Raw genomic sequence first — 42,975 nt, 5'->3', positions numbered from 1 at the left:
TAAGAAAACTCTTAGAGGGTAAAATCTAATAAATCGGAAAGGTTAAGTGCGAAATTGATGTGAACCCCTAAATCCGGACAAAGGATTTGGGGGTTTTTGTATGTCAAAATATGATATAAAATTAAAAATAAAAGTAATTAAAGAATATGAGAAAAATAATATTAGTCAATCTGAATTATCAAAAAAATATAAAATACCACAAACAACTATTTCAAATTGGATAAAATGGTATTTTGATAATGGTATTGAAGGTATAAGTAAAAAATTTAAAAACAAAAGTTATACTAGTAATTTTAAACTGTTTGTATTACAATATAGAAAAACTAATAATCTAACTTTTAGAGAAACTGCTGTTAAATTTGATATAACAAATGATTCAATCATAGTTAATTGGCAAAGGAAATATGATGAATATGGATTAGATGGTTTAAATAGTAAAACAAAAGGAAGAAAGCCTAAAATGAAAAAAACTATCCCAAAAGAACAAAAAAGAAAAGAAAATTTAGAAGAAAGTGAAAGAGAAGAACTTTTAAGACTAAGAGAAGAAAATCTCCTTTTAAAGGCGGCTATAGCTTATGAAAAAAACTTCAAGCCTTGCTTATGGACAAAGACTTAAAAACAAGGAAAAAGCGAAAGCGATAATTGAATTAAGCAAGGCAAAAGAATATAAATCAATTACAATGGTTAAAGGTAGCTAAACTAAATAAAAGTTCTTTTTATGAGTGGAAAGAAAAATTAAATAAACAAATGAGTTCAAAAGAGATTTACATTATTGAAAGAATAAAAGATATAGTAAAAGAATCTAAAGGAAGATATGGATATAGAAGAGTAAGCAAGGTATTAAGATTAAAATATGGACTTATTGTAAATCACAAGAAAGTTTTAAGAATAATGAAAGAAAATGGACTTTTATGTAAAAAGTTTAAAAATAGAGTTAGAAAGTATAATTCATATAAAGGAACAGTAGGAAAGATAGCAAAGAATATTGTTAATAGAAATTTTAAAACTGATAAACCGAATAAATTATGGCTAACAGATATAACAGAATTTAAAATAGGAAATAGTGCAAAGAATATATATTTATCACCTATTTTAGATACTTTTAATGGAGAAATAATATCATATTCAATAGGTTTTAGTCCTACAGTAACTTTAACGAATAAGTCATTAGAAAAAGCTTTAAAAAGAATAAAGAACAAAGAAGATTTAACAATTCATACAGATCAAGGCTTTCATTACCAACATAGTAGTTTTGTAAGAACATTAGAAAATAATAATATAAGACAAAGTATGTCTAGGAAAGGAAACTGCTTAGATAATGCACCAATGGAGAATTTTTTTGGAATATTGAAACAAGAAATGTTTTATGAAGAAAATTATTCTTCTTATGAAAAATTAATAGAAGATATAAAAGAGTATATTAAATGGTATAATACGAAAAGAATTAAGGAGAATTTAAAAGGAATGTCTCCTATTGATTATAGATTACATTCCTTTGAATAATTTATTTAACTGTCCGTGTTTTTGGGTTCAGCTCAATCTAAGATGGCTTTTTATATAAAAAATGTTATTTTGACATTTTTGTTGAACTATTATATAATTTCTAATAGATTATTTTTGTTTTTTGGATGGGAATTGATTTTAGCAAGTTCCGATTATCATTCAATTTTATTGATAGGTTATGATAATACAGGTTTTTACCATATAGAATCTATTAGACCTAATCATATTTACCATATGAAATATGATAAATTGAAACGTGGCTATAATTGGTTTGATAAAAAAGCAATTTTATATAAATAAGAACCCCACCCTTCCACGATGCTTCGCATCGGGTGGGAGCCCGGGAACCTTGTTGTTTCACAATTAATATAAGACTACCGTTCATCAGTAGTCTTTATGGAGAGGTAGAAATTTTGATAAAGAATCCGAAAATGAAGGACAGAAATTATGGAATCGACTTGCTTAGAATTGTTACAATGTTTATGATTGTAAATTTGCATGTTTTTTGGTATGGTGGAATTTTAAGAAGTGAGAATCTATATTTCTTAAGTGCAAAATACAATATTGTATGGATTTTAGAGATAATTTGTTATGTGGCTGTGAACTGTTATGCCTTAATTTCAGGTTTTGTAGGAATAGAATCCAGATACAAATATTCTAATATAGTTTTATTATGGTTAAGAGTTGTTTTTTATTCTATTTCTCTTTACTTGATTGGCTGTATTTTTGGAATTGTTGATTTTAATTTTAATACTCTTATAACATTTTGTTTTCCAGTTGTAAATTCAAAATATTGGTATTTTACAGCATATTTTTGTCTGTTCTTCTTTATGCCAATATTAAATTCAGCATTAGAAAATATGGAATACAAGCTTCTTAGAAACTCAATTATTATGATTATAATTATAATTTCTGTACTACCTTTTATTTATGCAGGGGACATTTTCCTTACAAGAAATGGTTCAAGTTTTGTGTGGCTAATGGTATTATACTTAATTGGGGGATTTATCAAAAAATACAATTTGCATAATAAGTTTTCTAATAATTCTATGATTATTCTATTTGTTTTTTGTATTATTCTAGAATTAGGAAGTGCATATTTGACAAGTTATTTAGATTTAAAAGGAGTTACAGATTTTAAATTTACATTAATCTCCTACACATCTTCTACTATGCTTCTATCGGGAATATCCTTACTAATAATATTTTCAAAGTTGAAAGTAAAATCGTTGAAAAAAATAATTGCATTTCTTTCGCCACTTTGTTTTTCAGTTTATTTAATCCATGAACATGAAGTATTTAGCAAAAGATTTATTGTTGGAAGATCTGCAACATTTTTAAACTATTCAACTTTAAAAATGCTACTTTATATTTTAATAACTGATATTGCAATATTTGTAGGATGTATATTTATTGATTATTTTAGAGAAAAATTATTTAAAAAATTAGAATTAAAAAAGAGATTAAGTTTTATTGATAAAAATTAGGTGAAAGCCTAATTTTTTTATGTAAAATTTTGGATTTTTTGTCAAAAATATGATAAAATAAAGCTTGTACGAATGGAGGAAATATGGGTTTAAGATTTTGTCCGCTTTTTAGTGGAAGTGATGGGAATTGTTGCTTTTTAGAAGTTGATAATAAAAGATATTTAATAGATGCAGGTTTTAGTGGGAAGAAAATTGAATGTAATTTAAAACAATTGGGAGTTGATCCAGGTACGATTGATTTAATATTTTTAACTCATGAACATATTGATCATATAAGAGGGGCAGGAGTGCTTTCCAGACGTTATGATATCAAGATTTGTTCTAATGTTGAAACACTAAAGGCTGGAGCATCCAAACTAGGTAAAATTAAAGATGAAAATATTGTTGTTATCGGCACTGAAAAGAAACACAGATTTTCTCTTTTTGATTTATATACCTTGGAAATTTCTCACGATTGTGCAAGAGGAATGGGTTTTGTCTTTAATACAGATTATGGGAAAGTAAGTCTTTTAACTGATACGGGAATTATTACAAACCACATGAAAGAAAAGATTAAGGGTTCAAAGATTTTTTATTTTGAGGCAAATCACGACTTAGAAATGCTTAAAAACGGACCTTATGACTACAATTTAAAACAGAGAATTTTGGGGGATTTCGGTCATATTTCAAATGTTACAAGTGGAAATGTACTCTCCGAAGTTGTAACTGACAAATGCAAAAAGGTATATCTTGGACATTTAAGCGAAACCAATAATGAAGAAAAACTAGCTTATGACGAAGTTTTTGGAATTTTAAATAAAGAAAATGTAATACAATATACGAATTTAGAAGTTGCAAAGAGATTTGACAACAGCAGTATAACGGAAGTGTAATATGAATATAAAAATTTTATGTGTAGGAAAACTATCTGAAAAATTTTTTAAAGATGCTTGTGATGAATATAAAAAAAGAATTTCGGCTTTTTCAAAAATTGAAATCATTGAAATTCCTGAAGAAAAAATTTTGACACAAACTCCAAGTAAATTGGAAATTGAAAATGTATTAAAAAAAGAAGGGGAAAGAATTTTAAATAAAATTTCAGACTCCGATTTTGTAATTACACTTGAAATTCTAGGGAAATCAATAGATAGTGAAGACTTTTCAAAATTTTTAGAAGAAAAAATGAATGACGGAAATTCAAAATTTATATTCGTAATCGGTGGAAGTTTCGGACTTGGAGATGAAATAAAGAAAAGAAGCAATTTCAAACTTTCTTTTTCAAAATTTACACTCCCACATCAACTATTTAGAGTTGTTTTATTAGAACAAATCTACAGAGCTTTTAAAATTATGAATAATCAAATATATCATAAATAGGAGAAATATGGAAAATAAGGAAATAAAAGATATAATGGAAAATAGAGAAAATAACTTACAGGCGACTTGTCCTGTTCTTTTTCCTGAAAATGAAAGAGTCGAGCTTAAAGATATTGAAAGATCGCTGATAAAAAGATATAGAAAACATATCTGGTCAAAATTTGTAAAGGCGATTAAAGAATACAATTTAATAGAAGACGGAGATAAGATTGCAGTTGCAATTTCAGGTGGAAAAGACAGCTTGATTATGGCAAAACTTTTTCAAGAGCTTAAAAAGAACGGAAAAGATAATTTTGAACTTGAATTTATTGCGATGGATCCGGGTTATCATCCGTCCATAAAAGAGTTGCTTTTAGAAAATGCAAAATATCTTGAAATTCCTCTTACATATTATCCTGCTGATATTTTTGCAGTTGCAGACAAAATTGCAGGAGATTATCCTTGTTATATGTGTGCAAGAATGAGAAGAGGATCTCTCTATGCAAAAGCTAAAGAACTTGGCTGTAACAAATTGGCATTAGGTCATCATTTTAATGATGTCATTGAAACTACAATGCTTAACTTGCTTTGTGCTGGAAGTTTTAAGACAATGCCACCTAAACTAAAGGCGAAAAACTTTGAAGATATGGAAATAATAAGACCTCTATATCTTATAGAAGAAGAATATATAATAAGGTGGATGAAATCAACAGGACTTATGCCTTTAAATTGTGCTTGTATGGTTGCAGCTAAAAAAATTGGAAACAAAAGATATCAAATAAAAGACCTAATCGAAAACTTGAAAAAAGACTTTAAAAATGTCGACAGCTCAATTTTTAGAGCAGCCGAAAATGTAAACATAAATTTACTATTAGGCTATGAAATAAATGGACATAAAGTCGATTTCAACGAAAAATACGAAAATGACAATCCGTTTTATGAGTAAATAAATGCAAAAAATGTAAACAGTGAATTTTTGAATTCGCTGTTTTTTTGTTTCTGTAATCTATGTATCTACGATACATTTACTTTTGCTAAAGCAAAAGTATGAGATCTCTCCATTCCACTACGTTCCAGTCGAGATGACGTATAAGGAGAATACTTTGTTTAGTGGCTAGACGTTAATGGGAAATAAACTTCAAAAAATATTTAAAAAATTTGAATAATATTTAACTATTTATTTTACTTTGTTTTGCTCAAAATAACGTGTAAGGAAAATAAAGTTGTTTAAGAAATAGGTGTTAGTAGTAAATAAGTTTCAAAAATATATAAAAATAATATTGAAAAAAATGAAAATTAGTTCAAATTATATAGAAATAAAATAGTTCACGTCATAGTACTTTGCAAAGAAAAGTCCTCAACACGTCATCTTGAGCGAAGTGAAACGAAGTCGAAAGATCTCAACTATTGCCTAGTTATATTTCTGAAAGAAATCTTAAAAGAACTAAAAATTATTTTTTATTAAATTATAAAACAAAAAATCCCAAAAAATATATTGACTTTGTATACTATACGTTGTATAATATAAGTAAGTTAATAATAATTGATAGAAAGGAGTAGTTATGTTTTCAATTCAAGGAGAAATTTTAGACTTTTGTGTTCTTGCGATTGTTAATCGAAGTGATACTTACGGTTATGAAATTACTCAGAAACTAATGGCTACCATTGAAATTTCAGAGTCAACTCTATATCCGGTTTTAAGAAGACTTTTAAAAAATGGGCTTTTGGATAGTTATGATGTTGCTTTTGACGGTAGAAACAGAAGGTATTATCGAATAACTGTAGCAGGACGAGATGTTTTAAATTTTAATAAGAAGAAGTGGAATTTATATGTTGAACAAGTAAATCAAATTGTTGGAGGTAATGATGAATAGAAGAACTTTTATGCGAAAACTTATGTCTTATCTGAAAAATATTTCGAGTACAGAAAGACAAAATGTAGAAAATTTTTATAATGAAATGTTTGATGAGCAAGGAATTGGTCTTGATGATGAAGTCCCTGAAAGCTTTGGAAATCCAAGAAAAATTGCAATGGAAATTTTAGCAGAAGATATTGAGATAGAAGAAGAGAGAAATGAAAGAAGTGGAGATAAAAAGGGAAGTTTTTGGAAAAAAATGGCTCTTGTTATAAAAAAATTATCTCTTGTTTTACTTGGAATTTTATCACTTCCATTCTTTCCAATATTTCCATTCCTAGTTCCAATTTTTGCAATTGCTGGTGTTTTCTTTGCGGTTTGGATTGTGTTTTCCGTTATAGGATTAATAATTTCTTTAATTACTTTGCCGTTTTCTATTATTTTTAAACCAGAATTAATTATTACTTGGGGTGGAAGATTATTATTATTTATCATTTTATTATATGTTTTTGGATGGTTAATAAAATGGTTATATAGAATGTTGGTTAAGGATATTTCAAAAAATCCTGGTAAATATACTAAAAAATATGCTAGAGTTCATTATCAATCTAATGATGATGAGGATTATGAAATTTATGAGGAGGAAGATATGGATAATTCAAATATAAATATTGATTCTTTTTTTGAAGATATTGATGAAATAGAAATTGATTTTAGTGCTTTAAGTGCAAAATTTGAAGTAAGTGATGATAAAACAGTAAGAGTGAAGTCAAGAAATTTAAAAAGTACTAAATTGTATTGTGAAAAATCTCAAAATAAATTGAAAATTTATAATAAAGGTTTAGTTGGTCATCTTGATGATAAAGGAATTATAATTGATGGTGATTTTATTAAAGATTCTTCTCTTACAATTTATGTTCCTGAAAATGTTTCAATTAGAGGGGAAATAAGTGCTTCAAGTGTTAAGATGAAAGACTTAGAACTTAAAGATTTTAAATTGGAAATAGATGCGGGAAATGCAAATATAAAAAATCTTGAAGTTAAAAACTTTGAGGTTCAAGTTAATGCTGGAAATATCAAAGGAGATGTTGAATATCAAGATATGTTCGAACTTGATGTTCAAGCTGGAAATGCTACACTTGATGTTGATAAGTTGTATGGAGAAATAGAATACGAATACAATGTAGAAATGGGGAGTTTACGAATTTTTGGAGAATCCTTTGCCGGATTTGATAAAAATGGAAGAAAAAACAGAGCTTCTGATGTTAACATGAAGATTAATTGTGAAGCAGGAAAAGTTACCATAAATTAAGTTAATAATTTACTTGTTACCTTAATTATGTTATAATTGTCTTGTAAAATATTTTATATTAGGAGGAAGGTTATGACTAACAAGAGTGCATGGTTACAAATTGAAGATGCAGAAAGAAATTTAGTTTTTGATTTCTGTGAAGACTATAAAAAGTTTTTGACAGTTGCAAAGACAGAAAGACTTGCTTGTGCAGAAATTATTCGTCAAGCAAAAGAAAAAGGCTTTAGAGATTTAGAAGAACTTTACAAAACAGGAGAAAAATTCAAAGCTGGAGATAAATTTTATCTAAATCATAAAAATAAGTCAGTTGCTCTTTTTGTAATGGGAACTGAACCTTTAGAAAATGGACTAAATATCGTTGGGGCGCATATTGACAGTCCACGTTTAGATGTTAAACAAAATCCTTTGTATGAAGCGAATAATTTAACAAAAATGAAAACTCATTATTATGGTGGAGTTAAATTATATCAATATGCAACAATTCCTTTAGCAATTCATGGGGTTGTTTACAATTCTGCTGGAGAAAAAATTGATATTCACATTGGTGAAGATAAAGACGATCCAGTATTTTGTGTAACAGATTTATTGATTCACTTATCAAAAAATCAATTAGCAAAAACAGCTCGTGAAGCATTAGTTGGAGAACAAATGAATATTCTAATGGGTAATATGCCTTTAAAGGATACTGAAAAAGATGCTGTTAAAGAAAATGTTCTAAAATTAATAAAAGAAAAATATAATTTTGAAGAAGAAGATTTCAAAATTGCTGAATTAGAAATTGTACCAGCAGGAGAAGCTAGAGATTTAGGACTTGATAGATCAATGGTTTTAAGCTATGGTCAAGATGATAGAGTATGTGCTTTTACAACAATGCGTGCTATTTTTGAAATTGAAAATCCAAAGAGAACAGCTTGTGGATTATTCATGGATAAAGAAGAAATAGGTTCAATGGGTAATACAGGAATGGCATCATATTTCTGGGAAAATACAATGACTGAACTTGTAAATCTTGAAGGAGAATTTTGCCAATTAAAAGTTAATCGTTCATTAAAGAATTCTAAAGTATTATCTGCAGACGTTGCAGCAGGTTTTGATCCTGACTTTGCGGATGCTAGTGAACAAATGAACTCTGCATTTATCGGTTCAGGTATTTCAATTTGTAAATATACTGGAAGCGGTGGAAAATTCGGATCAAGTGATGCAAATGCTGAATTTTTAGCAGAAGTTAGAAAAGTATTTAAAGAAAACAATGTTGTATGGCAAACTTCAGAACTTGGTAAAGTTGACCAAGGTGGTGGCGGAACAATCGCATTACTTCTTGCAAAATATGGAGCAGAAGTTTTAGATGCAGGTCCTGCTACATTGAGTATGCACTCACCATATGAAGTTACAAGTAAAATAGATGTTTATATGAGTTATAAAGCATATAAGGCATTTATGTTATAAGATTTAAGATAAAAACAAACCCACCTGAAAGATGTTAAACATCAAGCGGGTGGGTTTTCGTTGTAAAATAATCTACTTTTTAATTATTTATGAAATAAATCAAAAGTAGCTAGTCTTAATTTGTAAAATTGTAATTTGATTTTAAAAATTTTAATTTAATTTCTATTTATAGTCCTCAACTGTATTTTTTTCAACGTTAAATATTTTTAGAGCTGATTTTCTAAGTTTATCTTTTTCTTCATCAGACTTTTTAAAATCATTATTATATAGAGTACCTTCCCAACTTCCATACATTGGATTTGGTAACATTATATATTTATCTCCCCATTCTTTTGCATGATCTTTAACGAATTTATCTCTTCCTGCTAATGAGCTGTCTTCAGGAGTTGCAAAGTCAAGCAAATTATCTCCAACTAACATAACTATCTTATGAGTTTCTTCAACTTTTTTACGTCTTCCATCTTTACCTTTTTCTCCCTTAGGTCTTAACATCAAGTTATCATCGGATTGTAGAGGAAGCTCTTTTTCTAAAAGATTTTTCTTAGTAGCTTCAAATTCAGTTTCTGCATTTCTATCTGTTACATAATAAATTCCAACACCATTTTTATTTGCAAAATCTAAAAATTCTTTTGCTCCATAAACAACTTCGGCTTTTCCGTACATAACCCATTCATGCCATCCTTCTGGATATGATTTACCATTAGCTGCATAATAAGCTTGAATAGGTGAGTTGTCAAGAACAGTTTCATCCAAATCTAAAACAACAGCCAATTTTTCACCTTTAGTATTATTTTTGATTTTTTCTTCTAAAGATTTTTTTGCAGCATTATAGCCTTGAGTATAAAGTGCTTTGGCTTCAGCAGAAGTTTGATACCAAGCAACAGCCATTAAACCCTGATTAGGCAAATTGACATTATCTTTTTTCTCTTGAGTTTCAGTTTGTTGTTTAGGTGTTTCTGCTTCTTTTTTAGCTGGTGCAGAACAAGCACTTAATAATAACAGCATAGCTAGTAATAAACTAGATTTTTTCTTAAACATAATATCCTCCTAAATTTATTACAATCTTACAAAACTATTATATCATAACATATTTTTTATAATCAATATATTTTCACATATAAAAAGCTAAAGAATAGGAATTAACTTTACTCCAAAAAACTAAGAATTAAATAATATTTAAAAACTTATTTATATTATTAGCAAAAAAATTTATTAACTAGATTAGATTTAACAAAAAATTAAAATATATTTTTACTTAATGACGTTATTTGTTAAAAATATCAATAATACGATAAACCAAAACATTTTTAAAATATTTTGTTAAAAGTTGTTGACATCATTTATTAATAGAGTTATAATATGGCTGTAAAAAGATAATTTTAAAAATCAAGATTTTTTAAAATTACAAAAATATAATAATTATTTTAAGGAGGTTTTTTTATGAAAGCTGTAGTTGTTAATAAAGAAGGAACTTGGGTTGAATTAGTTGAAAGAGATATAAGAGAACCAGGTTATGGAGAAGCGTTAATAGATGTTGAATACTGTGGAGTTTGCCATACTGACTTGCATGTTGCAAAAGGAGATTTTGGAAAAGTTCCAGGTCGTGTTCTTGGACATGAAGGTATCGGTATTGTAAAAGAACTTGGAGAAGGTGTTAAATCTTTAAAAGTTGGAGATAGAGTAAGCGTTGCTTGGTTCTATGAAGGCTGTGGTTGCTGTGAATACTGTAATACAGGAAGAGAAACTCTTTGTAGAACTGTAAAAAATGCAGGATATTCAGTTGATGGTGCAATGGCTACTCAATGTATCGTAACTGCTGACTATGCTGTTAAGGTACCTGATGGGTTAGATCCAGCTCAAGCAAGTAGTATCACTTGCGCAGGTGTTACTTGCTATGCTGCTATAAAAGCTGCTAAATTAAAACCAGGTCAATGGATTGCTCTATATGGAGCAGGTGGACTTGGAAACTTAGCTATCCAATATGCAAAGAAAGTATTTAATGCTCATGTAGTAGCTGTAGATATAAACGATGATAAACTTGCTCTTGCAAAAGAATGTGGAGCTGATATAGTAATAAATGGACTTAAAGAAAATCCTGTTGAAGTAATTAAAGAAAAAACAGGTGGTTGTCATTCATCTGTTGTTACAGCAGTTTCAAAAGTTGCTTTCAACCAAGCTATTGATTCAGTAAGAGCTGGTGGAATAGTTGTAGCTGTTGGATTACCATCAGAAACAATGGATGTATCTATAGTTAAAACTGTTCTTGACGGAATTGAAATTATTGGTTCACTTGTAGGAACAAGAAAAGACTTAGAAGAAGCATTCCAATTCGGTGCAGAAGGAATGGTTGTTCCAGTTGTTAAAAAACGTCCAATAGAAGATGCCCCTGCTATTTTCAAAGAAATGGAAGACGGAGTTATTACAGGTCGTATGGTTATAGATATGAAAATGTAAGATATGTAAATTTATAAAGGGGCTTAGGCCCCTTTTTTGTTAAATAAAATATTATAGATGATGTTTATGTAATTTTTAGTATTATGATGCTACCACAAAAAATTTTAAACTAAAAAACTTTATAGTAATGTTGTAAATTTGTTAAAAATATTAATATCTTTGTAAGTAATATGAAAACGATACATAAAAGTAATTAATTTTACTTTGTAGTAATTTAAATATATTTACACAATGTAAAATAAACTTGAAAATTTTGTGAAAATGTTTGAAAAATTATCTTTTTGTGATTACAATCACAGACGGAAGATTTAGTTGGGTATATACTATATGTATAGTAAATAAATTACATAATGAATATAAATACAGGAGATGATTTTATGGACGCATGGAGAGGTTTTAAAAAAGGTAATTGGAGTGAAAATATTGATACTAGAGATTTCATTCAATTAAATTATACACCTTATGAAGGAGATGAAAGTTTCTTAGCAGAACCAACTGAAAGAACTAAGAACTTATGGAAAAAAGCTGAAGACTTAATCTTAGAAGAAGTTAGAACAAAGACTGTAAAAGTTGATACTACAAGAGTTTCAGGAATTAATAATTTTCCTGCTGGATATTTAGATAAAGAAAATGAATTGATTGTAGGTTTCCAAACTGATGAACCAATGAAGAGAATCGTAAATCCTTATGGCGGATACAGAATGGTTACAAATTCTTTAGATGCTTATGGATTAAAGATGGATCCAACAATTGAAAAATATTTCAATGAATTTAGAAAAACTCACAATCAAGGTGTTTTTGACGCTTATACTTCTCAAATGAGAAAAGCTAGAACTGTTGGTCTTTTAACAGGTCTTCCAGATGCTTATGGACGTGGAAGAATTATAGGAGATTACAGAAGAGTTGCTCTTTATGGAATTGACAGATTAAGAGAAGATAAATTAAATGAATTTAGAAAATTAGAAAGCGAATTAGCTTCAGAAGAAATTATTAGACTTAGAGAAGAACTTTCTGAACAATACAGAGCTTTAGATGAAATGAAGAAAATGGCTTTGGAATATGGCTATGATATTTCTGTTCCAGCTACAAATGCTAAAGAAGCTATACAATGGTTATATTTTGCGTATTTAGCAGCTGTTAAAGAAAATAACGGAGCTGCAATGAGCCTTGGTAGAAATGGTGGTTTCCTAGATATCTACATCAAGAGAGATATTGATGAAGGAACTTTAACAGAAAGCGAAGCTCAAGAATTAATTGACCAATTCGTTATGAAACTTAGAATGATGAGACATTTAAGAACTCCTGAATATGATGAATTATTCGCTGGAGATCCTACTTGGGTTACTGAATCTTTAGGTGGTATGGGACTTGACGGAAGAACATTAGTTACTAAAACTGCTTTTAGAATTTTACACACTTTAACTAATTTAGATTCTTCACCAGAACCAAATATGACTGTTCTTTGGAGTTTAGATTTACCAGAAGCTTGGAAAAACTATTGCTCTAAAATGAGTATTCAAACAGGTTCATTACAATATGAAAATGATGATGCAATGAGACCAGTTCACGGAGATGACTATGCAATTGCTTGTTGTGTATCTTCAATGGTAATTGGTAAACAAATGCAATTCTTTGGAGCTAGAGCAAATCTTGCAAAATCACTTCTTTACGCTATTAACGGTGGCGTTGATGAAATGAAGAGAGCAAAAGACGGTTCTTTAATCAAAGTTTTAGATGGTATTGAACCAATTAAAGATGAAGTTTTAGATTTTGACAAAGTTTATGCAAACTATAAATTAGTTTTAGAAAAAGTTGCAAAACTTTATGTAAATACAATGAATACAATTCACTATATGCATGATAAATATGCTTATGAAGCTGGACAAATGGCTCTACATGATACTTTTGTTCATAGATATATGGCATTTGGTGTAGCTGGTATTTCAATCGTAGCTGACTCATTAAGTGCAATTAAATATGCAAAAGTTAAACCAATAAGAGATGAAAACGGATTAGCTATTGACTTTGAAATTGAAGGAGATTTCCCAACTTACGGAAATGATGATGACAGAGTTGACTCAATAGGAGTAGAAGTTATCGAAGGATTTATGGAAGAACTTAGAAAAACTCCTACTTACAGAAATTCTGAACATACACTTTCAATCTTAACTATAACTTCAAACGTAGTTTATGGTAAAAAGACAGGAACAACTCCTGACGGAAGAAAGAAAGGCGAACCATTCGCACCAGGAGCTAACCCAATGCACGGAAGAGATAAGACAGGTGCAATTGCATCACTTAACTCAGTTGCAAAAATTCCTTTTGCTGGATGCTGTCAAGACGGTATTTCTAATACATTCTCAATAGTTCCAACAGCTTTAGGAAAGAGTGAAGATGAAAGAAAAGTTAATTTAACAAACTTAATGGACGGTTATTTTGAACAATTAGCATTCCATTTGAATGTTAATGTACTTGATAGAGCAACTTTAATGGATGCTTATGATCATCCAGAAAAATATCCAAACTTAACAATTCGTGTTTCTGGATATGCAGTTAGATTTAACAGACTTACAAAAGAGCAACAAATGGAAGTAATTCATAGAACTTTCCACGAAAGTCGTTAAAAAGTTGCAAAGTAAATGATAAAATAAACAAAGCAGGTTGTCCTGCTTTGTTTTTTCTACATTTTTTTATAATAATTAAAAGGTGATTTTATGGTAATAGGCAGGTTGCATTCAATTGAAACAATGGGGCTTGTTGACGGACCGGGCATAAGAACAATTTTCTTTTTACAAGGTTGTCCTCTTAGATGTCTTTACTGTCATAACCCAGATACTCAAGCATTGCAAGGCGGTACGGAGATAACGCCTGATTTTGTGCTGTCTAAAGCCAAAAGATATAAGACCTATTATAGAGATAATGGAGGAATAACTTTTTCTGGTGGAGAACCTCTTTTACAAGGAGAATTTCTTGCTGAAACTCTAAAATTATTAAAAGAAAATGGATATAACACTTGTATTGACACAAGTGGTTATGGAAATGAAAAGTATTTTAAAGAAATTTTAGAAAATACAGATACAATTCTTTTAGATGTAAAAAGTTTTTCAAACCAAGGCTATTTGGAAATGGTAAAACAAAAAATGGATGGTTTCTATACATTTCTAGATTATGTGGAAAAATATTTTAAAGGAAAAATTTGGTTTAGACATGTTATGGTTCCAGGTTTTACGGATAATAAAGAATCAATGGATAAACTAATAGAAATAATTAAACCTTATCGAGATAAAATTGAAAGAGTTGAAATACTACCATATCATATAATGGGAGTTGCAAAGTATAAAGAAATTGGAAGAGATTACAAACTAAAAGGTGTACCGGCAATGAATAAGGAAAAAGCTGTTATGCTTGAAAGTTATGTAAGACATAAATTAAATTTTAACTAAGTCATCATTTTTGATGACTTTTTTTTATTGTGAAACAACAAGGTTCCCGGGAACTCACCCGATGCAAAGCATTGTGGAAGGCTGGGGTTCTCATGTCTATGAATATTTATACAACATTTGATTAATTTTTATGTAAAATATATTAAAATATGTTGAAAAATTCTTAATTTTATGTTATAATAAGGTGAATTTTTATTATACATTTTTAGGAGGAATGAAAATTGGATATGCAGGCTGGGGGCAAAAGAGCTGAAGGAAAGATTCTAATGATTATTAATTGGATCCTTTTTGCTATTTTGTCATTTTTTACGATTACAGATTTATTTATTATGTTTAAGTATAATCTGTTAAATTTCAAAAAAATTAATTATATTATTTTAGCTTTTATGGCAATTATTTTAATTTTATTATTGGTGTTAAATATAATTCGTAAAGGAAAAATATTTACTACTATTATTTCAACATTCTTTATAATAGTTACATTATTTGCATTTAATTATATGAATAAAGGGCTTAACTTATTTAATAAATTAAATGAAAATGCAAAAGTAACTGAAAATACTATGGTTGTCTTGGTTCGTGCAGATAGTGATATGAATAGTATTAACGATGTTAAAGGTAAAGTTCTTGCACCAACTGAGTTGGATAAAGAGAATATTGATAAACTAGTTAAAGAAGTTGAAGAAAAAGCAAATGTAAAGTTAAATATTCAAGATACTAAGTCATATTTACAAGCATATGAAGATTTAATTTCAGGGAAATCTCAAGTTATGGTGTTAAATGCAGCTCATGGAGATTTGATAGCAAATGCTTATCCTGATTATCTTGATAAGGTAAAAAAAATATATGAATACAAAATTATTGAAGAAGTAAAAGAAGAAAAGAAAGATAAAGAAGTTACAGGAAAAGATAGCTTCAATATATATGTAAGCGGTATAGATACTTATGGTCCGATAACTACAGTATCAAGAAGTGATGTAAATGTTCTTATTACAGTTAATAAAAAGACACATAAGATTGTTTTAACTACGACACCTAGGGATGCTTATGTAAAAATTGCTGGTGGTGGAAACAATCAATACGATAAATTGACTCACTCAGGAATTTATGGAGTAAAGGCTTCGGTTAAAACTTTAGAAAATTTATATGGAATAAATATTGAACATTATGCTAGAGTTAATTTCACAACTTTTATGAAATTAATTGACTTAGTTGGCGGAATTGATGTCTATAATGATCAAGATTTTGTTTCTAGAATAGGAAATTATCACTTCCCAATAGGGACTGTTCATCTAAATTCTGAAAAAGCATTAGGCTTTGTTCGTGAAAGATATAATCTTGCAGATGGGGATAGAGATAGAGGTAAGAATCACGAAAAAGTTATAGCTGCAATAATAAAGAAAATGACTTCAAAGACTGCATTAAATAATTTTAGCTCAATTTTGGATGAACTTTCTTCTTCAGTTCAAACTGACATGCCGGTTAGTGAAATTATGGAATTGGTAAATCAACAAATCGATTCAGGAGAAGACTTCAAAATAGAATCTCAAGCGCTTAATGGAGTTGGAAAGACAGGTTTACCATCCTATGCAATGCCAGGATATAAACTTTATATGATGGAAGTTGATAAACAAAGTTTAGAAAACTGTAAAAGTAAAATACAAAGTGTATTACAAGGAAAATAAATATTGAGAGGGAATTATGGAAAAATCATTTGTAGAAATTGATATTGATTTTGGTAAAGTGTTCAGCCAAGTTTTTCAAAAGAGATTTATAATTTTAATAACATCTTGTGCTGTTGCTCTTATGACAATCATATATCTTGGAATTATCACACCTGCTGAATATCGTATAACTTCAAAGATATATATTGTAGAAAAAGAAAATATAACAAATTATTCAAATCTTCAATATCTAAGTAGAGAAGTTAGAGAATATATGAAATCTGAAGGAATGTTAAAAGAAGTTATCGAACAAAATCAAGACAAAAAAATTGATCTTGAAGATTTAAAAGTAAAACTTCTATTATCTTCAAACGGTGGCAGAATTATTACTGCTACAATAAGAGGTACAAATGTACAAGAAATGAAAGAAATAATGGATTCCTTCATAAAAATATCTTCAAAAAAAGTTGTTTCAGACTTAAAGATATCAGAAGTAAGAGTTTTAGAAGAAAGTAGCGAACCAAAAAAAGTTGAAAGACATATTATAAAAAAATCACTTATGTACTTTTTTGCTACTGCAATAGGTTTTGTTTTGATAGAATTATTAATTAGACTTTTTGATAATAAAATCTATTCAAGAGATGACTTGAAAAATGATATTTTAGATACAGAACTTTTAGGTATTATTCCTAAAGACAATTTGTAATAAGGAGAGCGAAAATATGAAAAAGAGAATATCTACTAAAAATGTAATAAATACAACAGTAGAAGATTATTACAATACTATTAGGACTAATATCATTTTAAAAAATAAGAATTTTAAGACTATAGTTGCAACATCAATAAAACAAAGTAATACAAAAAGTAAAAATGCTCTTAATATTGCATTTTCATTTGCTAAATTGGGGATAAGAGTACTTTACGTAGATTGCGACTTTAGAAAATTAAATAAGGATAGACTTTTTAAATTTAAAGAAAATCTTGTTGGATTAAGAAACTTTTTAGAATATAAAACGGATTTTTATGATATTGTATTCCAAACAGAATTGGATAACTTTGATGTTATTTTAGCTGGAGATTCTACAAAGAATCCTCTTGATTTATTACAAAATGATAGAATTAATTTGTTTTTTGAATATATTAATTCAGAATACGACTTAGTAATTATTGATGTTCCGGACTTAAACTCAAGTATTGATGCATCATTAATTGCAAGAAAATGTGATTCAAGTATTTTATTTGTTGAATCTGGAAAATCAAATAAGGAAGAAATATTACATTCTAAATCAAAATTGGAGAATATAGGGGTTGATGTCTTAGGAATTATTTTAAATCAAGTACAAATAAAGACTAAGCATTAAGATAGGAGCATTTATTTATTTACGGATAGGAGATATTTATTAAAATGGGAAATGAAACTGACATAGTTTTTGATAGGAGAATATGGCTGAGTTCCCCTACTATGCATGGATTAGAATTGGATTATATGAAAGAGGCTTATGACACGAACTGGATGTCAACTATCGGAGAAAATATCGATCAAATAGAAAAAATTATCACTGACAAACTAAATTGTAAATTTGCAGTCGCTCTTTCTTCCGGAACTGCAGCTTTGCATTTGGCTATTAAGAGTGCTGGAATAAAAAAAGGGGATAAAGTTTTTTGCTCAGATATGACTTTTAGTGCAACGGTAAATCCAGTTGTTTATGAAGGTGGTGAACCTATTTTCATAGATACTGAGTATGATACTTGGAATATGAATCCAGTGGCTCTTGAAAAGGCATTTGAACTTTATCCTGATGTCAAATGTGTTATTTTAGTACATCTATATGGAGTTCCTGCAAAATTAGATGAGATAAAGTCTATATGTAAAAAGCATAATGCGATATTAATTGAAGATTCTGCAGAAGCTTTAGGAGCTACATATAAAGGAAAACCTATAGGAACAGAAAATAACTTTAATATTTTGTCTTTTAATGGAAACAAAATAATAACAGGGACTTCAGGTGGTATGTTTTTAACTAATGACGAAAAGTTAGCAAATAAAGTTAAAAAATGGTCTACACAATCAAGAGAAGATACTATTTGGTATCAACATCATGAAATTGGTTACAATTACAGAATGAGTAATGTTGTCGCTGGTGTCGTAAGAGGTCAACTGCCTTATTTAGAAGAACATATAGCACAAAAAACTGAAATATATAAAAGGTACAAAGAGGGACTTAAAGGATTACCTTTAAAGATGAATCCATTTGATAAAGAAAAATCAGTTCCTAATTTTTGGCTATCTTGTATAATCATTGACAAAGAAGCTATGTGCGAACAAAATATTGGAGACCTTGAGGCAGATTATGTTAAGAAAAGTGGAAAGAGTTGTCCAATTGAAATTTTGAATACTTTAAGAACATATGTTGTTGAAAGCAGACCTATTTGGAAACCAATGCATATGCAACCTATATATAAAGACAATGTTTTTATTACCAAAAATGGATTGTATGATGGAAGTGTTGACGTTAGTAGAGATATTTTCCATAGAGGACTTTGTTTGCCAAGCGATAATAAGATAACAAAAGAAGAACAAGATAAAATTATTAAAATTATTAGAAATTGTTTCAAATAAAGGGATGTATAACTTTGGATAGGAAAAGAAAAACAAAAGTTTATGAAAATTTCATAAAAAGATTATTAGATATTATTCTTTCATTTTTTGCAATAATAATTTTTTCTCCAATTTTAATTATCGTGGCTATTTTGGTTCGAATTAAACTTGGAAGTCCAGTAATTTTTACACAAAATAGACCTGGAAAAAACGGAAAAATATTTAAACTTTACAAATTCAGAACTATGAAAGATTTAAAAGATGAAAATGGCGAATGGCTTCCTGATTCTGAAAGATTAACTACTTTTGGAAAAAGACTTAGAGCCACATCTTTAGACGAATTGCCTGAATTATTTAATATTCTAAAAGGAGATATGGCAATAATAGGTCCAAGACCTCTTTTAGAAGAATATATTCCCTATTACACAGAAAAAGAAATGCATAGACATGATGTAAGACCGGGACTTAGTGGATTGGCTCAAATTAATGGTAGAAATGCATCTTCTTGGGAAGAAACTTTAGGTTATGATATAGATTATGTGAATAATATTAGTTTTACTGGAGATTTGAGTATTGTATTTCAAACTATTGGTAAAGTTGTAAAAAAATCAGATATTATTCAAGGTTCTGATAATAAAATTGGACGTTTTGATGACTATAGAAAATCAATGTAAATAAGCAAAATTGGAGAGATTTATGGGCAAAAAATTATTAATATTAGGTAGTGATTTTAGTACCGTTCACTTAGTTGAAGAAGCCAAGAAAATGGGTGTCTATGTAATAGTTACAGACTTGATGACAACTTCTCCAACAAAGGAAATAGCAGATGAAGCGTGGAATATTAGCACTACTGATATTGAAATTTTGATAAAAAAAATAAAAGAAGAAAATATAGACGGTGTTCTAGCTGGAGCTAGTGAATTTAACATTGAAAATTGCAGAGAAATTTGTAAAAGACTAGACTTGCCTTTATACTGTTCAAGCGATAATGCTTGGGAAGTTTCAAGGAATAAGAGAAAATTTAAAGACTTATGCTTGAAACATGGTGTTAGAGTTGCTGAAGATTATCATCTTAATGATGAATTATCTGAAGATAGTTTGAAAAATATTAAATATCCTGTAGTAGTCAAACCTGTTGATAAAAGTGGAAACAGAGGTATGAGCTACTGTAATAATAAAGAAGAATTAATTGAAGGATATAAAAAAGCTAGAGCAATATCAGATAATGAAAATATAATCGTTGAAAGACAATTAAAAGGTGGAGAGTACACAGGATATTATGTAATAGCTGATGGCGAAATTGTGCTTTCATATTACACTTCTATGCATCACGAACCGCGAATGGCAGAAAATTTATATTCAATAGAATATATAGCTTCTTGCCACTTAAAACAATATTTAGAAGAGGTAAATGAACCTCTTATTAAAGTTTTTAAAGATGCAGGTTGTAAAAATGGAATAGCTTGGACTGAATTAATGTATGATAATGATGGACATTTTTATGCTTTAGAAATGGGACATAGATTTGCGGGCCCTGGAATATATGCAGTTCATGAAAAAATTTCAGGATTTAATACTTATAAATGGATGATAGAATTTGCTCTAGGAAAGGAACATAAAAAATCTGATCTTCCTAAGCCATTAGATAATGCCTATATTAAATGTGCAGGGGCTTATGATTTATTTACCACTCATGAAGCGGTCGTAGACAAAATGGAAGGTCTTGATGAAGTTTTAAAATTAAATAATGTAGTAATTGATATGCCTAAAAGGCAAGGTGACTCCGTAAGAGCAAATGTTAATATGGGAATTGTCAAAATTTATGGCAAAGATTGTGAAGAAATGTGTGATACTATAAAAAAAGTTAATGAATTATTGACAATAACAGATGAATCTGGGGAGAATATATACATTCACTACACTGATTTTGAAACTTTAAGAAAAGAGTACAAAGAAGGACTTAGACAATTTGAAGTTGTAGATAAGGAATAATATGAAAAAATATAAAACTTGTATTCATAGATTGGGAGATTATAATTCTAATTTTATTTATATGAAAAGAGAGGATTTAATCCCTTTTTCATTTGGTGGAAATAAAGCAAGAAAAGCAAAATATTTTTTTGATGAAATTGATAGAGGAAATTTTGATTCTGTTGTAACCTATGGAAGCGGAAGCTCTAATCATTGTAGAATAATTTCAAATATGGCAAAACAAAGAGGATTGGAATGTTACATAATCAGTCCTAAAGAAGCATTTGAAGAGACTTTCAATCAAAGTATGATGAATTTATTTGATGCTAAAATTCAAGTTGTTTCTGTAGATGAAGTATCTGATACAATAGAGAAAACATTAGAATTTTTGAAAAATTCTGGTAAGAAACCTTACTTTATTCAAGGTGGTGGACATGGAAACTTGGGAACAAGAGCCTATGTAGATTGCTATGAAGAAATAAAAGAATATGAAAAAGAAAATGGAATTACTTTTGATTATATATTCTTTGCATCAGGAACTGGAACAACTCAGGCAGGTCTTGTTTGTGGAAAATTGATTAATAATGATAACAGAAAAATTGTCGGAATTAGTATTGCCAGAAAAAATCCAAGAGGAAGAGATATTGTATTATCAAGTATTTACAAATATTTTGACGAAAAAAAAATTAATAAAAATCATAGCCTAATAGAAGAGTCAACAATATTTGTTGATGACTATGTAGGAAATGGATATGGAAATATGAATGATGATATTTCTAAGACCATAGAAAATATGATTTCAAACTATGGAATTCCGATGGATTCAACTTATACTGCAAAGGCATATAATGGAATGGAGAAGTATATTGAAAAAAATAATATTTCAGGTAAAAATATACTTTTTATTCATACCGGTGGAACACCGCTGTTTTTTGATTATTTAAAAAATAAAAATATATAATTTATGGGAGAAATTATGGAAGTTAATATTTTAGTCTTGAGTTCAGGCACAAGAAATAAGATTATTGAATATTTTAAAGAAAATCTTGTAGATGAAAATGGAAATAGAACGGGAAAAGTAATTGCAACAGATATGAGCAATTTAGCTCCTTCCATTTATGAAGCAGATAAATTTTATATTGTTCCGGGGATTTTTTCAGATGGATATATTGAAAGAATTTTAGAAATATGCAAAAAAGAAAATATTTCTGGAGTTTTAAGTTTAATAGACCCCGAACTATCTCTATTAGCTAAAAATGAAGCAAAATTTGCAGAATTAGGAGTAAAAATTATAGGTTCTCCTTATGAATTATGTGAAATGAGCTTGGATAAAATTAGAATGTTTAATTGGTTGACTGAAAATGGATATAAAACTGCAAAAAGCTATGATAATAGAGAAGAATTTATAAAAGACTATGAAAATAACAAAATTGACTTTCCTGTTTTTGTAAAACCTATTAAAGGAAGTGCTTCAGTTGCAATTAATAAAGTTGAAAATATGGAAACTTTAGATTTATTATTTAAGAATTCTGACAATTTAATGATTCAAGAATTTTTAAAAGGACAAGAATTTGGAGTTGATGTATATATAGATTTAATAAGTGGAGAAATTTGCTCGATTTTTGCAAAGAAAAAATTGCTTATGAGAGCAGGTGAAACTGATAAGTCAGTATCTTTTAAAGATGAAAAACTATTTGCTCTAGTTAAGGATTTTGTAAAATCCGCTGGATATAGAGGACAAATAGATATTGATATTTTTGAAATTGACGGAGAATACTATATTTCAGAAGTAAATCCAAGATTTGGTGGCGGCTATCCTCATGCCTATGAAAGTGGATGTAATCACATGAAGATGATTATTTCTAACTTAAAGGGAATGAAAAATAAAGTTGAAATTGGAAACTATGACGAAAATATATATATGATGAAATATAATGAAGTAAAAATCATTAGATAAGGAGAATTTCTGTGAGAAGTGGAGTTAGAAAAAAAATAGATGATTTTAATTTTTTTATGGAATCAACTTTTAGAAAACATAAAGCCAGAAAGTCTGCAAAATTAAGATTAAAAAGAATGAATGGAGGATATGACTGTACAGAAGACTATAAAAAAATAGTCATACCTTATTGGAAAAAATATGGGCTAAAACCCGCCAAAATGTGGTATCAAATCTTTTGGGATAGAAGTCATGATTTAGATCCAAGATACATACCTGATGATTTATTTTATGGAGTTATAGTTCCGTATTTCAGTAATCCGCAATTTAGAAGATTTGGAGAAGATAAATGTCTTCATTCAGTTTGGTTTAGAGATATAAAAAGACCAAGAACAATTATAATGAATATAGCAAGTGTCTATTATGATGCCGATTTTAATCCGATAACTAAAGAAGAAGCGGTGGATATTTGCTTAAAAGAAAATAAATTTATGTTAAAACCATCTATAGATAGTGGTGAAGGAAGACTTATAACTTTCTTTGATGAAAATAATATAAAAAAAGAAATTATTTCACAAGCTTTTGATGACCTTAAAGCAAATTTTATTGCTCAAGATTTTGTAAAACAACATGCTCTTTTAAATGAATTAAATGAATCATCTCTAAATACAGTTAGAGTAATTTCATTTTTCTTTAAAGGTAAAGTTCATATACTCTCATCTATTTTGAGAATTGGAGCAAAAGGAGCTAGAGTTGACAATATCGGAGCAGGAGGATATGCTTGTGTAATTAATCCTGACGGAACACTTCAAGAAAAGGGAGTGAATAGAAAAGCTGAATGGATTGAAAAAACTGATGAAGGAATTGAATTTAAGGGTAGATTTGTACCTTCATTTGATAAAGTTATAGAAATAGTTAAAAATGAACATAGAAAATTAGCTCATTTTAAATTGATTGGTTGGGATTTTAGCATTGATGAAAGTGGAGATCCGGTTTTCATTGAATACAATGTTACTCCAGGAGCTAATCAAATAACTTTTGGTCCTACATTTGGAGATTTAACAGATGAAGTATTAGAAGAAGTTTTTATAACAAAAACTTTACAATATAGTCAAAATTAGGAGGAATTTATGAAAGTAGCTGTTGTAGGTGCTGGCAATGGAGGCTGTGCAGTTGCAGGAGATATGGCATATAGAGGACTGGATGTTACACTAATAAAGACATCTAATTCTATACATGATGACAATTTTAATTATCTTGAAAAAAATAATGGGAAAATGACTCTAATAGACTTTGGAGATGACGGTTGTATGAATCCTGATGAACAGGAAAAGGTAGAAAAAGTGGGTTGCATTTCCAAAGTTACAAGAGATTTATCCGAAATTTCAAAAATGGATATAGTTTTAATCTATATTCAAACTAATTATCATGAAGAGGTTATAAAAAGAGTATCTGAATATATAGTTGATGGACAAATCATTATAATAAATCCTGGATATTTTTCAACAGCATATCTTTTAAAATATTGCAAAAAAGATATTACAATAGTTGAAGCGCAAAGCTCTTTTATTGACGGAAGAATAATTGAAAATGGGAAATTTAGAGTTGGTTTTAGAAATGTAAGAAATCCACTTGGAGTATATCCTGTGAAAAATTTAGAATATGCCAAAGAAAAACTGGAAAAATTAGGATTTCCTTTATACTATTTAAAAAATGTAGCAGAAGCTGGATTACATAATCCTAATATGATAGTACATACTATCGGTTCCGTCTTAAGCATTCCGATGATTGACTCTATGAAAGAAAATTTTTGTATGTATCACTATGCCTTTACTGAACATGTTTGGAACATTTTGGAAGCTTTAGATGATGAAAAAATGAATATTCTAGAAAAATTAGGTTTAGAAAGAATGTCCTATGTTGAAGCTTGTAAATTTAGAAATTCACTAGATGACAGTCAAGATGCAAAAGAAGTTTTCTTTGCTTATGCTTCTATGCCTACAAGAGCAAAGGCTCCGACAAATGTTAATTCTAGATATATAACTGAAGATGTTCCTCAAGGCTTGGTAATGTTAGAATCTTTAGGAAAATCTTTAGGAATAAAAACTCCAATAGCAACTTCTTTAATAGAAATTGCAAGTTCAGCTTTGGGTGTGGATATGAGAGCAAATGGAAGAACACCGGAAAGACTTGGAGAAGAAAATATTAAAAAAATATTAAATGATTGTTTATAAAAATTTTTAAAAATGAAAGTGAGTAGAAATGAGCTCCAGATATTTTATGATTTTAAGAACTCTTTTTATAAAATCACCAATGAAGAGAGTTGAATATTTGAAAAAACATAATGTTTTTAGAAAATGTGGAAATAGAGTGATGATAAATTCAAGAAAAATACCATTATATCCAAATTTAATTAGCATTGGAAATAATGTTTGGATTGCTTCAGGAGTTAATTTTGTTACTCATGATGTAATACATTATATGTTAAATGGACTTGGCAGAGGGCAATTTACTGAAAAAGTAGGTTGTATAGATATAGGAGATAATGTATTTATCGGTTCTAATTCACAGATTATGTATGATGTAAAAATTGGAAATAATGTTGTAATAGCAGCAGGAAGTTGTGTTACTAAAGATATTCCGGATAATTCCGTTGTTGGAGGAGTACCTGCTAAAGTAATAGGAGATTTTGAATCTTTAGTTAAAAAACGTGCAGAATTTAAGCTAGAACATGAATTTAATAAGTCGAAACAAGAAATTTCTAAAGAATGTGAAGATGAAATTTGGGAACAATTTTATAAAATAAAAAATAAGTAAGGTATTGGGAAAAATTATGGAAAGAGAAAGTTTATTTAGTAAAATATCAAGATTTAATAGAGATATAACATCTAATTTACCAGAGGATATATCATTTTTTAAGAAGATAAGAGTTTTCTTTGATTTTGTTGTAGAATGGAAATTTCATGGAGTATATTTGCTCGACTATATTCAATATGGTTTTTATTGGAAGACAAAACCAGAAAGAAGAAAATATTTTGTTCATGGAAGATTAATAGAGATGATGCAAAGAGCAAATAATCCAGAACATAGATATATTTTTGACCAAAAACCTGAATTTGATAAGAAGTTTGCTGATTTTTTACAAAGAGATTGGATAGATACAAAAGATGCAAACTTATCAGACTTTATTAAATTTTTAGATGGTAAGGATACCTTTTTTGCAAAAGACCCTTGTGGAATGTTTGGTTTAGGAGTAAAGAAAGTTTCTGTTAGCGAGATAGAAGATGTAGAAAAATGCTTTGAGGAGTATAAAAAACAAAATATTCTTTGCGAAGAATCTTTAAATCAATGCAAGGAAATGTCTGATTTTAATGATACTTCTATAAATAGTATAAGAGTAGTTTCTTTTGTTAGAGCTAATGGTGAAGTTGAAATAATTGGTGCATTACTAAGAATTGGGAGGAAAGGTAAAATAGCGGATAATTTTCATCATATGGGAATTGCTTCTTATGTAGATCCAAAAACTGGAATAGTTTGTACTAAAGGTTTAGATAAAAATAATGATTGGCATATCTTCCATCCAGATTCAAATACTCAAATAGTAGGCTTCCAAGTTCCAATTTGGAATGAAGTTGTAGATACGATTAAAAGGGCTGCAAAAGTAGTTCCTGATATGAGATATATAGGTTGGGATGTTGTAATAACTAAGGATTATAAAGTAGAATTAGTTGAAGGGAATCCTGGTGCTGACCCAGATGCCGAACAAATTACTACTAAAGAGGGAAGATGGCCTTATTATAAACAATATTTGGATGAATTATAATTCGGAGGAATGTTATGATAAGTTTTGTTAACGATTATAGCAATGGGGCTTGTCCCGAAATTTTAGAAGTAATGATTAATAATAATTTTGAAAATAACAATCCTTATGGAAGAGATTATCATACTGAAAATGCTATAAAGTTGATTAGAGAAAAAATAAAAAATGAAAATGCCTATGTTCGTATTTTTTCTGGCGGAACTCAAACTAATTTGGTAGCAATTTGTGCTTTTTTACGTCCCCATGAAGCTGTTATAGCTGTAAAGACAGGACATATATGTGTTCATGAAACTGGTTCCATAGAAGCAACAGGACACAAGTGTATTGAAGTTACAGGAAAAGATGGGAAAGTAACAGTTGAAGATATTGAAAAAGCTTGTGGAGAGCAAAATTGGGACCATGCAGGTATACTAATTGTAAAACCTAAATTAGTTTACATAAGTCAAACGACTGAGGTAGGAACAGTTTATACAAAAGAAGAGCTTTATAATTTAAGAAAAGCTTGTGATAAACATAATTTGTACTTATATTGTGATGGGGCAAGACTTGCAAGTGCACTTGATTGCTCTGATGTTACTTATGAGTTGCTAGCTGAATTATGTGATTCTTTTTATATAGGTGGAACAAAAAATGGGGCTTTATTTGGTGAAGCACTTGTAATAATTAATGATAGATTAAAAGAAGATTTTGGATATATCGCAAAGCAAAGAGGTGGAGTTTTAGCCAAAGGTTGGTTATTAGGATTGCAATTTGAAAGACTAATGGAAGGTGACCTTTATAAGAATATTGGTGCTTATTCTAATAGATTAGCTATTAAATTAAAAAAGGGGATTTTAGATTTAGGTTTGAAATCAAGAATTGAAAGTCCGTCTAACCAACAATTTTTTGTATTTCCTAATAAAATATTAGCTAAATTAAAAGATAAATTTGATTGGGAAATAATTGAGAAGATAGATTCAGAACATACTGAGATAAGATTAGTAACAAGTTGGTCTACAAAAGAAGAAGAAGTAGAACTATTTTTACAGGAGTTAAAAAATGCTTTTAAGTATTAGAGAAAGAAGATTACATTTTTCAATAACTAAAGAGAATTTTCCTAAATTATTGGTATTTTTATGGTTACTTAGCGACTTTTTTCTTACAGCAGCTAGATTTTTTCTTCATAGATTGAATATTGAAGGAAATCCTAGAGAAATTGTATTATTCGCAGTAGCTTCTTTTCCAATACTTTTATTAATAAGATATTATAGAGAAGATAAAGAGATATTAAAAGATAGTAAATTATTTTTCCTAATTTATATTTTTTCTGCATTGAGTTTTCTAATTAATTATGTATTTTTTCCTCAATACAGATATTTCTATTTTAGAAAAGAATATGGATTGTTAAGAGTTTTTAGACCGGATTCAGCTATTTATGCACTTTTGTTTTTTTCCATTTTAGATGATCCTAAAGATTTTTATAAAATAATTAAAAATTTTTCATATCTAAATTTCTTAAAGATATTTATTTCGGTTTATATTCCAAGACTTATTCGTGGATATTGGGTTGACGTAAACCATGTGGGAGCAAAGGTAACAAGATTATATAGTTTGAGTTTTGGATATACTTTGATTTTTCCTACAATAGTTTTTCTTTACGTTTATATGAAAGAAAAAAAACCAAAAGACTTGCTTTTAAGCATACTTTGTATAGGAATGATATTTTTTCAAGGCTCAAGAGGTGCATTGTTTTTGCCAATATTATTTTTAATTTTTATGGCTATTTCTAATTCAATACATCTTGATAATAAAAGAAAAAGTTTGAAAAAAATAACTATAATAATTGGAGTTTTAGGACTTATATTTTTATTTAAAAATGAAATTTATGATTTTCTTATAAATACTTTCCAAAATCTTGGTTTGAAAACTAGAACTATAACAAAACTACTTGAATCAAGCATCACGGACGATAGTGGTAGAAATGAAATTTGGACATTAGTTAGAAAAGCAATAAAAGATAACTGGGTATTTGGTTATGGTGCATATGGAGATAGACCTTTTGTATTTCCTGAACATTTTGTAGGATATTCACATAATATAGTTTTAGAAATGGTATGTAGTTTTGGATTAGTTGGAGTAGGTATTCTTACATTTTTGTTAATTCAGACAATAAAGATGTTTTTGTGTAAAGATAGACTTTGGAGAGAACTCTATATAGTATTCTTTACAGTTTCTTGCCAATTATTCTTATCTTTATCTTTCTGGTATGTAACAGAGTTTTGGATTATGATAGCTATTTTATATAAGTATTATAGAAACAATAAAAGGATGGAAGTATGTCAAAGGTTAAAGGAAATGTAGTTTTAAAATCAGGAATATGGTATACGATAAGCAATTTTCTTTTTAGATCGATTGCATTTATTACTGCACCAATTTTTTCCAGAGTTTTGAGCAAAGATGATTATGGACAATATAATAATATTGCGAGTTGGGTAGCTGTAATGTCTATCCTTTTTGCATGTGATATACATTCTTCTATAATTAGAGCAAAACTTGATTACGAAGAGGATTTGCCTAGTTATTCTTTTTCAGCTCTAGTTTTATCGAATATAATAACAATTTCTTTTTATATAGTTTTTTTGATTTTTGGTAATCAGATAAGTGCTTTTACAGGAATAGATAAAAAATATTTTCATATAATATTTTTATTTATTCTTTTTCAAGAGGCATTTTATAATTTCATAACAACTGAAAGAGCTTTTTATAGGTATAAGGCTTTTTCACTATTAACGGGTTTAATTGTAGTATCTACAAGTTTACTTTCCGTTTTCTTAGTTGTTCTTTGTAATAATAAATTAGATGGAAGAGTTTATGGTCAATACATTCCTTATGTAGTCATTGGACTATTTATGTATATTCTAATTGTTAAAAGAGGGAAGACTATAAAAAAATCGTATCTTAAATATGCTTTATTTTTTAGTTTACCTCTAGTGCCACATCAATTATCTTTGATTGTATTAGGTTCTTCTGATAGGATTATGCTTACCAAAATGGCAGGGACAGAGCATACTGCAATTTACAGTGTTGCTTATATAATTACTGTAATAATTTATGCTCTATTGGATTCAATGAACAAGGCATGGGCTCCTTGGGTTCTCGATAATTTAAAACAAGGTAATAAAAGATTAATAAAAAAATATTCAACTAAATATTTTGGACTGTTCTTTGTAATGATTGTTGGAATACTATTAGTTGCCCCTGAAGTTATGTTATTTTTAGGTGGAAAAAAGTATATTGAAGGTGTTGGTGTTTTACCGCCTTTGATTATTGGTTGTTTATTTCAATTTGCATATACGATGTTTGTTCAAGTAGAATTTTTTGAAAAGAAAATGAAAGTAGTTGCAATGGGAACTACAGTCGCAGCGATTGTTAATATAGTTTTGAATTTCATTTTTATAGGAAAGTATGGCTATATTGCTGCAGGATATACGACTTTAGCAGGATATGTTGTACTATTTTTAATTCATTACAATACTATATGTAAATTGGGATATAAGAAGCTTTTTGATTTAAAGACAATTCTTACTTGTCTAGTAATTTCTTTTCCAATGATTTTAATTTTTGAGTTGATTTACAAAAATAATATTATTAGATATATTTTATTTGTTATATATATGATTTTATTTATATATATTCTATTCGTAAACAAGAAGAAAATCAAGAAATTGTTGAGGGGATAAATATTTTTAAATTACAAAATTTGTACTGCACCTAAATCTTGAATTTAAGAAAATGGTGCAGTTTTTATATACTTGATTTTAAGTTGTTTTAAGGTTATACTGTTATAGTATATAAAAAAAGTATAGAAAAAATACGGGGTGTTTTTATGAGGATTTTAATTTGTGAAGATGAAATTGATTTGGCAGACGGACTTTGTGCTATTCTAAAAGGTAATAAGTATTCTGTTGATGTCGTTTATGACGGAGAAGAAGCACTTACTTATTTAGAAGCGGAAAACTACGATGCTGTTGTTTTAGATATTATGATGCCGAAAGTTGATGGTATTACTGTTTTAAAAACTATTAGAGAAAATGGAAACAGCATTCCAGTTATTATGCTTACTGCAAAGTCAGAACTTGATGATAAGATTGTGGGACTTGATAGTGGAGCAGATGACTATTTAACTAAGCCTTTTGAAGTTAAGGAATTGCTCGCTAGACTTAGAGCAATAACTAGAAGAAAAGAAAATGTAACAGACAATGTTTTGACATTTGGAAATATTACTTTAAATAGAACTACTTTTGAATTGTCATCAGAAAAGGGCAATTACAAACTTACAAACAAAGAATTTCAAATGCTTGAAATGTTAATGTCAACACCTTCAAATATTATTTCAGCTGATACATTTATGGATAAAATATGGGGTTATGATACAGATTCTGATATAAGTGTCGTTTGGGTTTATATTTCATATCTTAGAAAGAAACTTGCAAAACTAGATGCAGATGTTGAGATAAAAGTAACTAGAAATGTTGGTTACTCTTTGGAGGCTATAAATGGAAAGTAAACTTAGAAAAAAGTTTATCTATTTTTCAGTTGGAATTATCTCCGTTGTAATTTTGGCGATTATGGCTTTTGTAAATGTTGCTAACTTCTATAATCTTAAACATAGTTCAGATGAACTACTAAAAACATTAATTGAAAATAATGGAGTTATGCCAAGTTTTGCAGTAGTTAATGAAAATGCCGACGAAAAAAAGACATTATATCTTAAGAACTTTTCTAACAGATTTTTTACAGTTAGAACAGATAATCAAAAAAATATTGTAACAGTTAATACAGATGATGTTTTTTTTACAAGTGCTTCCGATGCTGTTGATTATGCAAAAGAAGTTTTGGCTAAAGGAAAACATAGTGGCTATTACAAGGGTTTTAAATATATGGTTGAAAATACGGATAAGGGAAAGTTGATTGCCTTTGTAGATGTTGTAAAAGATTTTGATGTCTTTTATTCAAATCTTGGAAATAGTGTTATTATAAGCCTTTTAGTTTTAGGACTTGTTACATTCTTTTCATATGTTTTATCAAAAAAAGCTGTTGCACCTATGGTTCAAGCATATGAAAAGCAAAATGCTTTTATCACAGATGCAAGCCACGAGTTAAAAACACCACTTGCTATAATAAAGACAAGTGCAGATGTGCTTGAAATGGAAGGTGGGGAGAGTAAGTGGACAGGAAATATTCATAAACAGGTAAATAGATTAAATGGGCTTATCGGGAATTTGATTTCACTTACTAAACTTGACGAATCTGATGACTTGGATAAAATGGATTTTTCTTTTTCTGATGTGCTTAATGATTGTATTACAGATGTTAAAGACTATGCTTTAAGTTTGGATAAAAATATAGTAACAGATATTGAAGATGGAATTTCTTTTAAGGGAAATGAAAAATTAATTAGACAGGTTATAGGAATTTTGCTTGATAATGCTATTAAATATGCAAAAGAAAATAGTGATATAAATGTAAGACTAACAAAGCAAAATAAAAAAATAGTATTTACTGTAGAAAATGAAGCAGACAATTTAGAAATTAAAAACTATAATATTTTATTCGAAAGATTTTACAGAGCTGATAGTTCAAGAAATAGTAAAACTGGGGGATATGGAATTGGACTTTCTATCGCTCAATCAATTGTTTTAAAACATAAGGGAAAAATTTCTGCTGACAGTTTTGATGGAGAAAAAATTGTTTTTACAGTTAAATTATAAAAAATTGAATAATATAGATTAGAGCTGTTATTAAATTAATAGCTCTTTTTTGTGTTTTCTCTAATATATAATTTTAAATAATTTTCTTCGAACTTTTAAATACATTTTGAAGTTTATTTACTTTTAACGTCTAGCTTTTAAACAAAGCTATTTACATTATACGTCATTTCGACCGAAGCAAAGCGTGCTGAGTGAAGTGAATCTAGACCTAACTTTGCTTGTTTACAAGCAATAGTGAAATGTATCGTAGATACATCAATTATTGTAGTCTAATTTGTATAATTTAATGTTTATGTTAATCTTCCTATCATATAATTTTCCTTGATACATCATTTTTTTACTCAAAAATATCTTTTAAAATAAAAATATATTTAAGGTTAATCAAAGGTTACTTTTGTAAAATGTAATTACAAAATATGAATAAGAATTTAATTGTGTTGAAATAGTATTAAGGAGGACATATGAAGGCTAATAAATTGGTAGTTGAATTATTCAGTTTGGCTATATTGTCTGGTTGTTTGGTAGCTTGTAGTAAACCTACAAAAGAAACCAATACACATTCGATGCAAAATATGAAAGTAAATAGAACTAATTCAAATGCTAAGTCGAATATATTTGCAGATGATGATTATGATGCTATGGTCGATGAAAAAAATAGTACAATTTTGAATTTAAGTGATATTTCTAAAATAAAAGGAGAAAATTTAAGTGTTTCTGGAAATGTTATAACTATTTCTGCAGGAGGAACTTATATTTTAACCGGTAAACTCGATGATGGTCAAATTGTAGTTAATGCAAAAAGTAATGATAAAGTAAAACTTGTGTTGAAAGGAGTTGATCTTTCTTCATCTAAAGGAAGTCCTATTTTAGTTGAAAATGCTAAAAAGACTATTATTACTCTAGCATCAGACACTAATAATAAATTGGAACTAAAAGGTGAATATAATAAAGAGGACAACAAGGATTCAGTTATTTTTTCAAAGAGTGATTTAAGTTTTAACGGTACAGGAATTTTAAATCTTTTCTCACCTTATGGTAGAGGAATTGTATCTCAAGATAAGGTAGTATTTGTAGACGGAAAGTATGCAATGGATACTGCTGGAAATACTGTAAGTGCTAATAATTCTGTAGCAATAGCCGATGGTAAATATGATATTAAGTCTGGCGAGAAAGGTACAGGATTAAAAGCTTCTGGAGATGGTAATAAAGGCAGAGTATATATTGCAAATGGAAATTTTAAGATTTCCGCTGGAAAAGACGGAATAAATTCAAATTCGAAAGTTACAATAAACAATGGAAATATAAATATAAAAAGTGGAGATAATGGCATCGAAAGCGAAAACATAGACATAAGAGGCGGAAACACACAGGTTGTTTCGAAAGATGATGGCATATTTGCAAGTAGCAAAAAAGATACTGAGCCAGATTCTCTACATATACAAATAAGTGGGGGAAAAGTTAGTGTTTATTCCGAAAAACATGGATTAAATTCTAAGGGTGATATTTCCGTAACTGGAGGAGAAACTATTGTAGAAAGTTCAAATAACAGCGAAAATTCAGTACTGAATTATGAAGGCTCTGCTAAAATAAGTGGAGGAACTTTTGTAGGTGCTGGAAATTCTTCAACAGTTAAAAGTTTTGGAGATTCTTCAACTCAGGGAAGTATGTTGATGAAATTTGACAAAAAAACTAAAGAAAATCTGAAAGTTTTGGATGAATCAGGAAAAACCTTAACGGAATATAAACCAAAATCGGAATATCAAACTGTTATAGTGAGTACAAAAGGGATAAAAGAAAATAATAAATATACTTTAGTGGCAGGGAATCAGACTTTAGACGTTTTCTTAGATAAGATAAATTATAAATCTGCCGAACTTGTTGAAAAATAATTGAAATATATGGAAAAAGTAACTGATGATTGTAAAAAGCTGTGAAAAAATTCACAGCTTTTTTAATGGAAAATAAAACTATCTAATATATGAAATCATATCTTTTTCTTCAATCCTGACCATTTTCATAGACTTGTAAAATTCATTATCTCTAATATCGTGAATATCTGTAAAAAGGCAAAAAGTTCTAACATCTTTATATTTTTCTGAAACATACTTAAATAGTTTTGTTCCAATTCCTTGCCTATAGTAATTAGAATCTACAATCAAGTCTTGAATAAGTAATATGTGTTCGCCATCTCCAACACAACGAATAAAGGCAATTAATTTATCATTCTCGAAAGCACCTAAAAGATAAAGTGAATTTTTAAAAGCTCTTTTTAGTTTTTCATCATCTTTTAGATATGCAGACCAGTTTGCAGATTTAAAGATTTTCTTTATTTCTTCAAAATACTTGTTATAATCAAATTCCTTAAATTCCATAAAACCTCCTAGATTTCTAGGAATAATTTAATTCCCTCTTTTAATTTTTCGTCACTAAGTGTTGCAAAACCTAATAAAATCGAAGGTATCTCTCTTTTTGTTCCATAAGAACCAAGTCCATAGACTTTTATCTTTTTTTCCTTTGCTTTTTTTATGATATACTCTTCTGAGTAAGTTTTTGGATATTCTAAAACAATATGAAGCCCCGCATCTGAACCTCTTATAGTGATATCTTTTCTTTCGTTTAACATATCCATTAATAGTTGTCGTTTTTTAGAGTAGATTTTTCTCATTCTGTTAAGATGTTTTTCAAACTCCCCAGACTCTATAAAAGTTGTAAGCATTTTTTGCACCATAATTGAAACGGGACAGATGAAAAATTTGAAAATTTTATTGTATTTTTCAACCAAATCGAATGGTAAAACCATAAAACTCACTCTAAAGCTTGGAGAGATTGACTTTGAAAAAGAGCCAATGTAAATTACTTTATCATTCACATCAATTGATTTTAATGCAGGAACAGGTCTTTTTGAATATTTAAATTCACTGTCATAGTCATCTTCAATTACATATTTTATCCTTTTCATATTCAAAAGTTCAACACGTCTTTGCATATTCATTATAACACCGGTTGGAAATTGATGAGCTGGAGTAATAACACAAAAATCTGACTTTGATTTTTTTAATTTTGTTAAATCCATTCCATTTTCATCTACTGGTATAAATTCATAATTTATATCATTTGTATCCATGATATTGGAAAGCATGTTGTATCCTGGGTCTTCAATTCCAAATTTTCCTGAAATCAATTTAAAAATAATTTGGAATAGATATTCAGATCCACTTGAAATTACAATTTGTGAAGGGTCAGCCTTAAAACCTCTTGATTTATCAAGATATTCTGAAATTTGTGTTCTAAGTGGAAGATAACCTTGATAATCAACTTTCTCTAAAATATCTTTATTGTCGAAAATATTTGAAGATATTTTTTTGAATATCTTATAAGGAAATTCTTCACTTACACCGCTGTATGAAAAGTCATATTCGATATTTTCTTCTTCTTTTGTTATGTGGATTGGCTTGCTATCTAGGACATAAAGCTCTCCAACATCAGAAACAAAAAAACCCTGTCTTTCTTTTGAGTAAATAAAGCCTTCTTCAAAGAGTTTTGAATAGGCGTTATCTACAGTATTTAAAGAGATATTATACTCTTTTGCAAGATTTCTCTTGCTAGGTAGTTTTTTATTAGCTTTGTAAGTTCCTTTTATTATTTCATTTTTAAAATACTCATATATTTGCATATAGAGTACACCATTATTTAATATTAACATTCTGACACCATAAAAAAATATTATTTTGACACTACAAACAGTATCAATATCTATATTATACTATATTTGATTAGAATTAACAAAGGAGCATTTATATGGAAAACAAATTAAGTATTAAAAAAATAACATTAATAGGAGTAATGGCAGCAGTTGTTTTTGTAGCTTCACAAATCCAAATCCAAATACCACTTGGAGCAAGTGCAACTAGAGTACATATCGGAAATGGATTTTGCCTATTATGTGGACTTTTATTAGGGCCTCTTGCAGGTGGTCTTGCTTCTGGCTTGGGCTCAGCAATTTTTGATTTAATAAATCCAATTTATCTACCTTCTGCACCATTTACATTTACATTTAAATTTTTAATGGCTTTCATATGTGGTAAAATCGCATACTCAAACGGAGCAAAAGCAGAAGACTTTAAGAAAAATTTAATAGGTTCAATAACAGGAGCTGTCACTTATGTAATTTTATATTTATCTAAAAGTTATATATCTGATATTTATGTTAAAGGATTACCACAAGCAGGAGCAATTGCAAAAGGGCTACAAAGATTATGGGCTTCATCAGTTAATGCAATTGTTGGAGTTTTAATTGCTGTTATATTGGTAAAGGTTTTAAAGCCAATTTTGAAAAAGAGTATAAGATAAATGAGAATTTTAGTATTTAATGACTACTGTGTAGTTGGAAATATGGCATTAAAGGCAAATATTTCAGTATTAACACAAAATGGTCATGAAGTGTTTGGAGTTCCAACCAAAATATTCTCTTCTAATATGAGTTATAAGGATTATATTAGTTTTAATATTCCAAACTTTTCTGAAATAGTTAAAAAAGTCTTTGAAATTAAGAAAATTGATGCAATTTATATTGGATTTATTGATAATGATGAAGTTTTTATAATAATAAAGGAAATATTACAAAATTTTAAAGGGAAAGTCATTTTAGATCCAATACTTGGAGATAATGGTATAAAATACTCCGGAACAACTGCAAAACAAATATCTTTTTATAGAGAACTTTTGAATTTTGCAGATGTAGTAACACCAAATCTCACAGAGGCTATTTTATTAACAGAATATAACAAAATATTTTCTGAGATAGAAAGAAAAGATATAGAAAAAATTGCAAAAAAACTATCTGAAATGGGATCAAAACGAATTTTAATCAAAAGTTTTGAAGAAAATAACAAACTTAATACTTTGTATTTTTGCGAAAATTCAATAAAATGGTTTGCAAGTGAAAAAGTTGATATAAAAATTTGTGGAACGGGGGACGTGTTTTCGTCTCTTGTAGCAAGTGAGTTGATAAAAGGAGAGAAATTAGAAAATTCAATCGATAAAATCCAAAAACTATTATTTAAAAATATAGAAAAACAAGAAAAGTTTGAAGGTTTAAATGAAATACAATTAGAAAACTTTAAAATAGGCGGATAGCCTATTTTTTGTTTGGAAAAAATTTTAAAAATGATAAAAATTGCATAGAAAACAAAATAATTCACGTCATAGTACTTTGCGAAGAGATGTCCTCAACACGTCATCTCGACCGGAGTGAATCTAGCCCTAACTTTGTTTGTTAGCAAACAAAAGTAGGTCTGACGGGACAATTGTATCTAAAGATACAGTTGTCCTGGAGATCTCCTAAGGCTCCGTGCTTGGAAACAAAAGTAGATCTGACGGAGTCATTGTGTACAATGATACAATATTTCCTAAATCTCCCTGCTTGCAAACAATATAATAAAATTTCTACAGTCATATGAACTAAATTTAAAGAAAATAGAAAATTTTTTATCATACTTCTTTTTGATTATGATTATTCATTTTTATTGTAGGGTATATTTTTATCAAATTCTAAAAGGAGAGAGAACTATGAAAAAGAAGATTGCAGTTTTATGCTCAGTGTTCGTTATAGTTTTTGGAATTTTCATTTTTAAAAACTTTTATATGAATAAAAACAATAAAGATGATAGTAATGAAAACTCCAAAAATAATACTATCACAGAAAACAAATCCAATAATAACAATAAAAATGATAGTAGCAACGACAACAAAAACAGTTCAGATTCTAAAAACTCTAATTCAGATGAGAATCTAACTTTAGAAAGTCTAAAAAGTCAAAAAAAGGTTATGATTTTAGACTTTAGCCAAAATGGGTGACATGCTTGTGCTGTTCAGCACCCAGTTTTGGAAAAACTGAGAAAAGAATATAAGGATAAAGTAATAATAAAAACTATCGACCTTAGAAAACAACAAGCATTTGCATCACAATTTCCAGTAAGAGTAACACCTACTTTATTTTACTTCAATGCAGATGGAACACCTTATGAAGCAAAGGGAGATTTGGCGAAGAAAATAAGTTATGTTGCTTATGAAGATAAGAAAACTGGCGAATTAAAGTTTGGTGGATCAGAAGGTGTTGTTAAATATGAAGAATTAAAGCAAGTTATTGAGGAGATGTTGAAGAATGTTAAATAATTTAGAGAATATCATTGGAGAAGGATTGAAATCTTTTGGTATCTTAGCTCCAATCCTCGCATTACTTGGAGGAATACTAACTTCTATTTCACCTTGCTCACTTGCATCAATTCCTTTGATTATTGGTTTTATGACTGGAACTAAGGAAGATGACACTAAAAGAGCTTTTAAAATTTCTGTTGTATTCGCCATTGGAATGGCAATAACTTATACAACTTTAGGGGTTTTAGCAGCTTTACTTAGTAAGATTTTTAATCAATCAGGACAACTTTGGAATATATTTTTAGGAGTTGTTATGATTTTAATGGCATTGCAAACTTGGGAGATAATAAATGTAGTTCCAAGTAAAATTTTGACTAACAAAAGTAAAAAGACTGGATATATAGGTGCTTTGATAGTTGGAATAATGGCAGGGTTGTTTTCAAGTCCTTGTTCAACTCCAATTTTAGTTGCATTACTTGCGATTGTTGCTTCAAAAGGAAGTTTACTTTGGGGAGTATTACTATTTTTGCTATATTCAATAGGCAACAGTATTTTGGTAATAATTGCAGGAACTAGTACAGGCTTTGTTGGAAAAGTGATGTCAAATAAATCTTATGGAAAAATATCAGATATTGTAAAAATTGTTTTTGGAATAATAATTTTACTTATAGGTCTATATTTCTTATATTTAGGCTTTTAATTAGAAATTTTAGAAAAAAATTCGCCCTTCTGAAATATTTGTATTGGGTGAGTTTTCGGAAGATTTTTTACTTCACAAGAATTAGAACTTAGTAAAAAACTAAGTTCTTTTTTATGGTTTTTATATATAAATTATTAAAAAAACAGAATTTCAAACGATTTAAGCCTTAAAAATGTGGACATTTGTTGTTATTTATGATAAAATATAAGAGGTGACATTTTTTAATAGATATTATTTAGAATGTTAGAAAATTTTTGAGATTTTTAAAAATTATAGTTAAAAAACAATTATTAAAAAAATATTTCTTATGGAAAGGGGATTGAATAGTGAAGAAAAGGGAATTTATTAATAAGCTTGTATCGGTAATGGCAATAGTTTCATTGATTATGCCAATCGCATCTCAGGCTTATGCAGCAGATCCAATTAAGGGAATAGAAGTAAAAGCTGATAGAACTGAGTTGGATAAAGCTGTAAAGGAAGCAAAAGATTCTGGATTAGATATTACAGAAGATTCTGTAGTGGATAAGGGTTCTGTTGGCTCTAATGCAGAGGCTAATGCTAAATTAGCGGAAATTGATGCTGATTATAAAGCTCAGATTAAAAAAATTAAAGAAACAAAAGTTAAATTGGATGAGTATAATGCTAAAAAAGCAGAATACGATAAGAAAAAAGCACAATATGATAAAGATTTAGCTAAATATGAGGAAGATTATAAAAAATACTTAAAAGAGTATGATGATTTTCAAAAGCAATACGAAAAAGAAAAAAAAGAAATGGAAAAGGCATTAGAAGACTACAAAAAGAATAAAGATAATCCTGGATTTTTGTCTTCTCCATATGCTAAAACACTTGTATATGATTCAGAGCCAGATGCAAAGTTAACTCTATCTGAGAATCAAGGAAGTTATGTATCAGCTAATGCAGTTGATAAGGCATTTAGTAAGACACCTAAATATACAGAAAAAACATTGCAATTAGATGATATGAGTGTTAAAGATTTGGAAAATGCCGGTGGTATTATAAATAACACGGAATTGTATGGAAATATCGGCAATAAATCTTCATGGAAAACTACTGTTAGTAATAATGGTACGGTAAAATGGGCAACAGTTCTATTACAAAAGGGACAAAGTGTAACAGCCACATATACAAACCTTCAAAAAACTTATTACAATGGTAAAAAAATCTCAAAAATAGTTTTTAAATATACTTTAACTTCAGACTCTGCTTTTAAGAATACTAAGGCATGGTTAGGAATCTTTACAGACCCAACACTTGGGATATTCGCATCTGCTTACACAGGCGACACTGAAAAAGATACTTCCATTTTTGTTAAAAATGAATTCACTTTTTATGATCAAGATGGAAATCCAGTTGAATTTCAAGATGCGTTAATGTCAGTCGCATCTCTTAACCGTGAACACAATTCTATAGAGCTTGCTAAAGATTATATGCCAGGACAATTTGTAAAAATTTCCGGTTCAACAGTAGGCGAAGATACAAAACGTAATTTGATTTATGCAACTGAAAGCTTGAACTTTAAACAAGGTGAAGGTGGTTGTAAACATTCTATGTATAAACGTCCAAGTGAACCTGGATCAGGTTGGGATACTGCTGATGCAGAAAATTCATGGTATGGTGCTGGTGTAGTTAGACTACAAGGTAGTAAAAATTATATTACACTTGGGGCGGCTTCTGCTACAAAAATTTTAGATGGTCCAGATTATGGCCCTAAGGTTAAAGATAAAGATAATACTGAAGGCAAGAGGCCTAACATTTGGTATTCTTTAAATGGTAAGGTTCGTGCGATTGGTATTCCTGAAATTAAAGCAAAGGAACCAAATAAGCCAACTAAACCTACACCACCAGAAGAACCACAAAAACCGGATACAAAAGTTACTTATCACTACAGTGTGCTTTATGTAAAATCACAAGTAGAAAAGAAAGTGCTTAATGAAAATAATCAAGATATAAATAATAGTGTAGTAAAAACAGGTTCAGTAGTAAATTTTGAATTAAATACTTCTGCTTTTCCAAAAGGACATGAAGAAATAAAATCCTTAGTTTTTACTGATACATTACCTGAAGGTTATGAACTTGATTTAGCAAGAACTCAAGCTAAGAATGTTGATTATAATGTAGAATATACAGAAGGAACAAGAGTTCTTAAATTTACAGCAAAGGAAAGTTTATTACAAAAAATAAACGGAGACCTTACAAAAGAAGCAAAAGTAACTTCACCTATAATTACAGGGAAGGTAACAAAAGAAGGAACAAAATACGAAAATAAATTTGATATCAATATAAACAATGTTTATAAAGTTGAATCAAAACCAGTAAAAGTATTTACGCCAAAGAAACCAGTTAAAGATGTTTTTGATAGTAAAGATAATAAAGCAAGTATCGATGGTAAAGAAGTAAAAGCAGGCCAAGAACTACTTTACAAAGTTACTTATACAAATACAACTGGAAAAGAACAAAAGGTTGTAATAAAGGATAAGATTCCAAAACATACAACTTATGTTAAAGACTCTGCTGACAATAACGGTGTTTATAAAAATGGTGAAATCACTTGGACTAAAGATAAGGTAGCCAATGGAGATACATTCGAAGTTACATTTAGAGTAAAAGTTGATGATAATGTAAGTGGAGAAAAAATTCTTAATAAGTCAAATGTTATTGAAGGAAATAACAATTACGAAACAAACGAAACAACAAACCCAACATCAACAAAACCAGTTAAAGACGTTTTTGATAGCAAAGATGACAGTACAAGTATAGATGGTAACGAAGTAAAAGCAGGTCAAGAACTACTTTACAAAGTTACTTATACAAATACAACTGGAAAAGAACAAGACGTAACAATAACTGATAAGATTCCTGAACATACAACTTATGTTAAAGACTCTGCTGATAATAATGGTGTTTACAAAGACAGAGAAATTACTTGGACTAAAGAAAAAGTAGCTAATGGTGAAAAATTTGAAGTTACATTTAGAGTAAAAGTTGATGACAATGTAAGTGGAGAAAAGATTTTAAATAAGGCAAATGTTCTTGAAGGAAAAAACAGTTTTGTCACAAACGAAACAACAAACCCAACATCAACAAAGCCAGTAAAAGATGTTTTTGATAGCAAAGACAATAAAGCAAGTATCGATGGTAACGAAGTAAAAGCAGGACAAGAATTACTTTATAAGGTTACTTACAAGAATACTACTGGAAAAGAACAAAATGTTGTAATAAAGGATAAGATTCCTGAACATACAACATTTGTAAAGGGATCAGCTACAAATAATGGTGTTTTCAAAGACGGAGAAATCACTTGGACAAAAGAAAAAGTAGCTAATGGAGAAACATTCGAAGTTACATTTAAAGTAAAAGTTGATGACAATGTAAATGGGGAAAAGATTCTTAATAAAGCTAATGTGGTTGAAGGAAAGAATAGTTACGATACAAACGAAACAACAAACCCAACACCTACAAAGCCGGTAAAAGATGTTTTTGATAGCAAAGATGACAGTGCAAGTATAGATGGTAAAGAAG

At 28.9% G+C, this 42,975-nt stretch carries 40 protein-coding genes and 1 pseudogene; 38 read left to right on the top strand and 3 right to left on the bottom strand.

The features are described from left to right. Positions 1-100 precede the first annotated feature (100 nt). From RWJ08_RS07095 to RWJ08_RS07045, 11 genes are all read left to right on the top strand, one after another. Complete coding sequence (locus RWJ08_RS07095; protein ID WP_313961586.1) at positions 101-616, top strand: helix-turn-helix domain-containing protein; 516 nt, start codon at positions 101-103, stop codon at positions 614-616. Further along, positions 576-698, top strand: coding sequence for a hypothetical protein (locus RWJ08_RS07090; RefSeq protein ID WP_313961585.1), 123 nt, complete (start codon positions 576-578; stop codon positions 696-698). The genes RWJ08_RS07095 and RWJ08_RS07090 overlap by 41 nt, the downstream gene beginning before the upstream one ends. Next, positions 667-1,503: an IS3 family transposase gene (locus tag RWJ08_RS07085; RefSeq protein ID WP_313961587.1), complete on the top strand. Its 837-nt coding sequence runs from the start codon at positions 667-669 to the stop codon at positions 1,501-1,503. The genes RWJ08_RS07090 and RWJ08_RS07085 overlap by 32 nt, the downstream gene beginning before the upstream one ends. Positions 1,504-1,635: 132 nt before the next feature. Then, complete coding sequence (locus tag RWJ08_RS07080) at positions 1,636-1,803, top strand: hypothetical protein (protein ID WP_313961584.1); 168 nt, start codon at positions 1,636-1,638, stop codon at positions 1,801-1,803. A 113-nt stretch (positions 1,804-1,916) separates the two neighbouring features. Then, positions 1,917-2,990 carry an acyltransferase family protein gene (locus RWJ08_RS07075; protein ID WP_313961583.1) on the top strand — a complete coding sequence of 358 codons (1,074 nt, stop codon included), beginning with the start codon at positions 1,917-1,919 and terminating at the stop codon, positions 2,988-2,990. A gap of 83 nt (positions 2,991-3,073) precedes the next feature. Next, entirely contained in the window at positions 3,074-3,862 is a 789-nt protein-coding gene (locus RWJ08_RS07070) for an MBL fold metallo-hydrolase (protein WP_313961582.1), read from the top strand. A gap of 1 nt (position 3,863) precedes the next feature. Beyond that, entirely contained in the window at positions 3,864-4,346 is a 483-nt protein-coding gene (gene rlmH / locus RWJ08_RS07065) for a 23S rRNA (pseudouridine(1915)-N(3))-methyltransferase RlmH (RefSeq protein WP_313961581.1), read from the top strand. Between the two features lie 7 nt (positions 4,347-4,353). Continuing rightward, positions 4,354-5,271, top strand: a complete 918-nt coding sequence (locus RWJ08_RS07060; RefSeq protein WP_313961580.1) for an ATP-binding protein — start codon at positions 4,354-4,356, stop codon at positions 5,269-5,271. 616 nt (positions 5,272-5,887) lie between these two features. Next, positions 5,888-6,199, top strand: coding sequence for a PadR family transcriptional regulator (locus RWJ08_RS07055; protein ID WP_313961579.1), 312 nt, complete (start codon positions 5,888-5,890; stop codon positions 6,197-6,199). Beyond that, entirely contained in the window at positions 6,192-7,493 is a 1,302-nt protein-coding gene (locus tag RWJ08_RS07050) for an HAAS signaling domain-containing protein (protein ID WP_009355124.1), read from the top strand. The genes RWJ08_RS07055 and RWJ08_RS07050 overlap by 8 nt, the downstream gene beginning before the upstream one ends. Positions 7,494-7,565: 72 nt before the next feature. Then, positions 7,566-8,939: an aminopeptidase gene (locus tag RWJ08_RS07045; protein WP_313961578.1), complete on the top strand. Its 1,374-nt coding sequence runs from the start codon at positions 7,566-7,568 to the stop codon at positions 8,937-8,939. A gap of 162 nt (positions 8,940-9,101) precedes the next feature. Here the strand turns inward: RWJ08_RS07045 and RWJ08_RS07040 are convergent, their stop codons facing one another. Then, positions 9,102-9,977, bottom strand: a complete 876-nt coding sequence (locus RWJ08_RS07040; protein WP_313961577.1) for a 5'-nucleotidase, lipoprotein e(P4) family — start codon at positions 9,975-9,977, stop codon at positions 9,102-9,104. A gap of 402 nt (positions 9,978-10,379) precedes the next feature. On the opposite strand from RWJ08_RS07040, the gene adhP reads away from it, so the two are divergent. The 21 genes from adhP (at position 10,380) to RWJ08_RS06935 (ending at position 34,465) form a co-directional block, all read left to right on the top strand. Beyond that, the gene (gene adhP, locus RWJ08_RS07035) at positions 10,380-11,393 is read left to right on the top strand and encodes an alcohol dehydrogenase AdhP (protein WP_313961576.1); all 1,014 of its coding nucleotides are present in this window, start codon (positions 10,380-10,382) and stop codon (positions 11,391-11,393) included. A gap of 377 nt (positions 11,394-11,770) precedes the next feature. Further along, the gene (gene pflB / locus RWJ08_RS07030) at positions 11,771-14,017 is read left to right on the top strand and encodes a formate C-acetyltransferase (RefSeq protein ID WP_313961575.1); all 2,247 of its coding nucleotides are present in this window, start codon (positions 11,771-11,773) and stop codon (positions 14,015-14,017) included. A 90-nt stretch (positions 14,018-14,107) separates the two neighbouring features. Then, positions 14,108-14,836 (top strand): pyruvate formate-lyase-activating protein, encoded by a 729-nt coding sequence (gene pflA, locus RWJ08_RS07025; RefSeq protein ID WP_009354527.1) that lies wholly within the window; start codon positions 14,108-14,110, stop codon positions 14,834-14,836. 227 nt (positions 14,837-15,063) lie between these two features. After that, complete coding sequence (locus tag RWJ08_RS07020) at positions 15,064-16,521, top strand: LCP family protein (protein WP_313961574.1); 1,458 nt, start codon at positions 15,064-15,066, stop codon at positions 16,519-16,521. 16 nt (positions 16,522-16,537) lie between these two features. After that, complete coding sequence (locus RWJ08_RS07015) at positions 16,538-17,206, top strand: Wzz/FepE/Etk N-terminal domain-containing protein (RefSeq protein WP_009354758.1); 669 nt, start codon at positions 16,538-16,540, stop codon at positions 17,204-17,206. 16 nt (positions 17,207-17,222) lie between these two features. After that, positions 17,223-17,861, top strand: coding sequence for a polysaccharide biosynthesis tyrosine autokinase (locus tag RWJ08_RS07010; RefSeq protein WP_313961573.1), 639 nt, complete (start codon positions 17,223-17,225; stop codon positions 17,859-17,861). Between the two features lie 44 nt (positions 17,862-17,905). Further along, positions 17,906-19,120: an aminotransferase class I/II-fold pyridoxal phosphate-dependent enzyme gene (locus RWJ08_RS07005; RefSeq protein WP_313961572.1), complete on the top strand. Its 1,215-nt coding sequence runs from the start codon at positions 17,906-17,908 to the stop codon at positions 19,118-19,120. 14 nt (positions 19,121-19,134) lie between these two features. Then, positions 19,135-19,773 (top strand): sugar transferase, encoded by a 639-nt coding sequence (locus RWJ08_RS07000; RefSeq protein WP_313961571.1) that lies wholly within the window; start codon positions 19,135-19,137, stop codon positions 19,771-19,773. A 22-nt stretch (positions 19,774-19,795) separates the two neighbouring features. Next, positions 19,796-21,091, top strand: coding sequence for an ATP-grasp domain-containing protein (locus RWJ08_RS06995; protein ID WP_313961570.1), 1,296 nt, complete (start codon positions 19,796-19,798; stop codon positions 21,089-21,091). A gap of 1 nt (position 21,092) precedes the next feature. Further along, positions 21,093-22,031, top strand: coding sequence for a pyridoxal-phosphate dependent enzyme (locus RWJ08_RS06990; protein WP_313961569.1), 939 nt, complete (start codon positions 21,093-21,095; stop codon positions 22,029-22,031). 15 nt (positions 22,032-22,046) lie between these two features. Next, on the top strand, positions 22,047-23,027 hold the full coding sequence (locus tag RWJ08_RS06985; RefSeq protein ID WP_313961568.1) for an ATP-grasp domain-containing protein: 981 nt from the start codon (positions 22,047-22,049) through the stop codon (positions 23,025-23,027). An 11-nt stretch (positions 23,028-23,038) separates the two neighbouring features. Continuing rightward, complete coding sequence (locus RWJ08_RS06980; protein WP_293440245.1) at positions 23,039-24,127, top strand: sugar-transfer associated ATP-grasp domain-containing protein; 1,089 nt, start codon at positions 23,039-23,041, stop codon at positions 24,125-24,127. Between the two features lie 9 nt (positions 24,128-24,136). Next, entirely contained in the window at positions 24,137-25,240 is a 1,104-nt protein-coding gene (locus RWJ08_RS06975) for an NAD/NADP octopine/nopaline dehydrogenase family protein (protein ID WP_313961567.1), read from the top strand. Between the two features lie 28 nt (positions 25,241-25,268). Then, positions 25,269-25,823: a DapH/DapD/GlmU-related protein gene (locus tag RWJ08_RS06970; protein ID WP_218015457.1), complete on the top strand. Its 555-nt coding sequence runs from the start codon at positions 25,269-25,271 to the stop codon at positions 25,821-25,823. A 16-nt stretch (positions 25,824-25,839) separates the two neighbouring features. Further along, the gene (locus RWJ08_RS06965) at positions 25,840-26,829 is read left to right on the top strand and encodes a sugar-transfer associated ATP-grasp domain-containing protein (protein WP_313961566.1); all 990 of its coding nucleotides are present in this window, start codon (positions 25,840-25,842) and stop codon (positions 26,827-26,829) included. 14 nt (positions 26,830-26,843) lie between these two features. Further along, the gene (locus RWJ08_RS06960) at positions 26,844-27,881 is read left to right on the top strand and encodes an aminotransferase class I/II-fold pyridoxal phosphate-dependent enzyme (RefSeq protein WP_313961565.1); all 1,038 of its coding nucleotides are present in this window, start codon (positions 26,844-26,846) and stop codon (positions 27,879-27,881) included. After that, on the top strand, positions 27,865-29,166 hold the full coding sequence (locus RWJ08_RS06955) for an O-antigen ligase (RefSeq protein WP_293440257.1): 1,302 nt from the start codon (positions 27,865-27,867) through the stop codon (positions 29,164-29,166). Before RWJ08_RS06960 ends, RWJ08_RS06955 begins: the two co-directional genes overlap by 17 nt. Next, positions 29,142-30,545 carry an oligosaccharide flippase family protein gene (locus tag RWJ08_RS06950; protein ID WP_313961564.1) on the top strand — a complete coding sequence of 468 codons (1,404 nt, stop codon included), beginning with the start codon at positions 29,142-29,144 and terminating at the stop codon, positions 30,543-30,545. Before RWJ08_RS06955 ends, RWJ08_RS06950 begins: the two co-directional genes overlap by 25 nt. 146 nt (positions 30,546-30,691) lie before the next feature. Then, positions 30,692-31,372: a response regulator transcription factor gene (locus RWJ08_RS06945; protein ID WP_009354435.1), complete on the top strand. Its 681-nt coding sequence runs from the start codon at positions 30,692-30,694 to the stop codon at positions 31,370-31,372. Continuing rightward, positions 31,362-32,576 carry a HAMP domain-containing sensor histidine kinase gene (locus tag RWJ08_RS06940; RefSeq protein ID WP_313961563.1) on the top strand — a complete coding sequence of 405 codons (1,215 nt, stop codon included), beginning with the start codon at positions 31,362-31,364 and terminating at the stop codon, positions 32,574-32,576. Before RWJ08_RS06945 ends, RWJ08_RS06940 begins: the two co-directional genes overlap by 11 nt. Positions 32,577-33,037: 461 nt before the next feature. Beyond that, entirely contained in the window at positions 33,038-34,465 is a 1,428-nt protein-coding gene (locus RWJ08_RS06935; protein ID WP_313961562.1) for a carbohydrate-binding domain-containing protein, read from the top strand. Positions 34,466-34,543: 78 nt separating this feature from the next. On the opposite strand, the gene RWJ08_RS06930 is transcribed toward RWJ08_RS06935, so the two are convergent. Then, a complete protein-coding gene (locus tag RWJ08_RS06930) occupies positions 34,544-34,948 on the bottom strand; it encodes a GNAT family N-acetyltransferase (RefSeq protein WP_313961561.1) in 405 nt (134 codons plus the stop codon). A gap of 8 nt (positions 34,949-34,956) precedes the next feature. After that, complete coding sequence (locus RWJ08_RS06925; protein ID WP_313961560.1) at positions 34,957-36,279, bottom strand: PLP-dependent aminotransferase family protein; 1,323 nt, start codon at positions 36,277-36,279, stop codon at positions 34,957-34,959. Between the two features lie 95 nt (positions 36,280-36,374). Between RWJ08_RS06925 and RWJ08_RS06920 the strand changes: the two genes are divergently transcribed. The 6 genes and pseudogenes from RWJ08_RS06920 to RWJ08_RS06895 all read left to right on the top strand — a co-directional run. Continuing rightward, positions 36,375-36,926, top strand: coding sequence for an ECF transporter S component (locus tag RWJ08_RS06920; protein WP_313961559.1), 552 nt, complete (start codon positions 36,375-36,377; stop codon positions 36,924-36,926). Continuing rightward, on the top strand, positions 36,927-37,712 hold the full coding sequence (locus tag RWJ08_RS06915; protein WP_313961558.1) for a bifunctional hydroxymethylpyrimidine kinase/phosphomethylpyrimidine kinase: 786 nt from the start codon (positions 36,927-36,929) through the stop codon (positions 37,710-37,712). Between the two features lie 372 nt (positions 37,713-38,084). Next, on the top strand, positions 38,085-38,432 hold the full coding sequence (locus RWJ08_RS06910) for a DUF6556 family protein (RefSeq protein WP_313961557.1): 348 nt from the start codon (positions 38,085-38,087) through the stop codon (positions 38,430-38,432). A gap of 18 nt (positions 38,433-38,450) precedes the next feature. Next, positions 38,451-38,750: pseudogene (locus tag RWJ08_RS06905) on the top strand (thioredoxin family protein); the annotation flags it as partial. After that, a complete protein-coding gene (locus RWJ08_RS06900) occupies positions 38,740-39,432 on the top strand; it encodes a cytochrome c biogenesis CcdA family protein (RefSeq protein ID WP_009354995.1) in 693 nt (230 codons plus the stop codon). The pseudogene RWJ08_RS06905 and the gene RWJ08_RS06900, both read left to right, overlap by 11 nt. Positions 39,433-39,758: 326 nt before the next feature. Next, positions 39,759-42,975 (top strand): GbpC/Spa domain-containing protein (locus RWJ08_RS06895; RefSeq protein WP_313961556.1); only part of this gene is annotated, 3,217 nt, incomplete at its 3' end.

The organism is uncultured Parvimonas sp. (assembly GCF_963524015.1).
In the GTDB taxonomy this organism is placed as follows: domain Bacteria; phylum Bacillota; class Clostridia; order Tissierellales; family Peptoniphilaceae; genus Parvimonas.
This window is presented reverse-complemented; position numbering and strand designations above follow the sequence as displayed.

Excerpts from the sequence above, each read along its gene's own strand:
- RWJ08_RS06930 (WP_313961561.1), bottom strand. The coding sequence starts at position 34,948 with ATGGAATTTAAGGAATTTGATTATAACAAGTATTTTGAAGAAATAAAG.
- RWJ08_RS07070 (WP_313961582.1), top strand. The coding sequence starts at position 3,074 with ATGGGTTTAAGATTTTGTCCGCTTTTTAGTGGAAGTGATGGGAATTGT.
- adhP (WP_313961576.1), top strand. The coding sequence starts at position 10,380 with ATGAAAGCTGTAGTTGTTAATAAAGAAGGAACTTGGGTTGAATTAGTT.
- RWJ08_RS07060 (WP_313961580.1), top strand. The coding sequence starts at position 4,354 with ATGGAAAATAAGGAAATAAAAGATATAATGGAAAATAGAGAAAATAAC.
- RWJ08_RS06925 (WP_313961560.1), bottom strand. The coding sequence starts at position 36,279 with ATGTTAATATTAAATAATGGTGTACTCTATATGCAAATATATGAGTAT.
- RWJ08_RS06900 (WP_009354995.1), top strand. The coding sequence starts at position 38,740 with ATGTTAAATAATTTAGAGAATATCATTGGAGAAGGATTGAAATCTTTT.
- pflA (WP_009354527.1), top strand. The coding sequence starts at position 14,108 with ATGGTAATAGGCAGGTTGCATTCAATTGAAACAATGGGGCTTGTTGAC.
- RWJ08_RS06960 (WP_313961565.1), top strand. The coding sequence starts at position 26,844 with ATGATAAGTTTTGTTAACGATTATAGCAATGGGGCTTGTCCCGAAATT.
- rlmH (WP_313961581.1), top strand. The coding sequence starts at position 3,864 with ATGAATATAAAAATTTTATGTGTAGGAAAACTATCTGAAAAATTTTTT.
- RWJ08_RS06965 (WP_313961566.1), top strand. The coding sequence starts at position 25,840 with ATGGAAAGAGAAAGTTTATTTAGTAAAATATCAAGATTTAATAGAGAT.
- RWJ08_RS06915 (WP_313961558.1), top strand. The coding sequence starts at position 36,927 with ATGAGAATTTTAGTATTTAATGACTACTGTGTAGTTGGAAATATGGCA.
- RWJ08_RS07045 (WP_313961578.1), top strand. The coding sequence starts at position 7,566 with ATGACTAACAAGAGTGCATGGTTACAAATTGAAGATGCAGAAAGAAAT.
- RWJ08_RS07020 (WP_313961574.1), top strand. The coding sequence starts at position 15,064 with ATGCAGGCTGGGGGCAAAAGAGCTGAAGGAAAGATTCTAATGATTATT.
- RWJ08_RS06985 (WP_313961568.1), top strand. The coding sequence starts at position 22,047 with ATGGAAGTTAATATTTTAGTCTTGAGTTCAGGCACAAGAAATAAGATT.
- RWJ08_RS06945 (WP_009354435.1), top strand. The coding sequence starts at position 30,692 with ATGAGGATTTTAATTTGTGAAGATGAAATTGATTTGGCAGACGGACTT.
- RWJ08_RS07010 (WP_313961573.1), top strand. The coding sequence starts at position 17,223 with ATGAAAAAGAGAATATCTACTAAAAATGTAATAAATACAACAGTAGAA.
- RWJ08_RS07090 (WP_313961585.1), top strand. The coding sequence starts at position 576 with ATGAAAAAAACTTCAAGCCTTGCTTATGGACAAAGACTTAAAAACAAG.
- pflB (WP_313961575.1), top strand. The coding sequence starts at position 11,771 with ATGGACGCATGGAGAGGTTTTAAAAAAGGTAATTGGAGTGAAAATATT.
- RWJ08_RS07015 (WP_009354758.1), top strand. The coding sequence starts at position 16,538 with ATGGAAAAATCATTTGTAGAAATTGATATTGATTTTGGTAAAGTGTTC.
- RWJ08_RS07055 (WP_313961579.1), top strand. The coding sequence starts at position 5,888 with ATGTTTTCAATTCAAGGAGAAATTTTAGACTTTTGTGTTCTTGCGATT.
- RWJ08_RS07050 (WP_009355124.1), top strand. The coding sequence starts at position 6,192 with ATGAATAGAAGAACTTTTATGCGAAAACTTATGTCTTATCTGAAAAAT.
- RWJ08_RS07040 (WP_313961577.1), bottom strand. The coding sequence starts at position 9,977 with ATGTTTAAGAAAAAATCTAGTTTATTACTAGCTATGCTGTTATTATTA.
- RWJ08_RS07005 (WP_313961572.1), top strand. The coding sequence starts at position 17,906 with ATGGGAAATGAAACTGACATAGTTTTTGATAGGAGAATATGGCTGAGT.
- RWJ08_RS06935 (WP_313961562.1), top strand. The coding sequence starts at position 33,038 with ATGAAGGCTAATAAATTGGTAGTTGAATTATTCAGTTTGGCTATATTG.
- RWJ08_RS06995 (WP_313961570.1), top strand. The coding sequence starts at position 19,796 with ATGGGCAAAAAATTATTAATATTAGGTAGTGATTTTAGTACCGTTCAC.
- RWJ08_RS06910 (WP_313961557.1), top strand. The coding sequence starts at position 38,085 with ATGATTATTCATTTTTATTGTAGGGTATATTTTTATCAAATTCTAAAA.
- RWJ08_RS07095 (WP_313961586.1), top strand. The coding sequence starts at position 101 with ATGTCAAAATATGATATAAAATTAAAAATAAAAGTAATTAAAGAATAT.
- RWJ08_RS06970 (WP_218015457.1), top strand. The coding sequence starts at position 25,269 with ATGAGCTCCAGATATTTTATGATTTTAAGAACTCTTTTTATAAAATCA.
- RWJ08_RS06990 (WP_313961569.1), top strand. The coding sequence starts at position 21,093 with ATGAAAAAATATAAAACTTGTATTCATAGATTGGGAGATTATAATTCT.
- RWJ08_RS06975 (WP_313961567.1), top strand. The coding sequence starts at position 24,137 with ATGAAAGTAGCTGTTGTAGGTGCTGGCAATGGAGGCTGTGCAGTTGCA.
- RWJ08_RS06940 (WP_313961563.1), top strand. The coding sequence starts at position 31,362 with ATGGAAAGTAAACTTAGAAAAAAGTTTATCTATTTTTCAGTTGGAATT.
- RWJ08_RS06920 (WP_313961559.1), top strand. The coding sequence starts at position 36,375 with ATGGAAAACAAATTAAGTATTAAAAAAATAACATTAATAGGAGTAATG.
- RWJ08_RS06950 (WP_313961564.1), top strand. The coding sequence starts at position 29,142 with ATGTCAAAGGTTAAAGGAAATGTAGTTTTAAAATCAGGAATATGGTAT.
- RWJ08_RS06955 (WP_293440257.1), top strand. The coding sequence starts at position 27,865 with ATGCTTTTAAGTATTAGAGAAAGAAGATTACATTTTTCAATAACTAAA.